Origin of the sequence: Neisseria mucosa, from assembly GCF_003044445.1 — a bacterium.
GTDB classification, from domain to species: Bacteria; Pseudomonadota; Gammaproteobacteria; order Burkholderiales; family Neisseriaceae; genus Neisseria; species Neisseria mucosa_A.
The window spans coordinates 1-57,671 of the sequence record NZ_POWX01000006.1 but is presented as its reverse complement, the minus strand read 5'-3'; the positions used below and the strand labels follow the sequence as shown (position 1 = coordinate 57,671).

General features: G+C 51.8%; 50 protein-coding genes and 1 pseudogene. 16 read left to right on the top strand and 35 right to left on the bottom strand.

Annotated elements, in window-relative coordinates; all coding sequences use genetic code 11:
- Positions 1-106: 106 nt before the first annotated feature.
- The 11 genes from lpdA to sodC all read right to left on the bottom strand — a co-directional run bounded on the left by lpdA (position 107) and on the right by sodC (position 12,711).
- Positions 107-1,540 carry a dihydrolipoyl dehydrogenase gene (lpdA, locus tag DBY90_RS05090; RefSeq protein ID WP_107986633.1) on the bottom strand — a complete coding sequence of 478 codons (1,434 nt, stop codon included), beginning with the start codon at positions 1,538-1,540 and terminating at the stop codon, positions 107-109.
- Between the two features lie 195 nt (positions 1,541-1,735).
- The gene (locus tag DBY90_RS05085; RefSeq protein WP_003741785.1) at positions 1,736-2,005 is read right to left on the bottom strand and encodes a hypothetical protein; all 270 of its coding nucleotides are present in this window, start codon (positions 2,003-2,005) and stop codon (positions 1,736-1,738) included.
- A 196-nt stretch (positions 2,006-2,201) separates the two neighbouring features.
- Positions 2,202-3,377 (bottom strand): 2-oxoglutarate dehydrogenase complex dihydrolipoyllysine-residue succinyltransferase, encoded by a 1,176-nt coding sequence (gene odhB, locus DBY90_RS05080; protein WP_070491561.1) that lies wholly within the window; start codon positions 3,375-3,377, stop codon positions 2,202-2,204.
- A gap of 112 nt (positions 3,378-3,489) precedes the next feature.
- Positions 3,490-6,318, bottom strand: a complete 2,829-nt coding sequence (locus tag DBY90_RS05075) for a 2-oxoglutarate dehydrogenase E1 component (protein WP_107986631.1) — start codon at positions 6,316-6,318, stop codon at positions 3,490-3,492.
- 207 nt (positions 6,319-6,525) lie between these two features.
- Positions 6,526-7,809: a citrate synthase gene (gene gltA, locus DBY90_RS05070; protein ID WP_003741789.1), complete on the bottom strand. Its 1,284-nt coding sequence runs from the start codon at positions 7,807-7,809 to the stop codon at positions 6,526-6,528.
- 117 nt (positions 7,810-7,926) lie between these two features.
- Positions 7,927-8,175 carry an FAD assembly factor SdhE gene (locus DBY90_RS05065; RefSeq protein ID WP_003741791.1) on the bottom strand — a complete coding sequence of 83 codons (249 nt, stop codon included), beginning with the start codon at positions 8,173-8,175 and terminating at the stop codon, positions 7,927-7,929.
- A 3-nt stretch (positions 8,176-8,178) separates the two neighbouring features.
- Entirely contained in the window at positions 8,179-8,886 is a 708-nt protein-coding gene (locus DBY90_RS05060) for a succinate dehydrogenase iron-sulfur subunit (protein WP_002241462.1), read from the bottom strand.
- Between the two features lie 124 nt (positions 8,887-9,010).
- On the bottom strand, positions 9,011-10,774 hold the full coding sequence (gene sdhA / locus DBY90_RS05055) for a succinate dehydrogenase flavoprotein subunit (RefSeq protein WP_070491556.1): 1,764 nt from the start codon (positions 10,772-10,774) through the stop codon (positions 9,011-9,013).
- Between the two features lie 2 nt (positions 10,775-10,776).
- On the bottom strand, positions 10,777-11,118 hold the full coding sequence (gene sdhD, locus DBY90_RS05050; RefSeq protein ID WP_003741798.1) for a succinate dehydrogenase, hydrophobic membrane anchor protein: 342 nt from the start codon (positions 11,116-11,118) through the stop codon (positions 10,777-10,779).
- Positions 11,112-11,489, bottom strand: a complete 378-nt coding sequence (sdhC, locus tag DBY90_RS05045; protein ID WP_070491554.1) for a succinate dehydrogenase, cytochrome b556 subunit — start codon at positions 11,487-11,489, stop codon at positions 11,112-11,114. The genes sdhD and sdhC overlap by 7 nt, the downstream gene beginning before the upstream one ends.
- A gap of 652 nt (positions 11,490-12,141) precedes the next feature.
- Complete coding sequence (sodC, locus tag DBY90_RS05040; protein WP_070491552.1) at positions 12,142-12,711, bottom strand: superoxide dismutase family protein; 570 nt, start codon at positions 12,709-12,711, stop codon at positions 12,142-12,144.
- Positions 12,712-13,008: 297 nt separating this feature from the next.
- Between sodC and DBY90_RS05035 the strand changes: the two genes are divergently transcribed.
- On the top strand, positions 13,009-13,407 hold the full coding sequence (locus tag DBY90_RS05035) for a YkvA family protein (protein WP_070491550.1): 399 nt from the start codon (positions 13,009-13,011) through the stop codon (positions 13,405-13,407).
- A gap of 67 nt (positions 13,408-13,474) precedes the next feature.
- On the opposite strand, the gene DBY90_RS05030 is transcribed toward DBY90_RS05035, so the two are convergent.
- From DBY90_RS05030 to DBY90_RS04995, 8 genes are all read right to left on the bottom strand, one after another.
- Complete coding sequence (locus DBY90_RS05030) at positions 13,475-13,987, bottom strand: lipoprotein (RefSeq protein WP_070491548.1); 513 nt, start codon at positions 13,985-13,987, stop codon at positions 13,475-13,477.
- Between the two features lie 201 nt (positions 13,988-14,188).
- The gene (cysK, locus tag DBY90_RS05025) at positions 14,189-15,121 is read right to left on the bottom strand and encodes a cysteine synthase A (protein ID WP_003741809.1); all 933 of its coding nucleotides are present in this window, start codon (positions 15,119-15,121) and stop codon (positions 14,189-14,191) included.
- A gap of 125 nt (positions 15,122-15,246) precedes the next feature.
- On the bottom strand, positions 15,247-15,855 hold the full coding sequence (locus tag DBY90_RS05020; protein WP_070491546.1) for a hypothetical protein: 609 nt from the start codon (positions 15,853-15,855) through the stop codon (positions 15,247-15,249).
- Positions 15,852-16,703 carry a diaminopimelate epimerase gene (gene dapF / locus DBY90_RS05015; protein WP_070491544.1) on the bottom strand — a complete coding sequence of 284 codons (852 nt, stop codon included), beginning with the start codon at positions 16,701-16,703 and terminating at the stop codon, positions 15,852-15,854. Before dapF ends, DBY90_RS05020 begins: the two co-directional genes overlap by 4 nt.
- A gap of 122 nt (positions 16,704-16,825) precedes the next feature.
- A complete protein-coding gene (locus tag DBY90_RS05010) occupies positions 16,826-17,503 on the bottom strand; it encodes a TetR/AcrR family transcriptional regulator (RefSeq protein WP_107986629.1) in 678 nt (225 codons plus the stop codon).
- 34 nt (positions 17,504-17,537) lie between these two features.
- Positions 17,538-18,578 (bottom strand): UDP-N-acetylmuramate dehydrogenase, encoded by a 1,041-nt coding sequence (murB, locus tag DBY90_RS05005; RefSeq protein WP_107986627.1) that lies wholly within the window; start codon positions 18,576-18,578, stop codon positions 17,538-17,540.
- A 76-nt stretch (positions 18,579-18,654) separates the two neighbouring features.
- Positions 18,655-20,034 carry a multidrug efflux MATE transporter NorM gene (norM, locus tag DBY90_RS05000; RefSeq protein WP_070491538.1) on the bottom strand — a complete coding sequence of 460 codons (1,380 nt, stop codon included), beginning with the start codon at positions 20,032-20,034 and terminating at the stop codon, positions 18,655-18,657.
- 171 nt (positions 20,035-20,205) lie between these two features.
- Positions 20,206-20,544: a P-II family nitrogen regulator gene (locus DBY90_RS04995; protein ID WP_016687995.1), complete on the bottom strand. Its 339-nt coding sequence runs from the start codon at positions 20,542-20,544 to the stop codon at positions 20,206-20,208.
- Positions 20,545-21,100: 556 nt separating this feature from the next.
- Between DBY90_RS04995 and purL the strand changes: the two genes are divergently transcribed.
- Positions 21,101-25,027: a phosphoribosylformylglycinamidine synthase gene (gene purL, locus DBY90_RS04985; protein ID WP_060975104.1), complete on the top strand. Its 3,927-nt coding sequence runs from the start codon at positions 21,101-21,103 to the stop codon at positions 25,025-25,027.
- Positions 25,028-25,324: 297 nt separating this feature from the next.
- Positions 25,325-26,110, top strand: a complete 786-nt coding sequence (locus tag DBY90_RS04980; RefSeq protein WP_081094539.1) for an HNH endonuclease — start codon at positions 25,325-25,327, stop codon at positions 26,108-26,110.
- Between the two features lie 421 nt (positions 26,111-26,531).
- On the opposite strand, the gene pyrC is transcribed toward DBY90_RS04980, so the two are convergent.
- The 3 genes from pyrC to DBY90_RS04960 form a co-directional block, all read right to left on the bottom strand.
- On the bottom strand, positions 26,532-27,566 hold the full coding sequence (gene pyrC, locus DBY90_RS04970; RefSeq protein WP_107986621.1) for a dihydroorotase: 1,035 nt from the start codon (positions 27,564-27,566) through the stop codon (positions 26,532-26,534).
- Positions 27,567-27,636: 70 nt separating this feature from the next.
- Positions 27,637-28,239, bottom strand: coding sequence for an NMCC_0638 family (lipo)protein (locus tag DBY90_RS04965; protein ID WP_070492239.1), 603 nt, complete (start codon positions 28,237-28,239; stop codon positions 27,637-27,639).
- Between the two features lie 13 nt (positions 28,240-28,252).
- Entirely contained in the window at positions 28,253-28,477 is a 225-nt protein-coding gene (locus tag DBY90_RS04960) for a sulfurtransferase TusA family protein (protein ID WP_009311572.1), read from the bottom strand.
- Between the two features lie 108 nt (positions 28,478-28,585).
- On the opposite strand from DBY90_RS04960, the gene DBY90_RS04955 reads away from it, so the two are divergent.
- Positions 28,586-29,197, top strand: a complete 612-nt coding sequence (locus tag DBY90_RS04955; protein WP_070492341.1) for a CNP1-like family protein — start codon at positions 28,586-28,588, stop codon at positions 29,195-29,197.
- A gap of 71 nt (positions 29,198-29,268) precedes the next feature.
- On the opposite strand, the gene DBY90_RS04950 is transcribed toward DBY90_RS04955, so the two are convergent.
- The 3 genes from DBY90_RS04950 to DBY90_RS04940 are packed head-to-tail and all read right to left on the bottom strand — an operon-like array spanning position 29,269 to position 31,403.
- Positions 29,269-30,045 (bottom strand): TatD family hydrolase, encoded by a 777-nt coding sequence (locus DBY90_RS04950; protein ID WP_070492243.1) that lies wholly within the window; start codon positions 30,043-30,045, stop codon positions 29,269-29,271.
- Positions 30,046-30,049: 4 nt separating this feature from the next.
- Entirely contained in the window at positions 30,050-30,406 is a 357-nt protein-coding gene (locus DBY90_RS04945; protein WP_003760734.1) for a PilZ domain-containing protein, read from the bottom strand.
- Between the two features lie 19 nt (positions 30,407-30,425).
- A complete protein-coding gene (locus tag DBY90_RS04940) occupies positions 30,426-31,403 on the bottom strand; it encodes a DNA polymerase III subunit delta' (protein ID WP_070492343.1) in 978 nt (325 codons plus the stop codon).
- Between the two features lie 285 nt (positions 31,404-31,688).
- Here DBY90_RS04940 and DBY90_RS04935 point away from each other — a divergent pair, with 285 nt between their 5' ends.
- The 5 genes from DBY90_RS04935 to DBY90_RS04915 all read left to right on the top strand — a co-directional run bounded on the left by DBY90_RS04935 (position 31,689) and on the right by DBY90_RS04915 (position 35,238).
- Positions 31,689-31,919, top strand: a complete 231-nt coding sequence (locus DBY90_RS04935; protein ID WP_070492246.1) for an NGO_0222 family membrane protein — start codon at positions 31,689-31,691, stop codon at positions 31,917-31,919.
- 9 nt (positions 31,920-31,928) lie between these two features.
- On the top strand, positions 31,929-32,522 hold the full coding sequence (rdgB, locus tag DBY90_RS04930; RefSeq protein ID WP_070492250.1) for an RdgB/HAM1 family non-canonical purine NTP pyrophosphatase: 594 nt from the start codon (positions 31,929-31,931) through the stop codon (positions 32,520-32,522).
- A 64-nt stretch (positions 32,523-32,586) separates the two neighbouring features.
- Positions 32,587-33,762: a radical SAM family heme chaperone HemW gene (hemW, locus tag DBY90_RS04925; RefSeq protein WP_070492254.1), complete on the top strand. Its 1,176-nt coding sequence runs from the start codon at positions 32,587-32,589 to the stop codon at positions 33,760-33,762.
- A 176-nt stretch (positions 33,763-33,938) separates the two neighbouring features.
- On the top strand, positions 33,939-34,328 hold the full coding sequence (locus tag DBY90_RS04920; protein WP_070492257.1) for a RidA family protein: 390 nt from the start codon (positions 33,939-33,941) through the stop codon (positions 34,326-34,328).
- Positions 34,329-34,407: 79 nt separating this feature from the next.
- Complete coding sequence (locus DBY90_RS04915; protein ID WP_070492261.1) at positions 34,408-35,238, top strand: symmetrical bis(5'-nucleosyl)-tetraphosphatase; 831 nt, start codon at positions 34,408-34,410, stop codon at positions 35,236-35,238.
- 101 nt (positions 35,239-35,339) lie between these two features.
- On the opposite strand, the gene tal is transcribed toward DBY90_RS04915, so the two are convergent.
- Positions 35,340-36,395 carry a transaldolase gene (gene tal, locus DBY90_RS04910; protein WP_070492264.1) on the bottom strand — a complete coding sequence of 352 codons (1,056 nt, stop codon included), beginning with the start codon at positions 36,393-36,395 and terminating at the stop codon, positions 35,340-35,342.
- A 135-nt stretch (positions 36,396-36,530) separates the two neighbouring features.
- Between tal and DBY90_RS04905 the strand changes: the two genes are divergently transcribed.
- Both DBY90_RS04905 and DBY90_RS04900 read left to right on the top strand, forming a co-directional pair.
- Complete coding sequence (locus DBY90_RS04905; RefSeq protein ID WP_049228416.1) at positions 36,531-37,505, top strand: KpsF/GutQ family sugar-phosphate isomerase; 975 nt, start codon at positions 36,531-36,533, stop codon at positions 37,503-37,505.
- Positions 37,506-37,593: 88 nt separating this feature from the next.
- On the top strand, positions 37,594-38,853 hold the full coding sequence (locus tag DBY90_RS04900; RefSeq protein WP_070492268.1) for an RsmB/NOP family class I SAM-dependent RNA methyltransferase: 1,260 nt from the start codon (positions 37,594-37,596) through the stop codon (positions 38,851-38,853).
- Positions 38,854-39,309: 456 nt separating this feature from the next.
- Here the strand turns inward: DBY90_RS04900 and scpB are convergent, their stop codons facing one another.
- From scpB to DBY90_RS04870, 5 genes are all read right to left on the bottom strand, one after another.
- Positions 39,310-39,921, bottom strand: a complete 612-nt coding sequence (scpB, locus tag DBY90_RS04890) for an SMC-Scp complex subunit ScpB (RefSeq protein WP_107986617.1) — start codon at positions 39,919-39,921, stop codon at positions 39,310-39,312.
- A gap of 200 nt (positions 39,922-40,121) precedes the next feature.
- Complete coding sequence (locus DBY90_RS04885; protein ID WP_070492273.1) at positions 40,122-40,742, bottom strand: HI_0552 family protein; 621 nt, start codon at positions 40,740-40,742, stop codon at positions 40,122-40,124.
- A 119-nt stretch (positions 40,743-40,861) separates the two neighbouring features.
- The gene (locus DBY90_RS04880; protein ID WP_070492277.1) at positions 40,862-41,371 is read right to left on the bottom strand and encodes a hemerythrin domain-containing protein; all 510 of its coding nucleotides are present in this window, start codon (positions 41,369-41,371) and stop codon (positions 40,862-40,864) included.
- Between the two features lie 95 nt (positions 41,372-41,466).
- Positions 41,467-42,051, bottom strand: a complete 585-nt coding sequence (azu, locus tag DBY90_RS04875; RefSeq protein WP_003741858.1) for an azurin — start codon at positions 42,049-42,051, stop codon at positions 41,467-41,469.
- 289 nt (positions 42,052-42,340) lie between these two features.
- A complete protein-coding gene (locus DBY90_RS04870; RefSeq protein ID WP_070492279.1) occupies positions 42,341-42,763 on the bottom strand; it encodes a DciA family protein in 423 nt (140 codons plus the stop codon).
- Positions 42,764-42,920: 157 nt separating this feature from the next.
- On the opposite strand from DBY90_RS04870, the gene secA reads away from it, so the two are divergent.
- Entirely contained in the window at positions 42,921-45,674 is a 2,754-nt protein-coding gene (gene secA / locus DBY90_RS04865; protein ID WP_070492281.1) for a preprotein translocase subunit SecA, read from the top strand.
- 65 nt (positions 45,675-45,739) lie between these two features.
- Positions 45,740-45,850 (top strand): annotated as a pseudogene (locus DBY90_RS12735) (IS5/IS1182 family transposase); the annotation flags it as partial.
- Between the two features lie 327 nt (positions 45,851-46,177).
- Here DBY90_RS12735 and DBY90_RS04850 read toward each other — a convergent pair.
- The 4 genes from DBY90_RS04850 to serC form a co-directional block, all read right to left on the bottom strand.
- Positions 46,178-47,866, bottom strand: a complete 1,689-nt coding sequence (locus DBY90_RS04850; protein WP_070492288.1) for a glutamine--tRNA ligase/YqeY domain fusion protein — start codon at positions 47,864-47,866, stop codon at positions 46,178-46,180.
- 109 nt (positions 47,867-47,975) lie between these two features.
- Positions 47,976-48,752: a DeoR/GlpR family DNA-binding transcription regulator gene (locus tag DBY90_RS04845; protein ID WP_070492290.1), complete on the bottom strand. Its 777-nt coding sequence runs from the start codon at positions 48,750-48,752 to the stop codon at positions 47,976-47,978.
- Between the two features lie 161 nt (positions 48,753-48,913).
- Positions 48,914-49,471: a nitroreductase family protein gene (locus DBY90_RS04840; RefSeq protein WP_070492292.1), complete on the bottom strand. Its 558-nt coding sequence runs from the start codon at positions 49,469-49,471 to the stop codon at positions 48,914-48,916.
- A gap of 235 nt (positions 49,472-49,706) precedes the next feature.
- Complete coding sequence (gene serC, locus DBY90_RS04835) at positions 49,707-50,813, bottom strand: phosphoserine transaminase (RefSeq protein WP_070492294.1); 1,107 nt, start codon at positions 50,811-50,813, stop codon at positions 49,707-49,709.
- Positions 50,814-51,167: 354 nt separating this feature from the next.
- Between serC and rimP the strand changes: the two genes are divergently transcribed.
- The 3 genes from rimP to infB are packed head-to-tail and all read left to right on the top strand — an operon-like array spanning position 51,168 to position 56,045.
- Positions 51,168-51,599, top strand: coding sequence for a ribosome maturation factor RimP (gene rimP / locus DBY90_RS04830; RefSeq protein WP_070492296.1), 432 nt, complete (start codon positions 51,168-51,170; stop codon positions 51,597-51,599).
- Positions 51,600-51,624: 25 nt separating this feature from the next.
- Positions 51,625-53,127 carry a transcription termination factor NusA gene (gene nusA / locus DBY90_RS04825; protein WP_003777064.1) on the top strand — a complete coding sequence of 501 codons (1,503 nt, stop codon included), beginning with the start codon at positions 51,625-51,627 and terminating at the stop codon, positions 53,125-53,127.
- Between the two features lie 11 nt (positions 53,128-53,138).
- A complete protein-coding gene (gene infB, locus DBY90_RS04820; protein ID WP_107986700.1) occupies positions 53,139-56,045 on the top strand; it encodes a translation initiation factor IF-2 in 2,907 nt (968 codons plus the stop codon).
- The last annotated feature ends 1,626 nt before the right edge of the window (positions 56,046-57,671 follow it).

The following is a 57,671-nucleotide window of genomic DNA, read 5'->3' as shown; positions in this document are numbered from 1 at the left end:
CTACTTTCTCTCTATACCCATCAGAACTTTACTTGCGAACATTCATCTTTCCGAAAAGGTCGTCTGAAACTTTTTCAGACGACCTTTTATGCTTTACTTGTCCTGATTAGCCGTGCAAAGCACGTTTGTCGGCGGCCAGCGCAGCTTCGTGAACCACTTCGGACAAAGTCGGATGGGCATGGATGATGCGGGCGATATCTTCGCTGCTGGCAAAGAATTCGAGCGCAGTCACGCCTTCGGTAACCAATTCGCTGACAACAGGACCAATCATGTGTACGCCCAAGATGCGGTCGGTTTTGGCATCTGCCAACACTTTGACCGTACCTTTGGCTTTGCCCATTGCCAACGCGCGACCGTTTGCACCGAAGCCGGAAGTGCCTTTTTTGTATTCCACGCCTTCGGCTTTAAGTTGCTCTTCGGTTTTGCCGACCCAAGCAATTTCGGGGTCGGTGTAAATCACGAACGGTACGTTGTTGAAATCAATATGCGGTTTCTGACCGGCGATGCGCTCGGCAACCGCCACGCCTTCGTCGCTGGCTTTGTGTGCCAGCATCGGACCGCGAACCACGTCGCCGATTGCCCAGACATTAGGCAGGTTGGTGCAGCACTCGCCGTCCACTTTGATAAAGCCGCGCTCGTCTTTTTCCAAGCCGACGGCTTCGGCGTTCAAGCCTTTGGTGTTCGGAATACGACCGATGGCGACGATGAGTTTGTCGAATACTTCGGTTTTGGCTTCGCCTGCGGCGGTCTGGTAGGCAACGGAAACGCCTTTGCCTTCAGATTTAATGTCGCCGATTTTCACGCCCAGCTCAATGTTCAAGCCCTGCTCTTTGGTGAAGTATTTGAAGGCTTCTTTGGCGATTTGCTGGTCGGCAGCGGCAAGGAAGGTCGGCATGGCTTCGAGGATGGTAACTTGCGAACCGACGCGGTTCCACACAGAACCCATTTCCAAACCGATCACGCCCGAACCGATGACGCCGAGTTTGGCAGGCACTTCGGTCAGGTTCAATGCGCCTTCGTTGTCCAATACGTTTACATTGTCGATGTCAACTTGCGGCAGCGGACGCGGCACGGAACCGGTCGCCACGATGACGTGTTTGGCTTCGATAACGGTTTTTTCGCCTTTGTTATCGACTTCGATTTGGTAGGCATCGCCGTTTTTGCCGGCAAATGAAGCCGTACCGAACAGGCTGGTTACTTTGTTTTTTTGGAACAGGAATTTCACGCCGCCGGTGAGCTTGGTTACGATGGCGTCTTTGCGCGCAATCATTTTCGCTGCGTCGAATTTGATGTCGCCGACGCTGATGCCGTGTTCGGCAAAATCATGTTGCGCGGCGTGGAAATGTTCGCTGGATTGCAACAGGGCTTTGGAAGGAATGCAGCCGACGTTCAGGCAGGTGCCGCCCAGCGCGGGCGCGTCGCCTGCTTTGTTGACGCCCGCATCGACACAGGCGGTTTTGAAACCCAGTTGGGCGGCGCGGATGGCGGCAACATATCCGCCGGGGCCTGCGCCGATGACTACTACATCGTATTGAGACATGTGAAAAATCCTTTGTTGTTTGATATTTTTGCCGCAGGAAAACCTTCAGCAAAAGTTCATCCACTGTATTTTGCATGAGAGGTCGTCTGAAAACGCGGCTTCAACAAAATTAAAACTCATTCTGCCTTTTTCAGAGTGTGAAGCCTGCCCGCAGGCACGACCTTTTCAAATTTCAGCCCGATTGGTTCGGACGCATCAGCGGCGGCAGGAATGCGGGCTGTATTCCCTGACTTCGTGTCCGGTGAAATTGTTGTAAACGCGGACGGTAGCGTGCGGATAGCGTTTGCACAAAACGCTGCGGGCGACGGGAATGCCTGCTTTGTTGCTGTCCATTTCAAAACGCTTGTTCAACATTCTGCCGCGCGCGTCGTAGGCGTTGACAGAATATTCCTTGCCTTCGAATGCAGCACACGCGCCAAGCAGGGAAACGACAGCCAAAAGCGGAAACAGGGAGATGGGTTTCATGGATATGCTCCTATGGATTTTCAAGCGTTTGCTTCTGCACGAAAAATGGCAGCAACAAACTCTATTCTCCCTTGGGTTTCAAACATCCCGCTGTTTTCAGACGACCTTTTTTCGTTTCGAGGTCGTCTGAAAGCCAGTAAGCAGCCCGATTTCAAACTGCTTTGTTTTTATCCGCTTTATATCCCTTTGACGGCGTTTACAGATCCAACAACAGGCGTGCCGGATCTTCCAGCGCGTCTTTGATGGCAACCAAAGTCAACACGGCTTCGCGGCCGTCGATGATGCGGTGGTCGTAAGAGAGTGCCAGATACATCATCGGGCGGACGACGACTTGACCGTTTTCCACGACTGCGCGCTCTTTGGTCGCGTGCATACCCAAAATGGCGGATTGCGGCGGATTGATAATCGGGGTAGACATCATGGAACCGAACGTACCGCCGTTGGTGATGCTGAACGTACCGCCGGTCAAATCTTCCAGCGCGATTTTGCCGTCTTTGGCTTTTTTGGCGTAATCGACGATGGCTTGTTCGATGTCGGCAATGCTCATTTGGTCGGCATCACGCAGAATCGGCACGACCAGACCGCGCGGGCTGCCGATGGCAATACCGATGTCGAAGTAACCGTGATAAACGATGTCGTTGCCGTCAACGGAGGCATTGACCACCGGATATTTTTTCAGCGCGGCAACGGCTGCTTTAACAAAGAAAGACATGAAACCGAGTTTGGTACCGTGTTCTTTCTCGAATTTTTCTTTGTATTTCGCACGCAAGTCCATGATGGGTTTCATGTTGACTTCGTTGAACGTAGTCAAAATCGCGTTTTCCTGTTGCGAAGCCAAGAGACGCTCGGCAACACGGGCGCGCAGGCGGCTCATCGGAACGCGTTGTTCCGGACGTGCGCCGGCGGGAACAGGTGCTGGCGCGGCAGCGGGTGCAGCAGCAGGTTTGGCGGCAGCGTTTTGCACGTCTTCTTTCAAAACGCGACCGTCGCGGCCGGAACCTTGCAGCGCATTCACATCAACACCGGTTTCGGCTGCCAGCTTGGCGGCAGCAGGCATAGCGGCACTGGTTTGTGCAGCAGCGGGAGCAGCTTCAGGTACAGGCGCAGCGGCTGGAGCTTCAGCAGAAGCAGTTGCAGCAGTGTCGATACGCGCCAATACTTGTTCGGCGGCAACAGTTTCGCCGTTTTGGGCAATGATTTCAACCAATACGCCGGCTTGTGGGGAAGGTACTTCCAAAACCACTTTGTCGGTTTCGATGTCAATCAGGATTTCGTCGCGCGCTACGGCTTCGCCAACTTTTTTCTTCCATTCCAAGAGCGTGCCTTCGGATACGCTTTCGGACAGCATGGGTACTTTTACGTCAATAATCATTTTGTGTCTCCAGATGGTCGTTGGTTTTCAGACGACCTGTTGTGTGTTATCTCTTTTGCTTGGCGGGCGTTCCGTTTGAAGTGTTTCATTCGGAACGCCGCACCGTATTGCGTTACAGCGTCATTGCGTCTTCAACCAGTTGTTTCAGCTGGGCAACGTGTTTGCTCATATAGCCGACGGCTGGCGATGCGCTGCTCGGACGACCGGCATAAGACAGTTTTTGGCTTTCGCTGATAACGTCTTCCAAGCGGTGGCGGATTTGGTAGAAGGCACCTTGGTTTTTCGGCTCTTCTTGCGCCCAAACCACGGATTTCGCGTTCGGGTATTTCGCCAGCTCTGCACGCACCTCGTCGTATGGGAACGGATAAAGCTGCTCGACGCGGACGATGGCGACATCGTTTTCCAGTTTGCGCTCGGCGCGGCCTGCTTCCAAATCGTAGTAAACCTGTCCGGCGCACAGAATCACGCGTTTCACGCTTTCATTGTTGCCACGCTCGGCGGTATCGCCGATGACGGGGCGGAAGCGCGAACCTTCGGTAAAGTTTTCCAGCGGGCTCATCGCGCCTTTGAAGCGCAACAGGCGTTTGGACATGAAAATCACCAGCGGTTTGCGGTACGAACTCAAGACTTGGCGTTGCAACAGGTGGAACATCTGCGACGCTTCGGACGGCATGATGATTTGCATATTGTTTTCGGAGCAGAGCTGCAACCAGCGTTCTACACGGCCGGAGGAGTGTTCCGGACCTTGTCCGTCATAGCCGTGCGGCAGGATGGTGGTCAGACCGCAGAGACGACCCCACTTGGTTTCGCCGGATGACAGGAATTGGTCGATGGTTACTTGCGCGCCGTTGGCAAAGTCGCCGAACTGCGCTTCCCAAATGGTCAGCTTGTCGGGTGCGGAGCAGGCAAAGCCATATTCGTACGCCATGACTGCTTCTTCGTTCAAGATGGAGTCGATAACGAGGAATTCGCCCGTACCTTCGCCCATATTGCGCAGCGGTACATAAGTGCCGTCATCCCATTTTTCGCGTTTTTGGTCGTGCAATACAGCATGGCGGTGTGAGAACGTACCGCGTCCGGAGTCTTCGCCGGAAATGCGCACGCCGTGTCCTTTGGTGACCAGGCTGGCGTATGCGAGGGTTTCCGCCATACCCCAGTCAATCGGCTGACTGCCCGCAGCCATGCCTTTACGCGCTTCGAGCACGCGTTTGGCAGTCGGATGCAGTGCAAAGCCTTCGGGAACGGCGGTAAATTTCTCGGCAAGACGCTCGATGTCGGCAGCGGGCAGACCGGTTTCCACATCTTCGCGCCAGTCTTTGCCTTGGTATTTGCTCCAGTCAATTTGCGTGCGTTGGAAATTGCTCAACGTCGTTTGTTCGACATGTTCGCCTTTATCCAAAGCATCGCGGTAGGCTTGGATATAGCCGTCGGCTTCTGCCTGCGTCACCACGCCTTCTGCAATCAGTTGTTCGGTGTACAAAGCACGCGCACCGGGGTGTTGCGATACTTTTTTGTACATCATCGGCTGTGTCAGGGTCGGATCGTCGCCCTCGTTGTGACCCCATTTGCGGTAGCAGACGACATCGATCACGATGTCTTTATTGAATTTTTTACGGTAGTCCAAAGCTGCTTGAATGGCGAAGCAAACGCGTTCCGGATCGTCGCCGTTGACATGGATGACCGGAGCGGAAACCATTTTCGCCACGTCGGTACAATGCACGGTCGAACGGGTGTCGCGGGTATCGGAGGTGGTGAAGCCGATTTGGTTGTTGATGACGATGTGGACCGTACCACCGGTGGTGTAGCCGCGCGTTTTGGACAGGTTGAAGGTCGCTTGGTTGACGCCCAAACCGACAAATGCAGAGTCGCCGTGAATCAATACGGGCAATACTTTGTCGCGGCCGTTTTCGCCCAAACGTTTTTGTTTGGCGCGTGCAGAACCTTCAACGACAGGGTTGACGATTTCCAAGTGCGACGGGTTGAACGCCAAAGAAACGTGCATCGGACCGTTCGGCGTAGCGATGTCGGAGCTGAAACCCATGTGGTATTTCACGTCGCCGCTAGGCAGCTTGATTTCGGCGCGGCCTTCAAATTCGGCAAACAAATCGCCCGGTTTCTTACCCAAGATGTTGACCAAGACATTCAGACGACCTCGGTGTGCCATACCTATGATGACTTCTTCGACGCCGTCTTTACCTGCGTTTTGAATGAGGTAATTCAGACCGGCAATCACGCTCTCGCCGCCTTCTACGCCGAAGCGTTTCTGACCGACATATTTGGTATGCAGGTAACGCTCCAAAGTCTCGGCAGCGGTCATTTCTTTCAGGATGCGGCGTTTCTGTTCGGCACTGTAACTCGGGGTGGACAGCACATCCTCGAAATAATTGCGCAACCAGCGGCGTTCTTCTGTATTGGGAATGTAGATGTATTCCAATGCGAGGTGACCGCAGTAGGTTTGTTTGAGGTTGCTGATGATTTGGGACAGAGGCAGCTTGCTTTGGCCGGAAAAATCGCCCTCGCCCATATTGAACTGAACCGCCATATCGGCATCATTCAGTCCGTGGAATTTGGGATCGAGGGCTTCAATGTTGCGTGGCGGGATACGTTTGAGCGGGTCAAGCTGGGCAGCACCCACACCTTGAATACGGTAAGCAGAAATCAACCGCAGTACGCCGACCTGTTTCTTCATCATGGCTTCATCCATACCGCCGGCAATAGCCGCCGTCGATTTGGTTTTTGCCAAATTAGCGAAGGATTCACGAATCGGAGCATGGGCAACATCAACATCTGCCGCACCGGGCTGCTTGCTTAAGTCGGTGAAATATTGCTTCCATTTCTCATCGACAGAATTTGGGTTTTCCAAGAAATTCTCATACAACTCTTCGATGTAGGGAGCATTTGAACCGAACAGATAAGAAAAATTGAGTTTTTCATCCATCATGACACGAGCTCTTTTCTTTAAAATATAAACAAAGGGTAGAATTCCATGTGTTTCAACGGAATCCATGCCGTTTGAAATGACACTTCATTCTACCCTATTTCCAGCCAAATTACTTGTATCTGTTTCGTTTATTGCGGACAAACTCATTTAAAAAAGCTATTCGGCTTTCTCAAATAAAACTCCGACAACATATTAATATACCGATTATCAGCGTTTATCCGCCGGTACATAATCGCGACGTACGGCACCGGTATAAAGTTGGCGCGGACGACCGATTTTCAGCGAAGGATCGCTAATCATTTCATGCCAGTGCGAAATCCAGCCTACGCTGCGCGACAGGGCGAAGATGACGGTAAACATTTCGGTCGGGATGCCCAGCGCGGACAGGACGATGCCTGAGTAGAAGTCGACGTTGGGATACAGTTTGCGCTCAACGAAGAACGGGTCTTTCAGGGCGATTTGTTCCAATTCCATCGCCAGTTTGAATTTCGGACTGTCTTCCAAGCCCAATTCTTTGAGCACTTCATGGCAAGTTTCACGCATGATGCTGGCGCGCGGGTCCATGTTGCGGTACACGCGGTGGCCAAAGCCCATCAGACGGTATTTGCGCTGTTTCACGCCTTCCATGTATTCGGCAACACGGGATACATCACCGATTTCGTCCAGCATTTTCAAGACCGCTTCGTTCGCACCGCCGTGAGACGCGCCCCACAGACAGGCGATACCGGCAGCGATACAGGCAAACGGGTTCGCGCCTGAAGAACCTGCAAGACGGACAGTCGAAGTTGAAGCGTTTTGCTCGTGATCCGCATGAAGGATAAAGATGCGGTCAAGCGCACGCGCCAAAACAGGATTAGGTTTGTAGTCTTCACATGGTGTAGCAAACATCATATGAAGGAAGTTTTCGGAATAAGAAAGATTGTTTTTCGGATAGTTGAACGGCAAACCATTGGAATAACGGTAACACATTGCCGCAATCGTCGGAATCTTAGAAATCAGACGGTAAATCGCGATTTTACGGTGTTCGGGATTGGTAATATCCAAACTGTCTTGATAGAACGCAGACAGCGCACCGACCACACCGACCATCATCGCCATCGGATGCGCGTCGCGACGGAAACCGCGGAAGAACCAAGTCAGTTGTTCATGCAACATCGTATGACGGCGGACGGTATTATCAAATTCCGCTTTTTGCTCAGGTGTAGGCAGCTCGCCGTAAATCAGCAGGTAGCAGACTTCCAAATAATCGGATTTTTCAGCAAGCTGTTCAATAGGATAACCACGGTAATACAGCAAGCCTTCATCACCGTCGATATAAGTGATTTTAGATTCGCAGCTTGCTGTTGAAACGAAGCCGGGGTCAAATGAGAATAAGCCTGTGCTTTTAGTCAGAGCGCGGATATCGACCACGTCATGACCGATGCTCGCTTCCAATACGGGCAGTTCTAAATCCTCTTGATTAGGTACGTTGAGTTTAATTGATTTGGACATATTTATCGCTCCTTTGTAAGTTGGGGCTTTCGTTACTGCCTATGCAGCACGGTCTTTGTTTTCAGACGACCTCCGTATCCTAGAAATCCGCCGATAAACAGGCGGATTTCCAATACGTCAAGCTCGTCTGATTTTTTCAAGCATGGGGATAAGGTGTTCCTTGTCTGTCGCCGAATGTCCGTTGATCAGAGCCAGGAGCTCTTGATCTTGAAACTCAAGGATTTCGGAAAACTCAGACAGCTCTTTATCGCTTAATTGCTCGAATTCTTTTTCCATAAACCTACCGAAAATCAGATCTAACTCCAATAATCCCCGGCGGGTTTGAAAACGGATTTTCCGTTTGGCAATATCGTCAAAAACCATCATTTCTTAAACGGCTCGTTTCAACATAATTTCTTTAATCTTACCGATGGCACGGGTCGGATTCAAGTGTTTAGGACAGACGTCCACGCAGTTCATGATGGTATGGCAGCGGAACAGACGATACGGGTCGTTCAAATTGTCCAAACGCTCGTTGGTAATGGTATCGCGGCTATCAGCAATGAAGCGGTAGGCGTTCAGCAAACCGGACGGACCGACAAATTTGTCGGGATTCCACCAGAACGAAGGACAGGCAGTCGAACAGCAGGCGCACAAAATACATTCGTACAAACCGTCCAGCTCTTTACGCTCTTCCTGAGTTTGCAGGCGCTCTTTGTCAGCATCGATAGGATTATCATTGACGACGTAAGGTTTGATGGAGTGGTATTGTTTGAAGAACTGGGTCATGTCCACAATCAGGTCGCGGATGACAGGCAAACCGGGCAGCGGGCGGATTTTCACAGGCTGCTTCAAACCGCGCAAATCGGTCAAACATGCCAAGCCGTTTTTGCCGTTGATGTTCATACCGTCCGAACCGCAAATACCTTCGCGACATGAACGGCGGAAAGACAGGGTGTCGTCTTGCGCTTTCAGGCGCACCAGCGCATCCAAAAGTTTGACGTCGGTAGGTTCCAGTTCCAACTCGTAACGTTGCATATAAGGTTTGGCATCAACATCCGGATTGTAACGGTAAATTTCAAAACTCATTTTTTCCATGAGAAGTGTTCCTTTTCTCATAAACCGCCTGATGGTTATATGTTATGGGTTCAGGCCGTTCAGTATGGTGGTGTATTTGATTTTCAGACGACCCCTTGTGATACGGAGGTCGTCTGAAAACGCATCAGTAAACGCGCTTGGCCGGTTTGATGTATTCCACGCTCAAAGGCTTGGTGTGTACCGGTTTGTAGGACAAGGTGTTGGTATCTGAATGATACAGCGTGTGTTTCATCCAGTTTTCGTCATCGCGCTCAGGATGGTCGTCTGAAGCGTGCGCGCCACGCGATTCTTTACGCGCTTCGGCAGACACCAAAGTCGCTTTCGCTACTTCAATCAGATTATCCAATTCCAAAGCTTCGATACGCGCGGTATTCCACACTTTGCTCTTGTCTTTGATTTCAGTACGTTTCACGCGCTCGGCAATCGCCATGATTTCTCGAACGCCTTTGCTCAGAATCTCATCAGTACGGAACACGCCGGCATGCAGTTGGACGGAGCGTTGCAGTTCGCGGCGCAGCGCATCAACGTTTTCGCCGCCGGTTTGGTTATCCAAACGTTCGATACGTTGGCGGGTCAGCTCGCCGGCATTCGCAGGCAGAGGTTTCCAATCGCTTTGCTCTTTGATGAATTTAATCATGCTGTCGCCGGCAGCTTTACCGAACACCACCAAGTCAAGCAGGGAGTTGGTACCCAAACGGTTTGCACCGTGCACAGAAGCACAAGCGCACTCGCCGGCAGCATACAAACCTTTCACCGGCACTTCATATTCGTCGCCTTGCGGCACAACAACTTCGCCGTGGTAGTTGGTCGGAATACCGCCCATCATGTAGTGGGTAGTCGGCACGACAGGAATCGGGTCTTTAATCGGGTCGATACCGGCAAACTGAATGGAAATCTCGCGGATGCCCGGCAGTTTTTCCATAATTTTTTCGGCACCGATATGGTCGATTTTCAGCAATACATGGTCTTTGTTTTTACCGCAGCCGCGACCTTCGTAGATTTCCATCGCCATTGCGCGGGAAACCACGTCGCGTGAAGCCAAGTCTTTTACGGTCGGGGCATAGCGTTCCATAAAGCGTTCGCCGTCGGCATTTAACAGAATACCGCCTTCACCACGTACGCCTTCGGTAATCAACACGCCTGCACCTGCCACACCGGTCGGATGGAATTGCCAGAACTCCATATCTTCCAACGGAATACCCGCACGGGCGCAAATACCCAAACCGTCGCCGGTATTCATATAGGCATTGGTAGAAGACGCATAAATACGACCGCCGCCGCCGGTAGCGAACATTACGGCTTTAGCGTGGAAAATATAAACTTCGCCGGTTTCCATTTCCATGGCAGTTACACCGACGACGTCGCCGTTTTCATCACGAATCAAATCTTGCGCCGTCCATTCCACAAAGAATTGCGTATTGGCACGGACGTTTTGTTGATACAGGGTATGCAGCATCGCATGACCGGTACGGTCGGCAACCGCACAGGCACGTTCTACCGCGCGCTTGCCATGTTCAGCAGTATGACCACCGAAAGGACGCTGATAAATTTTGCCGCTTTCCACGCGGTCAAAAGGCATACCCATGTGTTCCAACTCAATCACCGCTTCAGGCGCGGCGCGACACATAAACTCAATCGCGTCTTGGTCGCCCAACCAGTCGGAACCTTTCACTGTATCGTACATGTGCCAGTCCCAACGGTCTTCCTGCACATTACCCAGCGAAGCAGAAATACCGCCCTGCGCCGCTACGGTATGCGAACGGGTTGGGAACACTTTAGACAAAACGGCACAATTCAGACCGGATTTAGATAATTGGAGGGCTGCGCGTAAACCTGCACCACCACCGCCGACAATCACGGCATCAAACTTGCGAACAGGAAAACCCATACTTACCCCCAAATTACTTTAACTGAATACACCAAGCAGCCGACCAGCCAAACGATGGTGGCAACCTGCAAAAACAAACGCACGCCGAAGGGTTTGATATAGTCCATCCACAAATCGCGGATACCCACCCAAGCGTGCAAAAATACAGCGATAAAGCTGACCTGAGTGAACACTTTCACCCAAACTTGATCGAAAAATGCCTGCCATGCCGAATATTCTTTAGGCAGGGTAAACAGAATCACTAAAAGTGCAACGGTATAGATCAACATGATAACCGCAGTTGCACGTTGCATAGCCCAATCGCGCAAACCGTAATGGGCACCGGTCAATTTACGTTCTACCATAACAACGCTCCCAAAACGACGGTCAACACCAGAGCAGCAGCAAACACCAATTTGGCGGTATTGCGCGCAGTATTCAGCTCAAGACCTTTGTGTGCATCCAAAAGTAAAAAACGGATACCGGCGAGCAGATGGTGCAGATAAGCCCATAACACGCCGATTAAAATCAACTTGACCAAAGGATTGGAAACGATGGCACGGTAAGTTTCAAACGCCGACTCGCGGCTCAACGTACCGGACAGGAGATACAGCAAAACAGGAAGCATCACAAATAATGCTACCCCACTAATGCGGTGCAAGATGGAGACAATTCCCGGTATCGGCAAGCGAATATTGGGAATCTCCAAAAAGACAGGACGCGGTTTGACGGACATAGCCAGTTCCTCTGTATTTTTTATCAGCTCAAAACCAGTAACTCAGACTACACTAAGTTACATAAACCATAATTTACCTGTTTTATCTGATTTTGAACAGTCCATTTTATCAACAATCTAATAAATTTTACCAAAATACATCATAAACCTTACCAATGATAATACGCACCTCTATTAATACTTGAATCAACATCTTTTCCACTGCCGCCCAATAAATTCTACCCGAACCCATACATTCAAAATATTATTAATATTCTGTTTTTTAATAAATATTCATGATGAAATATCATCCAAAAACTCGACCACAAGAAAAACGAACATAATCCTATGGGATAAAACATTACATTAAAAACAAAATTCCAACAGGCAGATTTTCAGACGACCCTCTCATTTTTCTATCACAAAACTGCACTATTTTAGTGAATAAAGAATTGCGTAATGCGCCATCTCGATGGTGTGATTTCTACCAATGCCTCCATAAAGACAGCGCTGTAACCATAGCGAAATGATACGGGTTTCGGATAAACGGCTGATTGACGCTATTCATAAATTGAATGACACAGCTGAAGTGCCGAAGTAGATCTCATTGCAAATAAAAGTGCGGTTAAAACATTGAACATTTTTAACCGCACTTTTTGTTTCTAACAATTACTTATTTAATCACACCACACGCCATGCGCGCACCGCCACCACCAAGTGGAGCAGGATGATCGGAATGATTGTCGCCACCAACGTGGATCATAATAGAATGACCACGAACTTCATCAAGGCGTTTGATTCGTGGCGCAAGAACCGGATTGGTGGCTGTGCCGTCGTGCAATACGGTTAATGCAGGCAAATCGCCTAAATGCGCATCATCTTGCCATGGGAAGCCATGTTTTTTGGTTTCTTTCGGATCCCAGTGGCCGCCAGCGCCTAAGCCTGCAGTCAGTTTACCGTCTTTTTCTTTCGGCTCACAGCTTGGGTTTTGGTGAATGTGAAAGCCATGCAAGCCGGCTTCCAATCCGCTTAAGTTTGGTGTAAAAACCAAGCCGTATTTGGATTCAGTAATCGTTACAGTACCTACATCTTTATTACCATTAACCGGGTCAAGTTGTTGCACTTTCACTTTAATAGAAGGACCAACAGGTGTCAGATGGTCATGTTTGTGTTCATGCGCATTGACGATTCCCGCAGCACAGATTGCACTGATGCCAACAGCTAATAGCGTTTTAAATTTCATTTATATCTCCTTTTTTGCCAAATTTATGTCAAAAGCTCCTTTGTATTCTAAACAATATGGAGAGTAAATCGAGTATTTTTTGGGATGTTATTAGCTATTAAAGTCATTTGATTTTTCTATCTTTCACCCTTAATTGAAATAATATCTGTTTATAATCTTAAAGAGATAGGCAAAGAAGAAGTCAGCCATGATTTTTTTCTTCGTTTAGGCAAAACTGACATTTCTTTGCCTTACTCCGCTTTATACTGTGCCCGCATTACGGCAAACCCTTTTCACTCAATTACTGCGAGGCTTGTTATGAAACACTCCGAAGAAAAACAATACACCCAGTCTTCCGATCCGGAAAACTTTATCCCAAAATTCAGAAGGCGCAATTTGGACAAAACGGGCTTCCTCAACAAACTCGCCCGTTTTGCAGGTCGATTAGGCGAACCCATCGTCCGTCAGTTGTATGCGCTGTATTATCTTTGGGACTCCCCTCATACGCCTAGACGCGCTAAGATGATTATTGTCGGCGCATTGGTTTACTTCCTCAGCCCTATCGACAGCATTCCCGATTTACTCGGTCCTTTGGGATTCAGCGACGACATAGCCGTCATTACTTTGGTGTACAGCCAGATGAAAACCTACCTGACCGAAGACATTAAAGAACGGGCAAAAGTAGCAACCGAAAAGCTGCTGCGTAAGACATCATAAATATCCACATCCAAAACAAAAGGTCGTCTGAAAATTTTCAGACGACCTTTTGCTTGAAATGTGAAACTTATTTCAACGGAGTCATATTCATCACTTCCATCAGGAAGTTGGTGAACGCCGGATTGGAAGGCTTGTTGCCCATATTTTTCCAACGTTGCTGCCATCCGCGCAAAGCGTTTTGGATATACAGCTTGGATTGTTCGGTATTGATTTCACCTCGTTGGCTGTCAACGGCAGAACGCAGATAAACCTCATATACGCTGTCATCCACGACATTGCGACCGACAAGCTGAATGCGGAACTTGTTCAGATATTGCGCAGCTTGAACTTTGGTCATTTTTCCTTGGCTGACTTGATAGCTCAAACGCGTTGCCTCGTCGCGGATTTTTGAAACATCACTCCAATGCGAAGAAGCCAAACTGAACGCTGCAGGTTTTTCAGCCTTAGTCGCTTTAACGTTAGGCTTAACATTAGTCGGACGGACAGGCACTTCTTGCAAGCTTGGGACATAAATGGTCTCACAACCGGCAAGTGCCGCCAACGCAAATAAGATGGGGATATATTTTTTCATGTCTACCATTATAATCAGGATTATCCAGATAACCAAATTCTATATCAATCTGACTTTTTCTGTTGACTGAATTACAACAACTTTCGTCTTACATTCCAATCTTTACACGATATGGCGCCTTAAATTCATTTTTGTGCCACACCAAAGCACGAAACCACGAAAAAGACCGCAAAAGCGGTCTTTTTTATCACTTATTTTCTCTCAACTCTATTATGCCAAATCGGCAAACAGAGGCGTAGAAAGATAGCGTTCGCCATAAGAAGGCAGCAGCACGACAATCAGTTTGCCTTCGTTTTCAGGCTGTTTGGCAAGCTGCAACGCACTCCATACTGCTGCACCGGAAGAAATACCGACCAAAATACCTTCTTTTTCCGCCATCGCGCGGGCAGTTTCAAATGCCGCTTCGTTCGGGACTTGGGAAATGCTGTCATATACTTTGGTATTCAATACGGTAGGAATGAAGCCGGCACCAATACCTTGAATCGGGTGCGGACCTTTTTCACCACCACTCAACACCGGAGAGGCTTCAGGTTCTACGGCGACAACTTTGACTTCGGGTTTGTGTTTTTTCAACACTTCGCCCACGCCGGTAACTGTACCGCCCGTGCCGACACCTGCTACAAAAATATCGACTTTGCCATCAGTATCGCGCCAAATTTCTTCGGCGGTTGTTTTGCGGTGTACTTCAGGATTTGCCTCGTTATCAAATTGACGTGGCATGAAATAGGTATCAGGATGCTCGTCCACCAAGGCTTGGGCTTTTGCAATCGCACCAGCCATACCTTCGGACGCAGGAGTCAAAATCAATTCCGCACCGAACGCACGCAGCAGCATTTTGCGTTCTTTACTCATGCTTTCGGGCATGGTAATCGCCAGCTTATAGCCGCGTGCTGCGCACACCATTGCCAAGCCGATACCCGTATTGCCGCTGGTCGCTTCTACAATCACGGTATCTTTACCGATTTTGCCCGCTTTTTCAGCAGCCTCAACCATCGCTTCGGCAATACGGTCTTTCACGCTACTGCCGGGATTGAAAAATTCCAGTTTGACAGCGATTTCGGCTTTCAAACCTTCAGTCAGACGGTTTAATTTGACCAACGGGGTGTTGCCGATCAGCTCGGTAATGCTGTTTGCAATCTTCATTTTCTACTCCAGATTTTGATGTGATATGACCTGTATATTAAAGACAGGTCGTCTGAAAAACCAATATCGAATATTTCTTTCTTTATAACTTTTGGTTGTTTGGCTTGATTCGCAAAAATTTTTTCTTAATGAAGCCCGATTTCTCCGACCAAAGCTCCTGTTACCAAAACCTGCATGACCAAAGCCATCAGCCAGCCCAGCCTGAGTTGCGCTTTACTGAACACCGCTGGTGACTGCTTGGCAATGCTTCTGCGGTGCAGATAAAAAACGGTCATGATAACAAACTGCAAAATAAACCAATAAACAGGCTTGAGCGCGTACAATTTCAACAAAGCCGGCAACGTAAAAGCCAAAGAACGGCCCGGCAGCATAAAATACAATATAGCGATAATCGACACAAAAGCCAAAGTCATCAACACATTGCTGACAGCAAGCACACTCAAAAACGGATGCCGTAAATCCGCTTGCCAAAAATCAGTATCCGCCTGCTTTTTCCAATGAAACGCAAAGAAAAACACACTGGCAAAAGTCAGATAAAAATGTGGGACAAACAATGGACCGACATGGGTAATCCCCCACATTCCCGGCAAAAGCTGCGCTCCTAAAATCGACACACCCAGCCACAAAACGACCGAAGCCCAAAACCACTGGAACATTTCAGCGCGGAAAATCAATCCAAAAAACACCAGCCCATAAGCAACAACTGCGAGAAAATCCAAATTCGTCCAAATCATGAATACTGCAACTCGCCTTCAAATACCGTTTGAACAGGACCGGTCATCAAAACGTCCTCACCATGCGACCAAGTAATAAACAAATCCCCGCCCGGCAGAGAAACCTTCACAGGCACGCCTTCCGTCAGCAGCCCCAAACGAACGCCCGCAACCACAGCCGCACAAGCCCCCGTACCGCAAGCCTGAGTTTCACCCACACCGCGTTCAAATACACGCAGGCGGATAGATTCCCTATCGACAATCTGCATAAAGCCGGCGTTGACACGTTCCGGAAACTGTGCGTGCGACTCAATGGCTTCGCCCCAATGAGCCACGGGTGCAGTCTGTACATCCTCAACCACAATCACAGCATGAGGATTGCCCATATTCACACAACTGACCTGCACCGTCTCCAAACCGACCATCACCATATGCGTCAAAGCATCATCCGCTTCGTCAGGAACCGGCACAAACGGGATTTCAGACGACGTAAAACGCGGTTTGCCCATATTCACGGTAACCAAACCATTGTCCAACAGCTTGGGAATAATCACACCCTTAGCCGTTTCAACCAAAATTTCCTTTTTATCGGTCAAGCCTTTATCCGCCACAAATCGGGCAAAGCAGCGCGCACCGTTGCCACACTGCTCCACCTCGCTGCCGTCTGCATTAAAAATACGATAACGGAAATCTACCGCATCGGAAGACGGCTTTTCCACCAGCAGCAACTGATCGAAGCCCACTCCTCTAAAACGGTCGGACCATTCGGCAAGCGGCGCCGTCAGCGGATCAAAATCCTGCCCGATACCGTTTACCACCATAAAATCATTGCCCAAACCGTGCATTTTGGTAAATTTCAAGGTTTTCATCAGTTTTCCTGTTTGTAATCGAATTGAGATGTTTTTAGATATTGGCAACCAGGCATGGATACTCAGGCAGAGATTTGACGCATCATCTTTTTTTCAGACAACCTTTAGCCCTGTTCCAATGATTATGATTGTAAAATATCGGATGCCGCTGTAATTCTTCGGTCGTATTCCTCGCGGTGTTTCGGCAAGAGATAGGGGCGCAGGAGGCTTAAGGTACGACGGATGCCGCGTGCTTTGGAGTCTTCGGTCAGCTTGGTACGCCCGCGCAGGGAACTGTCGAAGTCGAACCAGTATTTCGTTACCATCCACATATTGACGGCGAGGTCGTTCATGGCGGTTTGGTCGGCTTGGATGATGTTCAGACCGTTGAGCTGGGTGAGCAGGTTGACCAAGAGCGGGGAAACTTTGGCTTGGGTGAAGGTATTGTGTTCGCCCAATAATTCGGCACTGCGCGCAAGCAGGGTGTTCACGTCGCTAAACAGGAAGCGGTATTCCCACATCACGTCGTAAATGCCTGCCATATAGTTGATGGAATCTTCCACGTCAGAGGGCAACACGGCTTCATTCAGGTATGCCAGCAGGGCTTCGCTGTAACGTTTGAACAGTTGGACGATGATTTCGTCTTTGTTGCGGAAGTGATAATAAAGATTGCCCGGGCTGATGCCCAAATGTGCCGCGATATGGTTGGTGCTGACATTGCGCTCGCCTTCTTCGTTGAAAAGGATGAGGCTGTCGTTGATGATTCGGGTGTATGTATTGATTTTAGATTCTCGTGCCACGTCGTAGCTCCTTGCGCGCATCGGCAGAATGAATAAACAGTGTTGCTGCCGCTGTTTACAGGCCGTACGAAGCAGGCAGCCAATTGGGTTCGGCGTGTAATTCTACCTGAAATCGAGTAAATACTGTATTACAGACATGCCGCGCCAGTTGCCGGACGTCGTCTGAAGAAGCATTGTTTTTATTCACTAAAACCAAAGCCTGCCTGTCGTGTACCGCCGCGCCGCCGATTTGGAAGCCTTTCAGACGGCATTGGTCGATCAGCCAGCCGGCGGCGAGTTTGACCGAACCGTCGGGCTGCGGATAGCGCGGCATATCCGGATGCTGTTGCAACAGGGACGCGGCTTTTTCCGCGCTGATGACGGGGTTTTTAAAGAAACTGCCGACATTACCAAGTACGTTAGGATTAGGAAGTTTACTGTTGCGGATTGCACACACTGCATCGGAAACATCTTTCGCCGTCGGCGCCCTGCCCGCACTCCGTTCGGCAACGGCGGCTGCCAAATCGCCGTAACCCAAATTCGGCTCGAAACGCTCTTTCAGGGCGAATACGACCGAAACAATCACATAACGCCCTTTGCCTTCCTGCTTGAACAGGCTTTCGCGGTAGGCGAAGCGGCAGTCGGCATTGGAAAGCTCGACAAAGGTTTCCGTATCCAAATCGAAGCAGCGCACGCTGTGAATCACGTCTTTCGCTTCCACGCCGTATGCACCGATGTTCTGCACGGGCGACGCGCCGACTGTACCCGGAATCAGGCTCAGGTTTTCCAGCCCGTTCAAACCCAGCGCGACGGTGTGCAGGACAAAATCGTGCCAGATTTCGCCTGCCTGCGCCTCGATGTAGACGAGGCCGTCTGAACGTGCAATCTCGAGTATGCCTTTGTTTTCCATATGTACGACCAGTCCGGCGTAATCCTGCATCAAAAGGATATTGCTGCCGCCGCCGAGCCATAAAATAGTATCGCGGTCGAACTCGGGCAGTCGGACGATGTCGCGCAACTCGTCGGCGTGTTCGAGTGCGATAAAGGCTTGGGCTTGGGCGTGAAGGCCGAAAGTGTTGTAGGGGGTGAGGTCGGTTTGGTATTGGATGGGTTGCATGGGTTTAAACTTTAAAATAGATATTGTCAGTGGCGGGCTTCAGCCCATTGTTTCGATATTTTAAGCGGCGGAGTTTTCAGACGACCTTATGCGATCTGACCATCTCCCTGCTGCACAATTCCAAGCACCACACCAAGGCGATGGCTGCGATGGTGAGCGAGGCGATCAATGCCGTCCAGAAGCCGTAAATGCCCATATCGAAACGGTAGGCGAGCAGGTAGCCCGGCAGCAGGCCGCAGCCCCAGAAGGCGGCGGCGTGGATGAACATCGGCACCTTGGTGATTTTATAGCCGCGCAGGGCGTAGGACGCGATACATTGGGTGAAGTCTGCCGGTTGGAACAAGCCGGCAAACAGCAGGACGGTGGCGGCGATGCTTAAAACCGCCGGATCATTGTTGTACATACTTGCCAGCGGCGAACGGAATAATACCAAAGAAAGCACGGTAATCACGGCGAGCATCCAACCCAACACCAGCGACACACCCGAAATATAACGCGCCCGTGAAAATTCGCGTCGTCCTAATGAAAAACCGATGCGCACCGTCCCTGCCGAGCCGACGCTTTGCGGAATCATATAGAGAATCCCCGACAAACTGATGCCGACCTGCTGCGCCGCCACATAATCCTCGCCGAAGGGCGCAATCAAAAACACGATAAACGAAAATGCGCTGGCTTCCAAAAAATAAGACAGTCCGATGGGCGCACCGATTTTCCAAATCTGTTTGAACACCGCCAAATCCGGTTTGCCGAATTTTGCCGACAGTCCGAACGGGCGGAAGAATTTTTCCTTAGCGATATAAATCCACAACGCCAGCGCGCTGAACCAAAACACCACCATCGTCGCCAGTCCGCAGCCCGCGCCGCCCAAAGCGGGCATACCGAATTTGCCGTAAACGAAAATATAATTCAGCGGCACGTTCAACACAAACGCCGCGAAGCTGACCAACATAATCAGGCGCGGGCGGTTCAGGCTGGAAGCGTAGGCGTGCAGCGCACGGTGTACCATCGCCGCAGGCATTGCCAAGCTGGTGAACAACATATACTGCGCCATCGTGCCTTCCACATAATCGCTCAAGGTCAGCCAGTTGCGGAACGGAGTAATCGCCGCCCACATCAACACCATGCCGAAAATCCCCAAGATCAACCCGAACCAAATCCCCTGCCGCCCCGTTTCGCCCACTTCGTCAGTTTTACCCGCGCCGTAAAGCTGGGCAATCATCGGGTTCAGCGCTGCCATAATGCCCATAAAGGTAATATAAACCGTGGCAAACGCGCTGCTGCCCAAAGCCACCGCCGCCAAGTCCTCCTTGCCCGCACCGCCCGCCATCACGGTATCGACAAAACCGATGCCCACCTGCGCCACCTGCGCCAACAACATGGGCAGGGCAAGGACGGTCAGCAGGCGGATTTCTTTCAGGAAGACGGAAAAGGAAAAGCGGTTGAGGTCGAGCAGCATAAGTGTTTGTAGAACTTTAAAAAAGCGGAAATAAAGAAACAGGTCGTCTGAAAACAGACGGCCTGTTCCGTATGGGATTTGAAAACGGAATTATATTGGAAACAACGATTGATGGACAGCCAGAAAGCCTTTCAGACGACCTTAAACACCCTCAATGTCGTCTGAAAACCGTCAAATCGCCGCCTCAGAGCGTTCGCCCGTACGGATGCGGATAGCTTCTTCCACAGGCAGCACAAAGATTTTGCCGTCGCCGATTTTGCCGGAACGGGCGTTTTCGATGATAACGTCAATCACTCGTTCGACATCTTCATCGGCAATGATCAATTCGACTTTGACTTTGGGCAGAAAATCGACGGCGTATTCCGCGCCGCGATAAATTTCCGTATGCCCTTTCTGACGGCCGAACCCTTTGACTTCGCTGACGGTCATGCCGGTAATACCGATTTCGGTAAGGGCTTCGCGTACGTCGTCGAGTTTGAAGGGTTTGATGATGGCTTCGATTTTTTTCATGGCACACTCCGATTGGAAAAGAATAAACAACAAATATAACAGAAGCAGCAGGGAAACGATAAGCGGTACGGAAACTCGGCGATGCGGAAACTTACCGGAAACCGTCATTCCCACGCAGACGGGAATTCAAACCTCTGCTCAGAAATATTTAAAGACTACTGTAAATCCAAACTTCTATAGTGGATTAAATTTAAATCAGGACAAGGCGACGAAGCCGCAGACAGTACAGATAGTACGGCAAGGCGAGGCAACGCCGTACTGGTTGAAAGTTAATCCACTATAAATTCCCGCCTGCGCGGGAATGGCGCCATTTGATATATGGACATACGGAAGCAGTTGCCCCCTACTTCCTGAAATTTTCCACATACCCGACTTCCGACGAAAATCAGAAAAACAGATAAAACCCTTATCCCTTAATATTTTCAGACACCCCCTACATTTCCCCCGGCCGCAGGTCGTCTGAAAAATTGTCAACATTTTAGCCCAAATTACCAAGCAACTCAGACCCATTCGGCGTATAATACAGCCTTTCCCAACCGCATTTGTGAGCTGAATCATGTCTGTTGTTTTGCCCTTGCGCGGCGTTACCGCCCTTTCCGATTTCCGTGTTGAAAAACTCTTGCAAAAAGCAGCCGCACTCGGTCTGCCCGAAGTGAAACTGAAAAGCGAATTTTGGTATTTTGTCGGCAGCGAGAAAGCACTGGATGCTGCGACTGTCGAAAAACTGCAAGCCTTGTTGGCGGCGCAAAGCGTTAAAGAAACGCCCGAAGCGCGCGAGGGCTTGCATTTATTTTTGGTAACGCCCCGTTTGGGTACGATTTCGCCGTGGGCTTCCAAGGCGACCAATATCGCAGAAAACTGCGGTTTGGAAGGCATCGAACGAATCGAACGCGGCATGGCGGTATGGCTGGAAGGTCGTCTGAATGATGAACAGAAACAGCAATGGGCGGCTTTGCTACACGACCGCATGACCGAATCCGTGCTGCCCGATTTTGAGACGGCCTCCAAATTATTCCACCATCTCGAATCCGAAACTTTCTCCAGCGTCGATGTTTTGGGCGGCGGTAAAGAGGCTTTGGTCAAAGCCAATACCGAAATGGGTTTGGCACTTTCTGCCGACGAAATCGATTATCTGGTTGAAAACTATCAGGCTTTGCAGCGCAATCCGTCCGATGTGGAGCTGATGATGTTTGCACAGGCAAACAGCGAACACTGCCGCCACAAAATCTTCAACGCCGATTTCATCCTCAACGGCGAAAAGCAGCCCAAATCTCTCTTCGGCATGATACGCGACACGCACGACGCGCATCCCGAAGGCACGGTCGTTGCCTATAAAGACAACTCGTCCGTGATCGAAGGCGCGAAAATCGAGCGTTTCTATCCGAATGCGGCGGAAAACCAGGGCTACCGTTTCCACGAGGAAGACACGCATATCATCATGAAAGTGGAAACGCACAACCATCCGACCGCCATCGCGCCGTTTGCAGGCGCGGCGACGGGCGCGGGCGGCGAAATTCGCGACGAAGGCGCAACGGGCAAAGGTTCGCGTCCGAAAGCGGGCTTGACCGGCTTTACCGTGTCCAACCTGAATATCCCTGGCTTGGAGCAGCCTTGGGAACAAGCCTATGGCAAGCCGGAACACATTTCCTCGCCGCTGGACATCATGATTGAAGGTCCTATCGGCGGCGCGGCGTTCAACAACGAATTCGGCCGCCCGAACCTCTTGGGCTACTTCCGCACTTTTGAAGAGAAGTTTGACGGTCAGGTTCGCGGCTACCACAAACCGATTATGATTGCCGGCGGCTTGGGCAGCATTCAGGCGCAGCAGACGCATAAAGACGAAATCCCCGAAGGCGCGTTGCTGATTCAACTGGGCGGCCCGGGTATGCTTATCGGCTTGGGCGGCGGCGCGGCTTCATCCATGAATACCGGTACAAACGACGCGTCTTTGGACTTCAATTCCGTACAACGCGGCAACCCTGAAATCGAACGCCGCGCGCAGGAAGTGATCGACCGCTGCTGGCAGCTCGGCGACAAAAACCCGATTATCTCCATCCACGACGTCGGCGCGGGCGGCCTGTCCAACGCCTTCCCCGAACTCGTCAACGATGCCGGACGCGGCGCGGTATTCAAGCTGCGCGAAGTGCCGCTGGAAGAACACGGCCTCAACCCGCTGCAAATCTGGTGCAACGAATCGCAAGAGCGTTATGTGTTGTCGATTTTGGAAAAAGATTTGAACACCTTCCGCGCCATCTGCGAACGCGAACGCTGCCCGTTTGCCGTAGTCGGCACGGCGACCGACGACGGCCATTTGAAAGTACGCGACGATTTGTTCTCCAACAATCCCGTCGATTTGCCGCTGAACGTCTTGCTCGGCAAACCGCCCAAAACCACGCGTAGCGACAAAACCGTGAGGTCGTCTGAAAAACCGTTTAACGCGGGCAATATCGACATCACCGAAGCCGCCTACCGCGTTCTGCGCCTGCCCGCTGTAGCCGCCAAAAACTTCCTGATTACCATCGGCGACCGCAGCGTCGGCGGCATGACCCACCGCGACCAAATGGTCGGCAAATACCAAACCCCCGTAGCCGACTGCGCCGTTACCATGATGGGTTTCAACACCTATCGCGGCGAAGCGATGTCTATGGGCGAAAAACCGACCGTCGCCCTGTTTGACGCGCCCGCTTCGGGCAGAATGTGCGTCGGCGAAGCCATCACCAACATCGCGGCGGTCAACATCGGCGACATCGGCAATATCAAGCTTTCCGCCAACTGGATGGCGGCGTGTGGCAACGAAGGCGAAGACGAAAAACTCTACCGCACCGTCGAAGCGGTTTCTAAAGCCTGTCAGGCATTGGATTTGAGCATTCCCGTGGGCAAAGACAGCCTGTCGATGAAAACCGTTTGGCAGGACGGCGAAGAGAAAAAATCCGTCGTTTCGCCGTTGAGCCTGATTATTTCCGCGTTCGCGCCTGTCAAAGACGTGCGCAAAACCGTTACGCCCGTATTAAAAGACAATGCCAATTCGTTCGCTATTCTGCTGATGATTGACTTAGGCAACAACAAGTGCCGTATGGGTGGGTCTGCACTGGCTCAAGTGTATAACCGAAGCGGCGGCGAAGCACCTGATATTGATGCAGGCCGTCTGAAAGCGTTTTATCAGTTAATTCAGCAACTCGTTCAAGAAGATAAGTTGCTGGCCTACCACGACCGTAGCGACGGCGGTTTGTTTGTGACTCTGGCAGAAATGGCATTTGCTTCTCGCCGTGGCATGAATCTCGATCTGCTGACAATGGTAGATAAAAATATTAACGTTAAAAACGAGTATTACTCGCCTCAAGAATGGCAAAAATTTGTCCTAACTACCCTGTTTAACGAAGAATTAGGAGCCGTTATTGCTGTTCACGCTGCCGACCACGAATATATTTCTAATTTGTGCGAGAAACTGAATCTCACGCTGCACCATTTGGGAGAGTTTGCCGACAGCGGCCATATGGTCATCAATGCAGGAGAAGAAATTTTCAATCAATCCCTTACCGACCTGCAACGCGCATGGCAGGAAACCAGCCACGCCATCCAACGCCTGCGCGACAACCCCGCTTGCGCAGACAGCGAGTTCGCCCTGATTGGCGACAACGACCGCAGTGCATTGTTTGCCGACGTGAAGTTTGATGTGAACGAAGATATCGCCGCGCCGTTTATCAACAGCGGCGCGAAACCCAAAATCGCCATCCTGCGCGAACAGGGCGTGAACGGGCAAATCGAAATGGCCGCCGCGTTCACCCGCGCCGGATTCGATGCCTACGACGTGCATATGTCCGACCTGATGGCAGGCCGCGTCCGTCTTGCCGACTTCAAAATGCTGGCGGCGTGCGGGGGCTTCAGCTACGGCGACGTACTCGGCGCAGGCGAAGGCTGGGCGAAATCCATCCTGTTCCACCCCGCCTTGCGCGACCAGTTCGCCGCCTTCTTCGCCGACCCGGACACGCTGACATTGGGCGTGTGCAACGGCTGCCAAATGGTCAGCAACCTCGCCGAAATCATCCCCGGCACGGCAGGCTGGCCGAAGTTCAAACGCAACCTGAGCGAACAGTTCGAAGCGCGCCTGAGCATGGTTCACGTCCCCAAATCGCCTTCGCTGATACTCGCCGAAATGCAAGGCTCAAGCCTGCCCGTCGTCGTCAGCCACGGCGAAGGCCGCGCCGACTTCGCGCTTCACGGCGGCAAAATTTCAGACGGCCTCGGCATCGCGCTGCAATACGTCGATGGACAAAACCAAGTTACCCAAACCTACCCGCTCAACCCGAACGGCTCGCCGCAAGGCATCGCCGGCGTTACAAACGCCGACGGCCGCGTCACCATCATGATGCCCCACCCCGAACGCGTCTATCGTGCCGCACAAATGAGCTGGAAACCGGAAGACTGGACGGAACTGTCCGGCTGGTACCGCCTCTTCGCCGGAGCAAGGAAGGCGTTGGGTTAACCGGCAGGCTGATTTGATTCGGCTTTAAAGAAAAGGTCGTCTGAAAACGATTTAGTGGATTCTGCTATACCTATTTTCAGACGACCTTTATATGTTCTTTTGTGTATAAGACCGAACCGACCGCCGTCATTCCCGCGCAGGCGGGAATCCAGACCCCTGCATTTCAGAAATACTTCAAGATTACTGTAAATCCAAACTTCTGGATTCCCGCCTGCGCAAGAATGACGGTCATAGGAAAATCAATGCATTACCTCAAATAATTAAATTAGAAAACTTAACTTTGGTAGGAAGACTTAAATGGCAAAAACAAAATATTCCGCACGGATCAATGGAGAACATATTGATGGGACAATAGAAATTATAAAAAGAATCGTCTTACATCTGCATGATATGGGCAAAACACAATTTAAGGTAAAAGATGTAGATGAACAGATTGAAGAACTAAAAAACCAATGGCAGATTACTCCTGACTATAATGATGATACACGTGCTTCTTTGTATGTACTTAGTGTTAATTCAAACTCAAGGAAGCATTATCACGAATCAATGCACCAAGACTTTTTATGGTGGAAAAAAGGAGGAATATTTGAATTATACAAACCAACAAATTTTCAAATAAACTCAACCCAATCTTTGGAACAAGATCTCGGTAAACTCAAAGAACAATTAGCATCTGAAATTGAACCAGAAAAACGAACCGAAATCGAAACCTTAATAAAAGCCCGTCAAGGGCAAGGCAGATTCCGGCAAAAACTACTCGAACTGTATCCGAGCTGTCCACTGACAGATCTAGATGTTCGGTCTTTACTTATTGCCAGCCATATCAAACCTTGGAGCAAGTGCAATAATGAAGAGAGGTTAGATCCCTTCAATGGTCTTATGCTCGCACCCCATATCGACGCATTATTCGATAGCGGTCTGATTACGTTTGAAACCGACGGTACGATAAAAATCAGTCCGAAAATCGATCTGGAAAATCAAAAGCGGCTTGGGATTTTTCCCGATATGCAATTAAAAATCGAACCTGAAAGCGAAAAATATTTCGAGTATCACCGCAACCACGTTTTCCAAAAAGAAGAATAAATAGTGTTGAACAGTCCGTTGACTTAAGGTCGTCTGAAAACGATTTAGCGAAACCTGCTATTTCTGTTTTCAGACGACCTTTTTGCGTTCTTTTGTATACGAATACTAACCAATTACCGTCATTCCCGCGCAGGCGGGAATCCAGACCTCTGCATTTCAGAAATATAGTGGATTAAATTTAAATCAGGACAAGGTGACGAAGCCGCAGACAGTACAAATAGTACGGCAAGGCGAGGCAACGCCGTACTGGTTTAAAGTTAATCCACTATACTTAAAGATTACTGTAAATCCAAACCTCAAGATTCCCACCTGCGCGGGAATGACGATGATTGAGTATTTTCCATTTGAATTCACCATAAAACCAAAATGCCTGCCCCTTTTCGGGCAGGCATTTTCATACGTCAGTTCAATCAGGTTCGGCTCAATATTTGACTGTCCAGCCTATCTCGCCGCCCGCGCGCATCGGGACGAGTTCGCCGTCGCCGTATGGGACGCTTGCGGGGACGGTTTGGCTTTGTTTGACGAGGGTGATCGTGTCGGTGTTTTCGGGAATACCGTAGAACCTTGCGCCGTTTTTCGAGGCGAAGGCTTCAAGTTTGTCCAACGCGCCTGCTTTTTCAAACACTTCGGCGTAAAGCTCGATGGCGGTCATGGCGCTGAACATGCCGGCGCAGCCGCAGGCGTTTTCTTTGGCGGATTTGGCGTGCGGCGCGGAGTCGGTGCCGAGGAAGAATTTGTGCGCCTTCTCGCCGGTAACGGCAGCGACCAATGCCTGACGGTGGGTTTCGCGTTTGAGTACGGGCAGGCAGAAATGATGGGGGCGCACGCCGCCGACCAAGAGGTCGTTGCGGTTGAGCAGGAGGTGTTGCGGGGTCACGGAGGCGGCAACGTTGTCGCCTGCTTCCAAAACCAGGCGGGCGGCTTCGGCGGTGGTGATGTGTTCGAACACGACTTTAAGATTTGGCACTTGCGCCAAAACGGGTTTCATCACGCGCTCGATAAAGGCGGCTTCGCGGTCGAAGATGTCGATTTCGGAGTCGGTTACTTCGCCGTGAACGAGGAACAGGATGCCCTGTTTTGCCATTTCTTCCAACACGGGAATGAGTTTGAACAGGTCGGTTACGCCGGAATCGGAATTGGTCGTTGCGCCTGCGGGGTAGAGTTTGAAGGCGACGATACCGGCGGCTTTGGCTTCGCGCACCAGCTCGGGCGTGGCTTGGTCGGTGAGGTAAAGCGTCATCAACGGCTCAAACGCGCTGCCTTCGGGCAATGCCGCCATGATACGCGCTTTGTAGGCAAGCGCATCGGAAACGCTGACGACGGGCGGCTTGAGGTTGGGCATGATGACGGCGCGACCCATCTGGCGGGCGGTATAGGGGGCAACGGCTTGGAGCGCGTCGCCGTCGCGCAGATGCAGGTGCATATCGTCGGGGCGGATGATGGTCAGGGTTTGCATGAGTGTTCCTTTTTAGATTTTTGGGTTTCAGACGACCCCTTGATGTTCCTTTAAAGCTCGTCTGAAAAAGCTATTGCACAAGGACGGGCTTGCCGTTGTAGGACTGATGCGTCAGGTAAAACACCGCCTGTACGGGCAACTGGTCGGACGGGGTGGTTTTGACGGTCAGCAAGGTTTCTTCCGAGCTGCCCGAAGCTCGCCACGCGTAGGACAACTGGCGGATCGGAATCGGCGATTCGGACGCTTGATCGGTGCGCAATTCGCTATTCAAGCCCTTCGGCGGGTTTTCCACCAATACCATAAACTGCTTGCGTATCAGGGTTTCGTCCGCACGCGCCGTCTTCACGCTGCAACTGTCGCCGGTCAGGCTCAAATAATAATCCGCGCCGTCCTGCGTTTTCTTCCAAACGGCAAGCGCATCCAGCTCGATGAAACCTGCGGGCAGCCTGCCGATTTCTTCCGCGTTCAAAGCCGTCAACTTTTCATTATCGGCAAAAGAGCGCACTCTATCGGCAGCCCCGTCAAAAGCGACGCAGCCTTGACGGAACAATTCCGCCGCCGCGTTCGCACGATCCGCCATCTGCTCGGGCGGCACTTCCTCCCTGCCGCACGCCGTCAATAAAACGGAGAAAGCGGCAAGCGTCAAAAGCCTTGAAATCGGACGTTTCGCCATTTTCAGACGACCTCTATTTGTGTTTCACAACCAGCGTGAACACGCCGTCTTCTTCACGCGATTCGAGCAAGACATGCCCGGTCTGGCGGCAGAAAGCCTCAAAATCTCCGGGCGCGCCGCCGTCGGTCGCCAACACGGTCAGGACTTCGCCTGCCTCCATTTGCGCCAACGCTTTTTTGGTTTTCAAAATCGGCAAAGGGCATCTGAGCCCCTTTAAGTCTAAGGTGTGTGCGTTCATAATTTCCGATGTTCCGTTAAAAGGATTAACATGAATTATACCGTACTTACTTGCACCCCACCCCGCCGAACCCATAAAATAAAGCCATTTTTCACTTTGGAGCACACCATGCGCCGTCTCGCCCTCCTGACCCTCTGTCTTGCCACCACGGCAGTCAACGCCGCCGGATTCAGCGAAAAAGATACCCCCTTCAACACACGCTACAAAGAAAGCCCCGAAGAAGCCGCAGCCCGCGAGTTTGCCGAACAAAAAACCGCACTCCCGCCGCTGCCCGACACCCAATCCGGCGACTGGTTCGACCTCTACGTCAGCGAAGACTACGGCAAACAGCCCAAAATCCTTCTCAGCAGCTTACAAATCATGCCCTCTCCCGACGGCAGCATCCGCTACATCCTCAACGTGCGTTCCGACAAAGGCCATGACAACCTGACCGTCGAAGGTCTCTTCTGCGCCCGCTCTTCCTTCACATACGGCAAAGACAAACGCTCGTCTTATAAAGTGTTCGGCTACGGCGACACCGTCAACCGCCGCTGGATCGAGCCGCGCAAAGCCGAATGGAAACCCATAGGCTCGACCTTCAACAAAAACGACGCGATGCGCGCCGTCCTCTACCAAGCCTTCTGTACCGACGGCGTACCGACCACCACCGAAGGTCTGGCCAAACGCCTCAAAGAACGCGCCGGACGCTACGCGCCGAAGATGGTGCGCCACGACAAATAAGCCGTTTGACGGTTTCAAACATCAAAAAAGGTCGTCTGAAACATTTTCAGACGACCTTTGTTCCATTCGAATCAAATACGGATATCAGGTACTTTATTGAACAGACGATAGAAATTGTCGCTAGTGTAAGCAGCAAGCGTTTCTACGGATTCGCCGCGCAGTTTCGCCACAAACTCGGCGGTATAGCGGACATAGGAAGGTTCGTTAGGCTTACCGCGTTTGGGAACAGGGGCGAGAAACGGGGCATCGGTTTCAACCAGCATTCTATCCGCAGGGACATATTTGGCGGCTTCCTGAATTTGCGGGGCATTTTTGAAAGTAACAATGCCGGAGAAGGAAATGTACAGCCCCAAATCCAAAGCGGCTTTGGCAAAAGCGGTATCTTCGGTGAAGCAGTGGATAACGCCCGAGTTGGTTTGACCTTCTTTCAGAATCGCCAAAGTATCGGCGGCGGCATCGCGGGTGTGGACAATCACGGGCAAACCGCTTTCATTGGCGGCTTGGATGTGCTCGGCAAAGCGGCGGTGCTGCCATGCCAAATCGCCTTTGCACCAGTAATAATCCAAGCCCGTTTCGCCTATGCCGACGACTTTCGGGTGTTTTGCCGCTTCAACCATTTCGGCAACGGTAAATTCTTTGGCTTCTTGGCTGTCGGGGTGGACGCCTATGGTGCAGTAAATCTGTTCATTGGCTTGGGCAATGTCGAAGACTTCGGCGAAACTCTGTTTGCTCACGCTGATGGCAAGCGCCTGCTTAACGCTTTGTTCTTCCATATTGGCGAACACTTCAGGCAGGCGGTTGCTCAAGCCTTCGAAATTGAGATGGCAGTGCGAATCGATTAAATGCATGATTTTAAAGCGTGAAAGTAACGCGGTCGCTGCGCAGTTTCGGTCCCAACTCGCCTTCAATCAGGGTTTTCGCCTGAAGACAGCTCTCGTGTTCGGAAAATGCCAGTCCGACGCCTTTAGGGCGGTGGGCGGAAGTACGGGCAGGGTTGATCCAGACGACTTTGGTAGGCAGGAAGCGTTTGGGGTAATCGGCGATTTCAACGGCAAGCAGGATGTCTTCGCCTAATGAAAATACGTCTTCGGTCGGAACGAAAAGTCCGCCGTGTTCGAGAAACGGCATATAGCAGTTGTAGAGCAGAGTCGGGTCTTTGAGCTGCAACGCCATCATTTTCGCCGGAATGTCTTTATTGTTGTTTACCATTTTGTTTTACCTTATCTAATTATTTGTTTTGCCAAAATTCGAGATATTCAGTCAATAGATACTCAAGCTGCATTTTAACACTCAAGGTGTGGTATCCGTAAGGGCTGAGTGCGTTCAGACGACCTGTCAGTGCAAACAGGCGGCGCGGGTCGGTTTTAGAAGCCGTCTGCGACAATGCCTGCGCGTAATCCGGATAATAAAGCGGCGGCATTTGTTGTTGCGCCAAGCCGACATCCAACAGCCATTTCTGCATCCAATCGATAAATACTGCCAACGGTTGCTTGTGTTTGTCGAACGCAGCGGCGTAGTCGAGTATCGTCAACAGGCGCGGCGCGGCAAGCAAAGTGAGCAGCTCTTCGCGTAAGTCATCGATTTCAGGCGTATGGGCAAACAACGGCGCACCACTGTGAAAAGCCAGTAAAGATTCCGCATCGTCCACACCCTCTCCACGAAGATACGACAAAGCTTCGTCGCGCGAAGGTGCGGGCAGAACCATCTGGCGGCAACGGCTTTTAATAGTCGGTAAAAGTTTGTCGCGTGCATGCGTAACCATTAAAAAAACAACGTGTTGCGGTGGCTCTTCCAACGCTTTGAGCAACCCGTTTGCCGCCTGCATGTTCATGCTTTCAGCGGGATGCACCAATACCACCCGCAATCCTCCGCGCACAGCCGTCAGATAAATGTTTTCCACAATATCGCGCACGGCATCGATTTTAATTTGCAACAATTTTCGCCCGACCGCACCATCTTCGGGGATTTCAGGAGTAAGTTCGTAAAAATCGGGATGGCTGTTTTGCGAAAACAAATGACACGAAGCGCATACGCCGCAAGGCTGATGATCTTTCCGAGGCGATTCGCACAGCAAAGCCTGTGCCACAAACCGCGCAAACGCTGTTTTGCCGGTATTTTCCTTGCCGGTAAACAGCCAAGCGTTCGGACGGTTTTCCCAATGACCGGCAAGCTGCCGCCACTGATTTTGATGCCACGGATAAATCATGTCGAGAAGTACAAGCGTTTGAACAAAAGCGTGATTATACAGGGAAATGTTAGAGGTCGTCTGAAAAGCGGCTTCCGTTTCAGACGACCTTGCCGGATGTGCATCATTTTTAAGCAACATGATTTTTTGCCTGTATATCAATCGTCAAACCGATTTATACACAGGCTGTTCACACAGTTTGCCTGACAAAATGTGTATCACAACAAAATCCACACATACTTTTTTTCAGATTTCAAACAACAGCCTGAGCTATAATCCGCCTCATTCACCTTCACCCTTCCAATCATGAACCGACAAAAAACCTACCTGCTGCTGACCGCCCTGTTCACCCTGATTTTCATCGCACTCATCATGCTCGGCGGCTACCTGCTTTCCATCCAAAGCAAACAATTCGCCGTCGCCGCCTTCCTGTTCGCATTCGGCACCGTCTTCGCCCAAATCGGCAGCCTCGCCCTCTACATCCGCCACAAAGCCCGCACCCAAATCATGCGCTCGCAACAAACCGAACCCCGTTAAGGAAATCCCATGTTCGACAAAATCGTCCTCGCCAGCGGCAATGCAGGCAAACTCAAAGAATTTACCCGCCTCTTCGCCGATTTGAACATCGAAGTCCTGCCGCAATCCCAGTTCGACACGCCCGAATGCCCCGAGCCGTACCACACCTTTGTCGAGAACGCGCTCGCCAAAGCCCGCCATGCCGCCAAACACAGCGGCCTGCCCGCGCTCGCCGACGACTCCGGCATCTGCGCCACCGCCTTAAACGGCGCACCCGGCGTCCTCTCCGCCCGCTATGCCGGAGCAAACCCCAAATCCGATACCGCCAACAACAAACGCCTTTCAGACGACCTCTCCGACAAAGCCGACAAAAGCTGCCACTACGTCTGCGTCCTCGTCCTCGTCCGCCACGAAAACGACCCGCAGCCCATCATCGCCGAAGGCATCTGGCGCGGACAATGGCAGACAGAAGCCACAGGAACCAACGGCTTCGGCTACGACCCGCATTTCTACCTGCCCGAACACAACTGCACCGCCGCCGAGCTTGACCCCGAAATCAAAAACGCCGAAAGCCACAGGGGACAGGCGTTGCGGGAATTGTTGAAAAAAATTGAAGCCTTATAAATTTATAAATTAATAACAGGTCGTCTGAAAAAATTTCAGACAACCTCAATCCCCAAAACACACCATGACCCAAATCACCTTCCCCCAAGCCGGACAACTCACAGCCTTGCCGCCCCTGTCGCTCTACATCCACATCCCGTGGTGCATCAAAAAATGCCCGTATTGCGACTTCAATTCCCACAGCCTGAAAAACGGGCTGCCCGAAGCCGCCTACATCGACGCGCTGCTGACCGACTTGCAGCTTGAATTGCCCAATATTTGGGGCAGGCCGGTGGAGACGATATTTTTCGGCGGCGGTACGCCCAGCCTGTTTCAGGCGGAATCGATTGACCGTTTGTTAAGCGGCGTGCGCTCGCTGTTGCGCTTGCAGCCGGAAGCGGAAATTACGTTGGAAGCCAATCCGGGCACGTTTGAAATCGAGAAGTTTCAAGGATTTAAAGACGCAGGCATTACGCGGCTTTCTATTGGCGTGCAGAGTTTCAACGACGATATGCTTGCGCGACTGGGGCGCGTCCACAACGGCAAAGAAGCCTTAACCGCCATAGCTACCGCCTTGAAATTATTTGATAAAGTCAATATCGACTTGATGTATGCCCTGCCGAACCAGACCGTTCAGACGGCCTTAAACGACGTACAAACCGCCATCACTACGGGCGCGACCCACATCAGCGCGTATCATCTGACGATGGAGCCGAACACGCCGTTCGGCCACACGCCGCCGAAAGGTTTGCCGCAAGACGAAGCGGCTCTCGACATCGAAGACGCGGTACACGGCACGCTGGAAGACGCAGGTTTTATCCACTACGAAACATCGGCTTTTGCGAAACCTGCCATGCAGTGCCGCCACAATTTGAACTACTGGCAGTTCGGCGATTATTTGGGCATAGGCGCTGGGGCGCACGGAAAAATCTCCTACCCCGACCGCATCGAGCGCACCGTCCGCCGCCGCCATCCCAACGACTACCTTGCCCTAATGCAAAGTCAGCCAAGTGTTGCCGTTGAACGCAAAATCGTTGCCGCCGAAGATTTGCCGTTCGAATTCATGATGAACGCCCTGCGCCTGACCGACGGCGTACCCGCCGCGATGTTGCAGGAACGCACGGGCGTACCCGCCGCCAAAATCATGGCGCAAATCGAAACGGCAAGGCAAAAAGGTCTGCTGGAAACCAACCCGACCGTATTCCGCCCGACCGAGCAGGGACGGTTGTTTTTAAACGATTTGTTGCAATGCTTTTTATAGCCACCCACTTTTTCAGACGGCCTTGACGCGCCAAACTGAAACATCTTCGGGCTGCCGCTTTATCAGGCCGTCTGAAAACGTCAATACCCTACACAATCACTCGGTTTTATACGATAATCGACACCGTTTTTATCGAAGCCCCCACTTTCAGACGACCCAGACAACAGGAGAAAATCATGTCCAAAACCATCATCCACACCGACAAAGCCCCCGCCGCCATCGGCGCATACAGCCAGGCCGTGCGCGCGGGCGACACCGTTTACATGAGCGGGCAAATCCCTCTCGATCCCACCACCATGACCGTTGTCGGCAATGGCGACTTCCGCGCCGAAGCCCGCCAGGTCTTTAAAAACCTGCAAGCCGTTGCCGAAGCCGCAGGCGGCACGCTGGGCGACATCGTCAAACTCAACGCCTACCTGACCGACCTCGCCGACTTCGCCGTTTTCAACGAAGTTATGGCAGAGTTCATCCAAGAACCCTTCCCCGCCCGCGCCGCCGTCGGTGTCGCCGCCCTGCCCAAAGGCGTGCAGGTCGAAGCCGAAGCCGTGCTGGTACTGAACGCATAAGACACGCAACCCATTTCAGACGACCTCCCACAAGCCAAAGGTCGTCTGAAACACCACACACAATCGGACAATAACAACAATGGCACACTACGCAATCGGCGATATTCAAGGCTGCTTCGACGAATTCACCCTTCTGCTCGACAAAATCAACTTCAACCACGGCACAGACACCCTCTGGCTCGTCGGCGACATCGTCAACCGCGGCCCCAAATCCCTCGAAGTCCTCCAATTCTGCATGGAACACGAAAGCAGCGTCCGTATGGTTCTCGGCAACCACGACCTGCACCTGCTCGCCGTCGGCTACGGCGAAGGCACGGTCAAGCGAAGCGACACCATCACACCCATCCTCACCCACCCCGACAGCAAAAAAATGCTCGACTGGCTGCGTTTCCAACCCCTGCTGATCAAAGGCGTGCGCCATGTTATGGTTCACGCCGGCATCCTGCCCCAATGGACCATCGCCCGCGCCGAACTGCTCGCCAGTGAAACCGAAGCCGAGCTGCGCGGCAAAAAATACAAAAAGTTTTTCTCCAAAATGTATGGCAACAAACCCGCCGAATGGAGCGACGAGCTGACCGGCTACGACCGCCTGCGCATGATTGTCAACGTCTTCACCCGAATGCGTGCGCTGACGCTGAAAAACGAACTCGACTACGACTACAAATCCACCCTCAAAAAAATGCCCACAAACCTGCGCCCTTGGTTCAAAGCCCCAAACAGGCAAAACCTCAGCCACACCATCGTCTTCGGACACTGGTCGTCGCTGGGCTTTATGAACACCGATAACATCCTCTCCCTCGACACCGGCGCACTTTGGGGCGGCGAACTGACCGCCATCAACCTTGCCGACCACAGCATTACCCAAGTCCCTTCCCTGGGGGGATTGGACTGGAAAACGGCTTTGAAATAAGAAGCCATAAAAATGAAAAAGGTCGTCTGAAAAACCGAGATTCAGGTTTTCAGACGACCTTTTATATCTGCAAACCGCAAGCCTTACCTGCGGTTTGACCATCAAGCCAGCGGGGCGAGCAGTTTGTCGAAGGCTTCTTCAAACTGTTTCAAACCGTCTTCCTGCAAACGGTTGGCGAGGGTTTCTACGTCTATGCCGAGCGCAGCGGTTTCGGCAAGCTGCGCTTGTGCTTCGTCCACGCCTTCGGTCAGCGTGGCTTTGGCTGTGCCGTGGTCGATGAAGGCTTTGAGGGTGGCGTCGGGGACGGTGTTGACGGTGTGCGCGCCGATCAGGCTGTCAACGTAGAGCGTGTCGGGATAGGCGGGGTTTTTGACACCTGTGGATGCCCACAAGAGCTGCACGCGGTTTGCGCCTTTGGCTTCCAGCGCGGCAAATTCGGTGCTGCCGAAGTATTGCGCCCAGTCTTGGTAGGCGGCTTTGGCAAGGGCGATGGCGATTTTGCCTTTGAGGTGGTCGGGCAGCGTTGCGTCCAGCGCGCCGTCCACACGGGAGATGAAGAAGCTGGCGACGGCTTGGATATGGGCAACGCTTTGTCCGGCTGCCAAACGTTTGGCAATGCCGCGCGCGTAGGCTACGTAGGCTTTAAGGGTTTGGGCGCGTGAGAACAGCAGGGTCAGGTTCACGCTGATGCCGTCGGCGATGAGGGTTTCGAGTGCTTCGATACCTGCGTCGGTGGCGGGAACTTTAATCATGGCGTTTTTACGCGCGATGGCGGCATGGAGGCGGCGGGCTTCTTCTACCGTGCCTTGCGCGTCTTTGGCAAGCTCGGGGGAAACTTCGAGGCTGACGAAACCGGTTTTGCCGCCGGTGGATTCGTGTTCGGCAAGGCAAACGTCGCAGGCTGCCTGTACGTCGGCAATCGCCATAGTTTCGTAGCGTTGTTTGGGGCTGAGGTCTTGCTGCTTGAGGGCGGCGACTTCATTAGCGTAAAGCGCGTCGCCGGCAAAGGCTTTTTGGAAGATAGCGGGATTGGAAGTTACGCCGCACACGCCTTGTTTCAGCATTTGCGCCAATTCGCCGCTTTGTACGAGCGAGCGGGAAAGGTTGTCCAGCCAGATTTGTTGTCCTAATGCTTTAACGTCCGATAAAATAGTCATCTCTGATTCCTTTAAATATAGGTTATTTGCGAAGCAGGCGGTAATGCTACCCCTATTCGGAAAATTTGGATAGATTATTAGGGCATTTAACAATGTCCAAAACGATATAAAACGAACACAAAAAGGCATTCATTTATGGCAGGAAACGGTCAATATCTCGATTGGGCGCGCGAAGTGTTGTACACCGAAGCGGAAGGCTTGCGCGAAATTGCGGCGGAGTTGGACGAAAACTTCGTCCTTGCGGCAGACGCGCTGTTGCACTGCAAAGGCAGGGTCGTCATCACAGGCATGGGCAAATCGGGACATATCGGGCGCAAAATAGCGGCGACCATGGCTTCAACGGGTACACCCGCGTTTTTCGTCCATCCTGCGGAAGCGGCGCACGGCGACTTGGGCATGATTGTGGATAACGACGTCGTCGTCGCGATTTCCAATTCCGGCGAAAGCGACGAAATCGCCGCCATCATCCCCGCACTCAAACGCAAAAACATCACCCTCATCTGCATCACCGCCCGCCCCGACTCGACCATGGCGCGCCATGCCGACATTCACATCACGGCGTCGGTTTCCAAAGAAGCCTGCCCGCTGGGACTTGCCCCGACCACCAGTACCACCGCCGTCATGGCTTTGGGCGATGCGTTGGCGGTCGTCCTGCTGCGTGCACGCGCGTTCACGCCCGACGATTTCGCCCTGAGCCACCCTGCCGGCAGCCTCGGCAAACGCCTGCTTTTACGCGTGGCAGACATTATGCACAAAGACGACGCCCTACCCGCCGTCCGACTCGGTACGCCCTTAAAAGAAGCCATCGTCAGCATGAGCGAAAAAGGTTTGGGTATGCTCGCGGTAACGGACAATCAAGGTCGTCTGAAAGGCGTGTTCACCGACGGCGATTTGCGCCGCCTGTTCCAACAGCGCGACCGCTTTGACGGGCTGACCGTCGATGAAATCATGCACCCTTCCCCAAAAACCATTCCCGCCGAACGCCTCGCCACCGAAGCCCTGAAAGTCATGCAGGCAAACCATGTCAACGGGCTTTTGGTAACCGACGCCGACGGCGTGCTGACCGGCGCGCTGAATATGCACGATTTACTGATGGCGCGGATTGTGTAGTCCGAGCAGGTCGTCTGAAACCCGATTCAAGGTTTTCAGACGACCTTTCCAGTATAATCCAAGCCTTTCCCCCGATTGCGAACCCACCATGACCCCGATCCAACTCGACCATACCGCCAAAGTTCTCGCTGAAATGCTGACTTTCAAACAGCCTGCCGATGCCGTTTTGTCCGGCTACTTCCGCGAACACAAAAAACTCGGCAGACAAGACCGCCACGAAATCGCCGAAACCGCCTTCGCCACCCTGCGCCATTATCAAAAAATCAGTGCCGCCCTGCGCCGCCCTCATGCCCAGCCGCGCAAAGCCGCGCTTGCCGCACTCGTCCTCGGCAGAAGCACCAACATCAGCCAAATCAAAGACCTGCTCGACGAAGAAGAAACCGAGTTCCTCAGCGGCCTTAAAGCGCGCAAAACCGAATTTTCAGACGACCTCCATACCGCCGCCGAATTGCCGCAATGGCTGGTGGAGCAACTGCAAAAACATTTTAACGAGGAAGAAATCCTCGCCTTCGGCCGCAGCATCAACCAAGCCGCGCCGCTCGACATCCGCGTCAACACGCTCAAAGGCAGACGCGACAAAGTGCTGCCCCTGCTTCAAGCCGAAAGCCCCGATGCAGAAGCCACGCCCTATTCCCCTTGGGGCATCCGCCTGAAAAACAAAATCGCCCTCAACAAACACGAATTGTTTTTAGACGGCACGCTTGAAGTCCAAGACGAAGGCAGCCAGCTCCTCGCCCTGCTTGTTGGTGCCAAACGCGGCGAAATCATCGTCGATTTCTGCGCAGGCGCAGGCGGCAAAACCCTCGCCGTCGGCGCGCAAATGGTAAACAAAGGCAGAATCTACGCCTTCGACATCGCCGAAAAACGCCTTGCCAACCTCAAGCCCCGCATGACCCGCGCCGGACTGACCAACATCCACCCCGAACGCATCAGCAGCGAACACGACAGCCGCATCGCCCGCCTGACCGGCAAAGCCGACCGCGTTTTGGTCGATGCCCCCTGCTCAGGTTTAGGCACGTTGCGCCGCAATCCCGACCTCAAATACCGCCAGTCGCCCGAAACCGTCGCCAAACTTTTGGAACAGCAACACAGCATCCTCGATGCCGCCGCCAAACTGGTCAAACCGCAAGGCAGGCTGGTTTACGCCACTTGCAGCGTGTTGCCCGAAGAAAACGAAATGCAGGTCGAACGCTTTTTGGAAGAACACCCGGAATACGAACTCCTCGACTGCGCCGACCTGCTCGCCGGTTTGAAAATCGATTTGAACACCGGCAAGTACCTGCGCCTCGATTCGGCAAAACACCAAACCGACGGATTCTTCGCCGCCGTTTTGCAACGCAAGGAATAAATGTTCAAACAAGGCGTCAACACATAAAAGGTCGTCTGAAAAACCGGATTCGGGTTTTCAGACGACCTTTCTCAATTCAGCCGAGCCGTAGCTTGAACTTTGCCCGCAAATCAGCCAATCAAATTTAGAATCGGACAATCAAGTTTTTCACGGGAAAACCTAAACTACATTTTTCGGCTATCGCAAACATACTTAACTTTGAATGCAGCATGTCATGCAATTCCGTCATTCCCGCGCAGGCGGGAATCCATCGTAAAGCTTGATAAACCTTGATTTGAAGAACAGTTCCTGAATTTCAAAAATGGATTCCCGCCTGCACGGGAATGACGGCTGACGACGGATCTCGTATTAAAACCAATACCTCAGGTCGGCATTCATGCCCGACCTGCAAATGGCAAAGCAGCGCCCAAGACACGAAAGGTCGTCTGAAAACCCTTTCAGACGACCCCTCCCAATTCAGTTGACCAACCTGCCCGAATTTTCAGACTCTTCCGCAGGCCCTTTCTCATCGCCTGTCGGCGGCGTTTCCACCAAATCGGGCAACACCAATTCACCCAACTCGGTCAATGGCGGCAGTTCTTCCAAACTGTCCAACTGCAAATCGCTCAAAAATGTTTCCGTCGTCGCCCACAATGCAGGCCGCCCGACCGAATCACGATGCCCGATCACTTCAATCCAGCCCCTGTCCTGCAAAGTCTGCATCACGTTCTGCGACACCGCCACGCCGCGTATGCCCTCAATGTCGCCTCGCGTCACCGGCTGCTGGTAGGCAATAATCGCCAGCGTTTCCATCACGGCGCGGGAATAGCGCGGCGCACGCTGCTCCTGAAGGCTGCCCAGCCGCTCGAATGCCGCCTGAGCAATCTGAAACCGCCAGCCCTCGTGCGTATGCACCAGTTGCAACGCCCTGCCCTGCCAACGCGTTTTCAACTGCGCCAACACGTCGATTAATTTGTCCTGCGACAGCGGCGGCACACACAATTCGCGCATGGATTTTTCGTTTAGGGGTTCGGTTTGGGTCAAAAGCGCGGCTTCGATGAGCGCGTCGGGAGGGAGTTTTTCGATCATGATTTAAGATTGTTGTTCGACATAACAAGTTTTCAGACGACCTTTAAGCACTTGGCAGTCGTCTGAAAAACGGAAACAGCAGGATAGGTTTGACAGGTCAAATTTAAATGAAGTACCTGTTTCAGCCTCCCATCTGCGCGGGATTGACGATGTGTGTTTTTCCTATTTTAACCTGCGGCACATTCGGACAGAAACCGTCTTTATGCCCCATGACAGGCTTCATAAAGCGGCAGCAAATCTTCCACCGTTTCGACTATCCATTTTGCTACATCCTGCTTGCCTAAATCGTCGCGTTCGATGTGTTTGCCGATGCAGAAAAAGTCTTCGTCGTTTTGCAACCTTCGGTCAGATTCGCTTTGCTGTGCGACGGTGCGGTAGTCGTCATATTCGCTTTCCGCGCCGTGCCACATATCGAATGCGGCGTATTTCTCGGTATCGAAATCATCCAGCCAGCGGTTGTATTCCGGCAGCGCAATCGGCGACACATCGGCTTTGTAACAGTGCCAGTCCAAGCTGACGCTCAGGCGGCGGCGGTTCAATAAAATCGATAAAATCGCGGCGGAATTTTTGTATTGGGCGTATTTGAAGTAGGCGAAGAAATGGGCGCGGACCTGCCAGCCGTTACACCAGCGTTCGATATGCGGCGGGGCGAAAGGTTCGCCCAAATCTGCGGCGACCTGCTGTATTAGCTGCTGCCATATCTGCCAGTTTTCCTTGTAGTCGGCTTTGATTTGCGGAATGCTCTCTGGCTGGTATTTTTTGAGCTGGGCAAACTGGAAAAACGGGATATTGAACAAATCGCAGCTTTTTGGCGTCAGCATGGTTTGCTTCCTTTTCAGACGACGTGGTTGTGTTACGGGGGATACTGGGGTCGTCTGAAACTCTGTTTTCAAGTTTTCAGACGACCCTTGTTTGAAGAAACGGCAATCTGTAAACGACCTTATCTGCGCCGACGCGCCTCCATGATTTCGCCGATTTCGGTCAGTTTCTCTTTGGGGATAAACGTTTTGCCCATGTCGAACAAAGGTTCTTCAATCGCCAGATGCACATCGTAACCTGCCACAAAGCGTTTGAACGCTTCCGTATCGGGGATATAGGCGTTGTCTGCTTCGAGTTTGGCAAATTCGGCAGCCACGGCATCCCAGTTGCCATGCAGGCTCACATGCTGGCGCAAAAGCTCGTTCACACTTTCTTGGGCTTGCGGCGCGTATTGCAGCAGGAGCGGGAAGAAGTTTTCTTCTTCGTCTTCATGGTGCAGCGGCGCGGCGACGTTGAAATACTGGGCGATTTGGCGAATGGTTTGCAAAACAATCTGATTGCAGCCGTTTTCGGCGATATAGTCCGACAACATGGCGACCTGGACGCAGAAACGGCGCACTTTGCCGTGGCAGGCATACAGCATTTCAATCGGTTCGGCAAAGGTAACGCTTTTAGTCTCAAACGGATTCATGGTTGTGTTCTCAATGGTGTACTTTTCAGACGACCATTTTATAACAAAACAGCCTGCATAAAGCAGGCTGTCTGTATTCCGACGCTTAAGGCGGATTAGTTCACCAAGGTAACGGTACCATTCATCAAAGCACCGTGTCCGGGGAATGAGCAGTAGAATTTGTAGCTGCCGTCCGCCAGTTTGGCAGGATCAACGGTTACAGAAGTCTCTTCACCGCCGCCAATCAATTTGGTATGACCGACGACACGGGCATCACCGGCTTTTACATAATCGGCATCGGCACCGGCGGCAGCGCCGTCTTTCAATATGCCGTCCATGTCTTCCGCTTTGGAAATCACGATATTGTGACCCATACCTGATTTAGGCTGGGTACCGGTGTGTTTCAGAGTGATGGTGAATTCTTTACAAGCTTTGCTGACTTGGATGTCTTTAGTGTTGAACTGCATATTGTCGTTGGATTCGACGGTAACCGCGCAGTTGCCTGCAGCAGGTGCGGCAGCCGTAGATGCTGCTTCGGAAGCCGGTGCGTCGGCAGGCGGCGCGCTTTCTGCAGGGGCTGGTGCAGCTTCAGAAGCAGCAGGTGCAGTCTGAGCAGCGGGTTCGGCAGGTTTTGAGGCTTCTTGCGAACAAGCGGACAAGCCGATAACGGCAGCAGAAATCAGAGCCAAATAAGCTTTCATGTTTATCTCCTAATGATATGGTGAGAATATGTTAAGTTCCACAAAATAAAACCTGCGAATATATTAATAAACCAATATCGGTTTTGATATTTGCAAGCGGAAGAAGGATAGAAATGAAGCTGTATTCTGCTACAAGAAATCAAACAAATCCAAAGCTCGGCGGCTTTTTTACCTCAGTTTACACAATTAAGAATGACTACTTTTTATGTCGTATTTCTTTAGTATTAGACCTTATCAGTCAGACGAAATATTTTTAACTCTAATTAACAAACCTCGCAACTATTCCCAATCAGCGGCTGTGTTTGCGCACCAACTCCGCCAGCGCGGCAGCCAATTCAGGATGTTTGTCTTCCAATTTTGCCGCCGCCGCATCAAAACTCTCCAACGCCGCCCCGCTCAAATGCAGGCTGTTGACTTTGGGTTGCGCAGGCGACTTCGGTACGACTTTGACCGCTACATCTTGAATACCTGCATTCAACTCCTGAAGCTGCGGCACAAGCGCGGGCAATATCATTTTCAGACGCGAGGCAGCCATACCGTTTGCCGCCAGCAACACCAGCCTGCCCTCTTCGATGCAGGCGGTTTGAAAGTGCGGATGCAGGTTTGCCGGAAGGATGCGTTTGACTGCCGCATCCAGCCTGCGCCATTGTTGCGACTGCTGCAACAATCCCGCCAACCGCGTATCCCGTTTGCCTAATTGTTCCAAATTCATATGTTTCAGACGACCTTTTCAAAGTGTACGGTTGTATTATCAAGATTGAAATCCGGTAAAACTGCCTATATTTCAAACGGCATGACTGCCTTGCCGCGAGGCTTGTGTTAAAATCCCCGTTTCGCCATTATTTTATATCAGGCGCAGGAACTATTTCATGCTGACAAACATTGCTAAGAAAATCTTCGGCAGCCGCAACGATCGACTGCTGAAACAATATCGTAAATCCGTTGCCAAAATCAACGCACTCGAAGAACAAATGAAAGCCTTGAGCGATGCGGATTTACAGGCTAAAACAGCCGAATTCAAACAACGTCTTGCCAACGGACAGACTCTGGACGACATCTTGGTCGAAGCCTTCGCCGTCTGCCGCGAAGCGTCCCGCCGCGTACTCGGTATGCGCCACTTCGACGTACAACTTATCGGCGGTATGGTGCTGCACAACGGCAAAATCGCCGAAATGCGTACCGGTGAAGGTAAAACCTTGGTCGCTACGCTTGCCGTCTACCTCAACGCCCTGTCCGGCAAAGGCGTACACGTCGTTACCGTCAACGACTATCTTGCCTCGCGCGACGCGGGCATTATGGCGCCGCTCTACAACTTCCTCGGCTTAACCGTCGGCGTCATCATCGCCGATATGCAGCCGTTTGACCGTCAAAACGCCTACGGCGCCGACATCACCTACGGTACCAACAACGAATTCGGTTTCGACTACCTGCGCGACAATATGGTTACCGACCAATACGACAAAGTTCAGCGCGAATTGAATTTTGCCGTAGTGGACGAAGTAGACTCCATTCTGATCGACGAGGCGCGTACCCCGCTGATTATTTCCGGTCAGGCGGATGACAACATCCAGCTGTACCAAATCATGAACAGCCTTCCCGCGCACCTTATCCGTCAAGAAACCGAAGAAGGCGAAGGAGATTACTGGGTCGATGAAAAAGCACACCAAGTCATCTTGAGCGAAGCGGGTCACGAACACGCCGAGCAAATCCTGATTCAAATGGGCTTGCTGCAAGAAAACGACTCCCTCTACTCCGCCGCCAACATCGCCCTGATGCACCACCTCATGGCAGCATTGCGCGCGCATACGTTGTTCCACAAAGACCAACACTACGTCATCCAAGACGGCGAAATCGTCATCGTGGACGAATTTACAGGCCGTCTGATGTCCGGCCGCCGTTGGTCCGAAGGTCTGCACCAAGCCGTCGAAGCCAAAGAAGGCGTGGAAATCAAACGCGAAAACCAAACCCTCGCGTCCATCACCTTCCAAAACTACTTCCGCCTGTACACCAAGCTCTCCGGCATGACCGGTACCGCCGATACCGAGGCTTTCGAGTTCCAAAGCATCTACAACCTCGAAACCGTCATCATCCCGACCAACCGCCCTGTACAGCGTAAAGACTTCAACGACCAGATTTTCCGTTCTTCCGAAGAAAAATTCGAAGCCGTCGTCAAAGACATCGAAGAATGCCACAAACGCGGACAACCCGTCCTCGTCGGTACCACCAGCATCGAAAACTCCGAACTGGTCTCCCATCTGCTGCAAAAAGCCGGACTACCGCACAACGTCCTTAACGCTAAAGAACACGAACGCGAAGCCCTGATTGTCGCCCAAGCCGGTAAAGTCGGCGCTATTACCGTCGCGACCAACATGGCGGGCCGCGGTACCGACATCGTTCTCGGTGGCAGCCTCAAGCATCAAATCGAAGCCATCCAGTCCAACGAAAACCTGAGCGACGAAGAAAAAGCCGCACAAATCGCCGCCCTTGAAAACGGCTGGCAGGCAGAACACGACCAAGTGGTCGCCGCAGGCGGTCTGCACATCATCGGTACCGAACGCCACGAAAGCCGCCGTATCGACAACCAATTGCGCGGACGCGCAGGCCGTCAGGGCGACCCCGGCTCCAGCCGCTTCTACCTCTCGTTTGAAGACCCGCTGCTGCGCCTCTTCGCGCTCGACCGCGCCGCCGCCATCCTCAACCGCCTTGCGCCAGAACGCGGCGTCGCTATCGAACACGGCATGTTGACCCGTCAAATCGAAGGTGCGCAACGCAAAGTCGAAGGTCGCAACTTCGACATGCGTAAACAAGTATTGGAATACGACGACGTTGCCAACGACCAACGTAAAGTCATCTACCACCAACGCAACGAAATCCTCAACAGCAAAGACGTCAGCGACCTGACCAAACAAATCCGCGAAGAAGTCATCAGCGATTTGGTTGATTTGTACATACCGCCCGACAGCATGGAAGAGCAATGGGACATCCCATCACTCGAAAGCCAGCTTGCCGCAGAGTTCCGTCTGCACGAAGACATCCAAGCATGGCTCAAAGCAGACACCACTTTAGACAATCAGGACATTAAAGAGCGTCTGATTAAACGTGTTGAAGAAGAATACGCGGCAAAAGTCGAGCTTGTCGGTAAAAAACCGATGGCGGATTTCGAACGCAACGTCATGCTGCAAGTCATCGACCTGCAATGGCGCGAACACCTTGCCGCCATGGACTACCTGCGTCAAGGCATCCACCTGCGCAGCTATGCCCAGAAAAATCCGAAACAGGAATACAAACGCGAAGCCTTCGCCATGTTTGAAAACCTGTGGCGCGGTATCAAGCATCAAACCGCTTCCCTCTTGACCTCCGTCCAAATCGAGCGCAACACCGATGTAGAAGAAATTGCTGAGTCCACCCCAGTCGGCATCCAAACCATCCACTCCGAAGCACCCGATATGGAAGAACTGCTCGGCCAATCACAAACCGATTTGGTTACCGAAGCGTTCGACCCTGACGGAACCGACTTCAGTCCCGAAGCACTTGCTGCCCAAGGCCGTATCGTTCACCGCAACGCCCCCTGCCCTTGCGGCAGCGGCCTGAAATACAAACAATGCCACGGCAAGTTAAGCTGATGACAGCTTAAACAAAAGGTCGTCTGAAACTTTTCAGACGACCTTTTCATTTTGGCAGGTTAATTTATAGTATATTAAATTTAAATCAGGACAAGGCGATGAAGCCGAAGACAGTACAGATGGTACGGCAAGGCGAGGCAACGCCGTACTGGTTTAAATTTAATCCACTATATATCAAGACAAAACAATGAAACCTCAGACAGTACAGATAGAAATAAATCCATTGACTTTATGCTTTCAAACATTATAAAAATCACCCGCCTTGATTTCAGGTAAAGCAACAGAATACTGGTTTCCCCATACATACCGCCCACTCTGAGAACAGATGACTTCAACCATCTCATCTAAAGAGACACTGTCCACCGCAGCAGCTTTGCCTCTCCGATGGCATTCGGAACCATAAACACCTATGGCAAACTGGTCTGCCCCCTAAGCCAAAAGGTCGTCTGAAAACCCGATTTCAAGTTTTCATACGACCTTCCAGTATGGCTGTTGCAAACAGATTACTTGGGCTGCCAAGAATCTTTCAGCGTGACCGTGCGGTTGAACACGGGATGCTCGGGGCTATGGTCTTTGCGGTCGGTCACGAAATAGCCCAGTCGCTCAAACTGCCAACGGCTTTCGGCGGGCAGGTTTTTGGCTGCGGGTTCGGCGTAGGCGGTGATTTCTTTGACGGATTCGGGGTTGAGGAAATCGGTGAACGGCAGATAGTTGCCGTCTTCGCCGCGCACGGCATCGGGACGCTCAACGGTAAAGAGGCGGTCGTACAGGCGGACTTTGATTTCGACGGCGTGTTCGGCGGAAACCCAGTGAATCACGCCTTTGACTTTTCTACCTTCTGGATTTTTGCCCAAGGTGTCGTGGTCGATGCTGCATTTGAGTTCGACAACGTTGCCCGCTGCATCTTTTACGACTTCGTCGCACTTGATCACATAGCCGTGGCGCAGTCGTACTTCGCCGCCGAGTGTCAGGCGTTTGAAGCCTTTGGGCGGATTTTCGGCAAAGTCGTCTGCCTCGATGTAGATGGTTTGGGACACGGGGATTTCGCGCTCGCCCATTTCTTCGTGATTGGGGTGGAACGCGGCGCGGCGGCTTTGGGTTTTGCCGGCTTCAAAGTTGGTCAGTGTTACTTTGAGCGGGTTCAAGACCGCCATCAGGCGCGGAGCGGAGTTTTCCAGCTCTTCGCGAATCGCACCTTCCAATACGCTCATATCGACGATGTTTTCAGATTTGGAAATACCGGCGCGTTTGGCAAACAGACGCAGGCCTTCGGGCGTGTAACCGCGGCGGCGCATACCGGAAATGGTTGGCATACGCGGGTCGTCCCAGCCGGAAACGTGGCCTTCTGAAACCAGTTGGTTCAGCTTGCGTTTGGACGTGATGGAATACAAAAGCTCCAAACGGGAAAACTCGTATTGGCGCGGACGGGTGGCGTGCGGTGCTGGGATGTTGTCCAACACCCAGTCGTACAGCGGGCGGTGGGCTTCAAACTCGAGCGTACACAAGGAATGCGTGATGCCTTCGATGGCATCGGAAATGCAATGTGTGTAGTCGTACATCGGGTAGATGCACCATTTGTCGCCGGTGTTGTGGTGATGGGCGCGGCGGATGCGGTAGATGACGGGGTCGCGCATATTGATGTTGCCTGCCGCCATGTCGATTTTCAGGCGCAGGGTTTTGCTGCCGTCGGGGAATTCGCCGTTTTTCATGCGTGTCAACAGGTCGAGGTTTTCTTCGATACTGCGGTCACGGTAAGGGCTGTTTTTGCCTGCTTCGGTCAGCGTACCACGGTATTCGCGCATTTGTTCGGGCGTCAAATCATCGACATACGCCTTGCCGTCTTTGATCAAACCGACGGCGTAGTCGTAAAGCTGGTCGAAGTAGTTGGAAGCGAAACGCGGCTCGCCTGCCCAATGGAAACCGAGCCACTCGACGTCTTCTTTAATGGAGTTGACGTATTCGTCGTTTTCTTTTTCGGGGTTGGTGTCGTCGAAACGCAGGTTGCACAAGCCGTCGTAAATATACGCCAAACCGAAGTTCAGGCAGATGGATTTGGCGTGGCCGATGTGCAGGTAGCCGTTGGGTTCAGGCGGGAAGCGGGTTTGGATGGCTTCGTGTTTGCCGCTTTTGAGGTCTTCTTCGATGATGGTGCGGATGAAATGGTTGTCCGCGAATTGGTCTTTATTGAGCATAATGGTTCTTTATTGGGAAGGGATTGGGCTTCAGACGACGTATCTATAAGAAGTCGTCTGAAAAGGGCTTTATTGTACCCGACTTGACTCTATCGTTATAGTGGCGCACTCAAAGCGGCATAGGTTCGGCAACCAGCCATTCTACGCCGGCATCGCCCAAAACCTTCTGCATGGCGGCTTCAGGTGTGCGGTCAGTAAATACTTTGTCAAACGAGCCGATGTCGCCCAGTCTGACCAAGGCGTTGCTGTTGAATTTGCTGTGGTCCACGCCCAAATACCTGACCCGCGCATTGGTCATCATCGCCTGCATGACGCTGACTTCTTTATAGTCGTAGTCCAACAGCGAGCCGTCGCTTTCCACGCCGTGCGTACTCATGACGGCATAATCGACTTTAAACTGATTGATAAAATCAACCGTCGCCACGCCCGTAATCCCGCCGTCCAAGGGGCGCACGACGCCGGAGGTGATGATGACGGTGTAGTCGGTGCGCGCGGACGTGATGGAGGCGACGTAAATATTATTGGTGATAATCCGCAGGTTTTTGCGCTGTTTGACCAACTCGGCGGCAACAGCTTCCATCGTCGTGCCTATACTGATAAACAGCGACGAATTGTCGGGAATGTGGGCGGCAATCAGGCGGGCGATGGCGTTTTTTTCATTTTGGCAATGATTGCGCTTGCCCTGCGCCGCGCTGCCGGAAATATCGCCGACCGACGCGCCGCCGTGGTAACGCTTCAACTGACCGCTTTCGCTTAATTCCTGTATGTCGCGGCGTATGGTCTGCGGGGTAACATCCAAGGCTTCCGCAAGCTGCTCGACCGTCATGAAATGCTGCTCGCGCACGAGCGTGAGGATATGTTCGTGTCTCTGTATTTTTGGTTTCATCTGGATTCGTTTCCATTCGTTCCGGTTCGTTTGAATTCGGATTGTACGCCTTTTGTCCAAAGCGGAAAAAGGCAGCCGTCGATTTGGCTTTTGCCAAAACCAAAGGTCGTCTGAAAACCTGAATCCCGGTTTTCAGACGACCTGTTTATATTGCAAACCGTTTACCAAGTCGTTACGAATTGTTCCAAATCGGTATTTTTCGCACCGCCCCCCTCTTCCACAGAAGAGCCGATCATCATCAGCCCGATGATTTTGTCTTTGTCCGAACAGCCGAATGCTTCGCGCAAGAGCGGGCTGTTGACCCACATTCCCGTAATCCACACGTTGTCGAAGCCCTGCGCGGAAGCGGCAAGCTGCAACCCGTAGGCGGCACAGCCCGCGCTCAACATCTGTTCCCATTCGGGTTTGGGCTTCGCCACTTCGCGATTAGGCGCAAAAGTTACGCCGATAACCATCGGAGCCATATTGCCCACCCGCTCGGCCTTTCTCATAACATCGTCGCCAAAATTCAATTCGGTAACGGTCCGGCACAAAATTTCGCGGAAACGTTGCAATCCTTCCGCGCTTTGAATGACGGTGAATCGGAACGGACGCATATTGCCATGATCGGGAACCTGCGTAGCGGCTTGAAGCATTGCTTCCAGTTGATCTGCGTTCGGCGCGGGAGCAGTCAGTTTTTTGGATGAACGACGTGTGGTGAGAAGGTGTAAAGCGTCCATTTTTTCTTTCGAACCAGTTAAAACAGCGGTTTTTATAGCACAAAGCGAATGGAAAAACCATATTTGGAAATGCGGCTGAAAGGCAGAGCAATGCGACAGGTGCCAACATCATTACATAAATTTACTCTATATAAATAGAAGCCGTTAATCTGCCGCATCCAATATAAAGGTCATCTGAAAACAAGCGCAGCAAATTTTCAGACGACCTTTATATATAAAAATAAAAATAAAACCCTTAGCCGTAACGCCGTTGGAAATCGCTCATAAAGTCTGCCAAAGCCTGTACGCCTTCGAGCGGCATGGCGTTGTAGATGCTGGCGCGCATACCGCCGACGGTTTTGTAGCCTTTGAGCAGGCACAAGCCTTGCAGTTCGGCTTCGAGGACAAAGCGGCGGTCGAGTTCAGCTGAGGCGGTTTGGAAAACGACGTTCATTTTGGAGCGGGCGTCGGGGCGGATTCGGTTGACGTAGAAGCCGCCGCTGTTGTCGATGGCATCATAAAGCGTTTGGGCTTTGATGTTGTTGACGGCTTCGATTTTTTTCACGCCGCCTTGCGTCAGCAGCCAGCGGAACACTAAACCTGACATATAGATGGCGTAGGTTGACGGGGTGTTATACATGCCGTCGCGGTTGATGTGCGAACGGTAGTTGAAGACGTCGGGGATGTTGTCGGGGCAGCGGTCGAGCAGGTCTTCGCGGATGATGACGACGGTCGCGCCGGCGGGGCCGATGTTTTTCTGTGCGCCCGCGTAAATCAGCCCGTAGTCGGAAACGTCAAATTCGCGCGAGAGGATTTCGCTGGACATATCGCAAACGAGCGGCGGCAGGTCGTCTGAAAGTTTGGGAACGGTTTGGTATTGCAGGCCGTTGACGGTTTCGTTGATGGCGAAGTGGACGAAGGCGGAGTTTTTGTCTATGTCCCAAGTTTCGACGGGCGGCAGGGCGGTGTAGTCGAATTGTTCGCCGCCGTGTGCCGCCAGTCGGATTTCGGCATCGGTCAGACGGCTCATTTGTTCGTAAGCAATGCGGCTCCAGTTGCCCGTTATCACTGCGTCGGCGGACGGGAAGCCATGCGCCAAGTTCATCGCAACCATGTTGAATTGCGTGGTCGCGCCGCCTTGCAGGAACAGGATTTTGTAGTTTGAGGGAATGTTCAGTAGCGTACGCAGGTCTTGTTCGGCGTGATGGAGGATGCTGAGGAACATTTCCGAGCGGTGGCTCATCGCCATGACGGGAAAGCCTGTGCCGTTGTAGTCGAGCATTTCTTGCTGCGCGGTACGCAGTACGGCTTCGGGCAGGACGGCGGGGCCTGCGGAAAAGTTGTAGATGGTGCTGGCGGACATGGCAATGCCTTTTTGTTTCGATGATAACAGCTTTGGATTTTAGAATGACGGCGTGCTTCGTGCAAGCCGTATGGAAGGAAAATGGAATCGTCTGAAAAAGAATTGTTGAAAATAATATGATGATTATCAAGGGGTAAGTTTGAACAGTCATTTTTCAGACGACTGTTTTTGTCAACAATTTTAAGTTTTACTTTATGCAATCCGACGTATTCATTCTATGAGGTCGTCTGAAAAAAGCCGCGATAAATCAACGCTTTTCTTTTGAGTGGAAAGCGGTTATAATAAGCCAATTTTTCAACTCCGACGAAAAATGGCCACCGGGCCATTTTTTTGTTTATGTACTCTGGGAGATTCATGGATATTCAAACAATTCTCGAAAAAACCCTGCCGGGTTTGGGCTACGAACTGGTCGATTTCGAGCTGACCGCACAAGGCACGCTGCGCGTGTTCATCGATAAAGAAGGCGGTATTACCGTCGAAGACTGCGCGACCGTCAGCAATCATTTGAGCCGCGTGTTTATGGTGGAAGACATCGATTATAAAAATCTGGAAATTTCCAGCCCCGGCCTTGACCGACCGCTGAAAAAAGCCACCGATTTCGTGCGCTTTGCAGGACAGCAGGCAAAAATCAAAACCCGCCTGCCGGTTGACGGACAAAAGAATTTTATCGGCCGCATTGAGGGTTGTGAAAACGATACCGTAACGCTCTCTTTCGACGGCAAAACCGCGCAAATCGGCTTAGATAATATCGATAAAGCCCGCCTGCGCCCCGAATTTAAATTTTAAAACTTGATATTGGAGATTCTCAAAAATGAGTCGCGAAATGTTGCAACTTGCCGAAGCGTTGGCAAGCGAGAAAAACGTTGAAGCGGAAGTGGTGTTCCAAGCATTGGAATTCGCCCTTTCTACCGCAGCCAAGAAAAAAGCCGACCGCGAGCATATGGATGTGCGCGTCGAAATCGACCGCGATACCGGCGAATATCATACTTACCGCCGCTGGCTGATTGTTGCCGACGAGGATTACACCTATCCCGACCTGGAAAAAACCATCGAAGAAATCCAAGAAGAAATTCCGGGTACCGACATTCAAATCGGCGACTACTACGAAGAAACGCTGCCGAACGAAGGCTTTGGCCGCCAAGCCGCGCAAACTGCCAAACAAATCATCCTGCAACGCATCCGCGATGCCGAGCGCGAGCAAAATCTGAACGAGTTTCTTGCCGTTAAGGAAGACATCGTTTCCGGTACGGTAAAACGCGTAGAACGCCACGGCATCATCGTCGAAGTCGTTCCGGGCAAACTGGACGCGCTGATTCCGCGCGAACAGATGATTCCGCGCGAAAACTTCCGCGGCGGCGACCGTATCCGCGCGCTGTTTTTGCGTGTGGACGAAATCGGCAACACCGGCCGCAAACAAGTTATCCTCAGCCGTACCTCGGGCGATTTCCTTGCGAAGCTGTACGAAATGGAAGTGCCTGAAATTGCAGACGGCTTGTTGGAAATCCGCGAAGTGGCGCGCGACCCGGGCCAACGTGCGAAAGTGGCGGTCAAAGCCAACGACCAACGCATCGACCCGCAAGGCACTTGTATCGGCGTGCGCGGCTCCCGTGTGAACGCTGTCAGCAACGAATTGGCAGGCGAGCGCATTGATGTAGTGTTGTGGTCGTCTGAAACTGCCGAGTTCGTGATGAACGCGCTGTCTCCTGCCGAAGTCAGCCGCATTGTGATTGACGAAGACAAACACGCAGTTGACGTAATCGTTGCCGAAGACCAGCTCGCGCTTGCTATCGGCCGCGGCGGTCAAAACGTGCGCTTGGCATCCGATTTGACAGGCTGGCAGTTGAACATCATGACCGTCGAAGAAGCGGACGAACGCACCGCCGCCGAAGACGCAGCCATCCGCGACCTCTTCACCGCGCATCTGAACATCGACGACGAAACCGCCGATATTTTGGTTGAAGAAGGTTTTGCCACGCTGGAAGAAGTCGCTTACGTTCCTGCTGCCGAATTGCTCGCCATCGAAGGCTTTGATGAGGAAATCGTCGAAACCCTGCGCAACCGCGCCCGCGATGCGATTCTGACCATGGCGATTGCGTCCGAAGAGAAGCTGGAAGAGGTTTCAGACGACATGCGCAATTTGGACGGCGTAGATTCCGATATGCTCCGCAAACTGGCTGAAGCCGGCGTAACCACACGCGACGATTTGGCGGAACTTGCCGTTGACGAACTGATTGAAATAACCGGTGTAGATGAAGAAGCGGCGAAAAAAGTGATTCTTGCCGCCCGTGAACACTGGTTTACCGAAGAGAACTAATGGGGGTACAGATGAGTAACACAACCGTAGAACAATTTGCCGCCGAACTGAAACGCCCCGTCGATGATTTGTTGAAACAACTGAAAGAAGCCGGCGTCAATAAAAACAGCGGCAGCGATTCCCTGACGCTGGACGACAAGCAACTGCTGAACGCTTATCTGAAAAAGAAAAACGGCAATGACAGCGGAACCATCAGCATCCGCCGCAAAAAAACCGAAGTCAGCACCGTCGGCGGCGTCAAAGTCGAACGCAAACGCGGCCGCGCCGTAACGATTCCTTCGCCGGAAGAGCTTGCCGCCGAAGCGAAAGCTAAAGCAGTAGCTGAGGCGCAAAAAGCCGAGCAGGCAGAAGCGAAAGACCAAGCTGAAGAACAGGCAAAAGCTGAAGCAGAAGCCGCAGCCCGTGCCGAAGCGCGCGCAAAAGCCGAAGCAGAAGCTGCGAAACTGAAAGCTGCCAAGGCTGCTAAATCCGAGCCTAAGGCTAAAGCGGAAGAAGCGAAACCTGTTGAAGCGGCTGAAAAAACTGTCGAAGTCCAAGCCGTTGAAAACAAAGCCGATGACAAACCGGCAGAACCTGCTGCACAAGCAGTTCAGGCTGAAGACAAACCTGCTCAAAGGTCGTCTGAAAAACCTGCCGAAGGCAAAACCAAGCCTAAACAAGACAAAGGCAATAAAGGCAAAGATGCGAAAAAAGCAGCAAAACCCGCTGCTCCAGCCGCTCCGCAACCTGTGGTCAGCGCGGAAGAGCAAGCGCAACGCGACGAAGAAGCACGCCGCGCCGCCGCTTTGCGCGCCCATCAGGAAGCCTTGTTGAAAGAAAAACAAGAGCGTCAGGCGCGCCGCGAAGCCATGAAACAACAGGCAGACCAACAAGCCAAACCCGCAGCCGAAGCCAAAGCCGGTGAGCAACGCAAACCTGCTGAAAAAGCCAAAGCCGCACCTGCCGACAACAAAGCCGCCAACCCTGCACGTGCGAAAAAAGAAGACCGTCACAACCGCGACGATGACAACCAAAGCCGTAACGCCAAAGGTAAAGGCGGTAAAGGCGGCCGCGACCGTAATGCCCGCAACGGCGACGATGAGCGCGTACGCGGCGGCAAGAAAGGCAAAAAGCTGAAACTCGAGCCGAACCAACATGCTTTCCAAGCGCCGACCGAGCCTGTCGTACACGAAGTCTTGGTTCCTGAAACCATTACCGTTGCCGATTTGGCGCACAAAATGGCAGTCAAAGGCGTGGAAGTGGTCAAAGCCCTGATGAAAATGGGCATGATGGTGACCATCAACCAATCCATCGACCAAGACACCGCCCTGATTGTGGTGGAAGAGCTTGGCCATATCGGCAAACCTGCCGCCGCCGACGATCCCGAAGCATTCTTGGATGAAGGCGCAGAAGCAGCCGAAGCCGAAGCATTGCCGCGTCCGCCGGTGGTTACCGTCATGGGTCACGTCGACCACGGTAAAACCTCGCTGCTGGACTACATCCGCCGCGCCAAAGTGGTACAAGGCGAAGCGGGCGGTATTACCCAGCACATCGGTGCATACCACGTTGAAACCCCGCGCGGTGTGATTACTTTCTTGGATACTCCGGGTCACGAAGCGTTTACTGCCATGCGCGCGCGCGGTGCGAAAGCAACCGACATCGTGATTCTCGTGGTCGCAGCCGACGACGGCGTGATGCCGCAAACCATCGAAGCCATTGCCCACGCTAAAGCAGCGGGCGTGCCTATGGTGGTTGCTGTGAACAAGATTGATAAAGAAGCCGCCAACCCTGAGCGTATCCGCCAAGAGTTGACCGCACACGAAGTCGTGCCGGATGAATGGGGCGGCGATGTGCAATTTATCGACGTATCCGCCAAAAAAGGCATCAATATCGACGCATTGCTCGAAGCCGTATTGCTTGAAGCAGAGGTCTTGGAACTGACCGCCCCTGTCGATGCGCCCGCGAAAGGTATCATCGTCGAAGCCCGTCTGGACAAAGGACGCGGCGCGGTCGCTACCCTCTTGGTGCAAAGCGGTACGCTGAAAAAAGGCGATATGCTGCTTGCCGGTACCGCGTTCGGTAAAATCCGTGCGATGGTTGATGAAAACGGCAAAGCCGTCAACGAAGCAGGCCCGTCTATTCCGGTCGAAATCCTCGGCTTGTCCGACGTACCGAACGCAGGTGAAGATGCAATGGTGTTGGCGGACGAGAAAAAAGCCCGCGAAATCGCGCTCTTCCGTCAAGGCAAATACCGCGACGTGCGCCTTGCCAAACAGCAGGCGGCGAAGCTGGAAAATATGTTCAACAACATGGGCGAAAACCAAGCCCAATCCTTGTCAGTCATCATCAAAGCAGACGTACAAGGTTCTTACGAAGCTCTGGCGGGCAGCCTGAAAAAACTGTCCACCGACGAAGTGAAAGTGAACGTATTGCACAGCGGCGTGGGCGGCATTACCGAATCGGACGTCAACCTTGCCATCGCTTCAGGCGCGTTCATCATCGGCTTTAACGTGCGTGCAGATGCTTCTTCGCGCAAGCTTGCCGAAAATGAAAACGTGGAAATCCGCTACTACAACATCATTTATGATGCCATTGACGACGTCAAAGCAGCCATGAGCGGCATGCTGGCGCCGGAAGAGAAAGAGCAGATTACCGGTATGGTCGAAATCCGTCAGGTCATCAGCGTATCCAAAGTCGGCAACATTGCAGGCTGTATGGTTACCGACGGCGTGGTCAAACGCGATTCGCATATCCGCCTCATCCGCAACAACGTGGTCATCCACACCGGCGAACTGTCTTCTTTGAAACGCTACAAAGACGACGTCAAAGAAGTCCGCATGGGCTTCGAGTGCGGCTTGATGATCAAAGGCTACAACGAAATTATGGAAGGCGACCAGCTGGAATGCTTCGACATCGTCGAAGTCGCCCGTTCGCTGTAATTTGCCGTTGTAAATAAAAGGTCGTCTGAAAACCATGAAAAGTGGTTTTCAGACGACCTTTTCCATATCTGCCGCATCAGAAGACAAGAAAGACAAATTAAGTTGAAAAGCCTAACAATGTTCTGAAATTATAGTGGATTAAATTTAAATCAGGACAAGGCGACGAAGCCGCAGACAGTACAGATAGTACGGCAAGGCGAGGCAACGCCGTACTGGTTTAAATTTAATCCACTATAAAAGATTTCATTTAGATACAACTCTAACCCGTGATTACTTTATTGGCGGACATTCAGAGGCATATTGGTGGATATATTTTTGGAGGTATTTCAGAAACCCTCAATCATACCCCTGAAAATGGTTAATTAAATTAGGCGGAAACAGACAGGATTATATGATTTACAGATACCGACACCGTCTGAAAACCCTGTCCATCTTGGTTTTAGTTTACGGTGTTAGACTGCGATAGACAAAAAAATAAGCCAGGGCTCAAAATGGAAGCATATCATGTTGATTTAAATATATTTTATTTTTAAATAAATCAATAATACCGTAAAAAATACCGTAAATTTGCATAAGTCAAAATTTTTCAGGGGTGTTTTGTGGTATTTCTGCCAAGCTGTGAAATATGGTCGGATTGTAACACCAGCAATCACGCGCCGTCTTGTGGGCTGGTGTTTGCTCTATTTTTCCAGCCGTCCGATATTGCCTTTCGGACGACTTTTGTTTGTATCGGCTCTGTCGGTCATGCGCCCACACAAAAAAAGCGTATATACACAAAAAAACGCAAAAATCGTTTGTTACCTTGTTACCAATGGCTGAAAGGCTTACCAGTCATGGCTTTCGTGGTAACAAAACACATATCTTAACCTTGTTACCGTTTGTTACCACTCCTGTTTTTTAAGCGTAACTATATGAATATAAAAGGGTAACAAGTGGTAACAAATCGGTAACAAGTAAATTTATGTTCATTTGTTACCGTTTTTTCTTTATTTTTATATTGATATTCATATAGTTATAAATGTTAAGTTTTGTGGTAACAAAGGTAACAAGTGATTTTGTCTCGCGCATAGGGTTTTATCTTTTCGCGTGTCTTGGTCTTCTTTCCTTTTTATGGGCTCTAAAAATTCAAGGGGCTGCATTATTACGCGCGTATTGGTATAAAAAACGTTAAGAAACATGGCTGTATTCTTATGATTGCGCGCGCGTATTGGTCTTGAAATTATTTATCTCTCGTCTGTCTTTGTCGGTCATAGCGGAAACAGGGCGTAATTGCGCTGTAAGCGCGTTTTGCCGTTTGGGTATGGATTGGTATTAGGTAGGGGCTGAATAGCCCTAATTTTCGAGAATTTGGGGCTTGCTGTTGATTTTATGGCGTATCGAATGATTTGCCTGAAGTAATGGGCGTAAAAAAGCCCGCCTGTATCAGTCATGGCGGGCTTGGTGGGCGTTTTGAATTAACCCCATGCAAACGGTCAGTCGTCCAGTTCCATATTTGGGGTCAGCACATAAAACCAGCCGCTACCTTTGCGCTGGTGTTGGTAGCCTTTGTTTTTGTGGTTGTATTTCAGCAATCCTCCGTCTAACAACACGCGGCAGACTTTTTGTTCATCGAAACTTTGGGCGATT

Coding starts and splice junctions, on each gene's coding strand:
- lpdA (WP_107986633.1), bottom strand. CDS start 1,540: ATGTCTCAATACGATGTAGTAGTCATCGGCGCAGGCCCCGGCGGATAT.
- DBY90_RS05085 (WP_003741785.1), bottom strand. CDS start 2,005: ATGAAACCCATCTCCCTGTTTCCGCTTTTGGCTGTCGTTTCCCTGCTT.
- odhB (WP_070491561.1), bottom strand. CDS start 3,377: ATGATTATTGACGTAAAAGTACCCATGCTGTCCGAAAGCGTATCCGAA.
- DBY90_RS05075 (WP_107986631.1), bottom strand. CDS start 6,318: ATGATGGATGAAAAACTCAATTTTTCTTATCTGTTCGGTTCAAATGCT.
- gltA (WP_003741789.1), bottom strand. CDS start 7,809: ATGTCCAAATCAATTAAACTCAACGTACCTAATCAAGAGGATTTAGAA.
- DBY90_RS05065 (WP_003741791.1), bottom strand. CDS start 8,175: ATGATGGTTTTTGACGATATTGCCAAACGGAAAATCCGTTTTCAAACC.
- DBY90_RS05060 (WP_002241462.1), bottom strand. CDS start 8,886: ATGGAAAAAATGAGTTTTGAAATTTACCGTTACAATCCGGATGTTGAT.
- sdhA (WP_070491556.1), bottom strand. CDS start 10,774: ATGGGTTTTCCTGTTCGCAAGTTTGATGCCGTGATTGTCGGCGGTGGT.
- sdhD (WP_003741798.1), bottom strand. CDS start 11,118: ATGGTAGAACGTAAATTGACCGGTGCCCATTACGGTTTGCGCGATTGG.
- sdhC (WP_070491554.1), bottom strand. CDS start 11,489: ATGTCCGTCAAACCGCGTCCTGTCTTTTTGGAGATTCCCAATATTCGC.
- sodC (WP_070491552.1), bottom strand. CDS start 12,711: ATGAAATTTAAAACGCTATTAGCTGTTGGCATCAGTGCAATCTGTGCT.
- DBY90_RS05035 (WP_070491550.1), top strand. CDS start 13,009: ATGAAACACTCCGAAGAAAAACAATACACCCAGTCTTCCGATCCGGAA.
- DBY90_RS05030 (WP_070491548.1), bottom strand. CDS start 13,987: ATGGTAGACATGAAAAAATATATCCCCATCTTATTTGCGTTGGCGGCA.
- cysK (WP_003741809.1), bottom strand. CDS start 15,121: ATGAAGATTGCAAACAGCATTACCGAGCTGATCGGCAACACCCCGTTG.
- DBY90_RS05020 (WP_070491546.1), bottom strand. CDS start 15,855: ATGATTTGGACGAATTTGGATTTTCTCGCAGTTGTTGCTTATGGGCTG.
- dapF (WP_070491544.1), bottom strand. CDS start 16,703: ATGAAAACCTTGAAATTTACCAAAATGCACGGTTTGGGCAATGATTTT.
- DBY90_RS05010 (WP_107986629.1), bottom strand. CDS start 17,503: ATGCGCGCAAGGAGCTACGACGTGGCACGAGAATCTAAAATCAATACA.
- murB (WP_107986627.1), bottom strand. CDS start 18,578: ATGCAACCCATCCAATACCAAACCGACCTCACCCCCTACAACACTTTC.
- norM (WP_070491538.1), bottom strand. CDS start 20,034: ATGCTGCTCGACCTCAACCGCTTTTCCTTTTCCGTCTTCCTGAAAGAA.
- DBY90_RS04995 (WP_016687995.1), bottom strand. CDS start 20,544: ATGAAAAAAATCGAAGCCATCATCAAACCCTTCAAACTCGACGACGTA.
- purL (WP_060975104.1), top strand. CDS start 21,101: ATGTCTGTTGTTTTGCCCTTGCGCGGCGTTACCGCCCTTTCCGATTTC.
- DBY90_RS04980 (WP_081094539.1), top strand. CDS start 25,325: ATGGCAAAAACAAAATATTCCGCACGGATCAATGGAGAACATATTGAT.
- pyrC (WP_107986621.1), bottom strand. CDS start 27,566: ATGCAAACCCTGACCATCATCCGCCCCGACGATATGCACCTGCATCTG.
- DBY90_RS04965 (WP_070492239.1), bottom strand. CDS start 28,239: ATGGCGAAACGTCCGATTTCAAGGCTTTTGACGCTTGCCGCTTTCTCC.
- DBY90_RS04960 (WP_009311572.1), bottom strand. CDS start 28,477: ATGAACGCACACACCTTAGACTTAAAGGGGCTCAGATGCCCTTTGCCG.
- DBY90_RS04955 (WP_070492341.1), top strand. CDS start 28,586: ATGCGCCGTCTCGCCCTCCTGACCCTCTGTCTTGCCACCACGGCAGTC.
- DBY90_RS04950 (WP_070492243.1), bottom strand. CDS start 30,045: ATGCATTTAATCGATTCGCACTGCCATCTCAATTTCGAAGGCTTGAGC.
- DBY90_RS04945 (WP_003760734.1), bottom strand. CDS start 30,406: ATGGTAAACAACAATAAAGACATTCCGGCGAAAATGATGGCGTTGCAG.
- DBY90_RS04940 (WP_070492343.1), bottom strand. CDS start 31,403: ATGATTTATCCGTGGCATCAAAATCAGTGGCGGCAGCTTGCCGGTCAT.
- DBY90_RS04935 (WP_070492246.1), top strand. CDS start 31,689: ATGAACCGACAAAAAACCTACCTGCTGCTGACCGCCCTGTTCACCCTG.
- rdgB (WP_070492250.1), top strand. CDS start 31,929: ATGTTCGACAAAATCGTCCTCGCCAGCGGCAATGCAGGCAAACTCAAA.
- hemW (WP_070492254.1), top strand. CDS start 32,587: ATGACCCAAATCACCTTCCCCCAAGCCGGACAACTCACAGCCTTGCCG.
- DBY90_RS04920 (WP_070492257.1), top strand. CDS start 33,939: ATGTCCAAAACCATCATCCACACCGACAAAGCCCCCGCCGCCATCGGC.
- DBY90_RS04915 (WP_070492261.1), top strand. CDS start 34,408: ATGGCACACTACGCAATCGGCGATATTCAAGGCTGCTTCGACGAATTC.
- tal (WP_070492264.1), bottom strand. CDS start 36,395: ATGACTATTTTATCGGACGTTAAAGCATTAGGACAACAAATCTGGCTG.
- DBY90_RS04905 (WP_049228416.1), top strand. CDS start 36,531: ATGGCAGGAAACGGTCAATATCTCGATTGGGCGCGCGAAGTGTTGTAC.
- DBY90_RS04900 (WP_070492268.1), top strand. CDS start 37,594: ATGACCCCGATCCAACTCGACCATACCGCCAAAGTTCTCGCTGAAATG.
- scpB (WP_107986617.1), bottom strand. CDS start 39,921: ATGATCGAAAAACTCCCTCCCGACGCGCTCATCGAAGCCGCGCTTTTG.
- DBY90_RS04885 (WP_070492273.1), bottom strand. CDS start 40,742: ATGCTGACGCCAAAAAGCTGCGATTTGTTCAATATCCCGTTTTTCCAG.
- DBY90_RS04880 (WP_070492277.1), bottom strand. CDS start 41,371: ATGAATCCGTTTGAGACTAAAAGCGTTACCTTTGCCGAACCGATTGAA.
- azu (WP_003741858.1), bottom strand. CDS start 42,051: ATGAAAGCTTATTTGGCTCTGATTTCTGCTGCCGTTATCGGCTTGTCC.
- DBY90_RS04870 (WP_070492279.1), bottom strand. CDS start 42,763: ATGAATTTGGAACAATTAGGCAAACGGGATACGCGGTTGGCGGGATTG.
- secA (WP_070492281.1), top strand. CDS start 42,921: ATGCTGACAAACATTGCTAAGAAAATCTTCGGCAGCCGCAACGATCGA.
- DBY90_RS04850 (WP_070492288.1), bottom strand. CDS start 47,866: ATGCTCAATAAAGACCAATTCGCGGACAACCATTTCATCCGCACCATC.
- DBY90_RS04845 (WP_070492290.1), bottom strand. CDS start 48,752: ATGAAACCAAAAATACAGAGACACGAACATATCCTCACGCTCGTGCGC.
- DBY90_RS04840 (WP_070492292.1), bottom strand. CDS start 49,471: ATGGACGCTTTACACCTTCTCACCACACGTCGTTCATCCAAAAAACTG.
- serC (WP_070492294.1), bottom strand. CDS start 50,813: ATGTCCGCCAGCACCATCTACAACTTTTCCGCAGGCCCCGCCGTCCTG.
- rimP (WP_070492296.1), top strand. CDS start 51,168: ATGGATATTCAAACAATTCTCGAAAAAACCCTGCCGGGTTTGGGCTAC.
- nusA (WP_003777064.1), top strand. CDS start 51,625: ATGAGTCGCGAAATGTTGCAACTTGCCGAAGCGTTGGCAAGCGAGAAA.
- infB (WP_107986700.1), top strand. CDS start 53,139: ATGAGTAACACAACCGTAGAACAATTTGCCGCCGAACTGAAACGCCCC.